The 57,075-nt window shown below is 58.5% G+C and carries 54 protein-coding genes, 1 tRNA gene, 1 other RNA gene and 1 pseudogene (2 of these 57 running past the window's edge); 36 read left to right on the top strand and 21 right to left on the bottom strand.

Features of this window, described 5'->3' with window-relative positions; translation table 11 throughout:
• The 3 genes in view from HNQ59_RS14340 to HNQ59_RS19925 are tightly spaced (at most 57 nt apart) and all read left to right on the top strand, a layout consistent with a single transcriptional unit that may run on beyond the window.
• Positions 1-1,605, top strand: partial view of a DEAD/DEAH box helicase family protein gene (locus HNQ59_RS14340; RefSeq protein WP_184040806.1) — the final stretch only. It extends 1,791 nt beyond the left edge of the window; the window shows 1,605 of its 3,396 coding nt (coding positions 1,792-3,396); its start codon lies beyond the left edge, outside the window; it ends in the stop codon at positions 1,603-1,605.
• 57 nt (positions 1,606-1,662) lie between these two features.
• Positions 1,663-2,115: a hypothetical protein gene (locus HNQ59_RS19930; protein ID WP_343074285.1), complete on the top strand. Its 453-nt coding sequence runs from the start codon at positions 1,663-1,665 to the stop codon at positions 2,113-2,115.
• Positions 2,115-2,480, top strand: a complete 366-nt coding sequence (locus HNQ59_RS19925) for a hypothetical protein (protein WP_343074283.1) — start codon at positions 2,115-2,117, stop codon at positions 2,478-2,480. The genes HNQ59_RS19930 and HNQ59_RS19925 overlap by 1 nt, the downstream gene beginning before the upstream one ends.
• Here the strand turns inward: HNQ59_RS19925 and HNQ59_RS14330 are convergent.
• The 9 genes from HNQ59_RS14330 to HNQ59_RS14290 form a co-directional block, all read right to left on the bottom strand.
• Complete coding sequence (locus HNQ59_RS14330; RefSeq protein ID WP_246491009.1) at positions 2,477-2,920, bottom strand: DUF488 domain-containing protein; 444 nt, start codon at positions 2,918-2,920, stop codon at positions 2,477-2,479. The genes HNQ59_RS19925 and HNQ59_RS14330 overlap by 4 nt on opposite strands.
• Positions 2,921-3,043: 123 nt before the next feature.
• The gene (locus HNQ59_RS14325; RefSeq protein ID WP_184040803.1) at positions 3,044-3,499 is read right to left on the bottom strand and encodes a glycoside hydrolase family protein; all 456 of its coding nucleotides are present in this window, start codon (positions 3,497-3,499) and stop codon (positions 3,044-3,046) included.
• Positions 3,496-3,972 carry a hypothetical protein gene (locus HNQ59_RS14320; protein ID WP_184040800.1) on the bottom strand — a complete coding sequence of 159 codons (477 nt, stop codon included), beginning with the start codon at positions 3,970-3,972 and terminating at the stop codon, positions 3,496-3,498. The genes HNQ59_RS14325 and HNQ59_RS14320 overlap by 4 nt, the downstream gene beginning before the upstream one ends.
• Positions 3,969-4,259 carry a DUF6127 family protein gene (locus HNQ59_RS14315; RefSeq protein ID WP_184040797.1) on the bottom strand — a complete coding sequence of 97 codons (291 nt, stop codon included), beginning with the start codon at positions 4,257-4,259 and terminating at the stop codon, positions 3,969-3,971. Before HNQ59_RS14315 ends, HNQ59_RS14320 begins: the two co-directional genes overlap by 4 nt.
• 76 nt (positions 4,260-4,335) lie before the next feature.
• Positions 4,336-4,557, bottom strand: a complete 222-nt coding sequence (locus HNQ59_RS14310; protein WP_184040794.1) for a hypothetical protein — start codon at positions 4,555-4,557, stop codon at positions 4,336-4,338.
• Complete coding sequence (locus HNQ59_RS14305; protein WP_184040791.1) at positions 4,550-6,568, bottom strand: hypothetical protein; 2,019 nt, start codon at positions 6,566-6,568, stop codon at positions 4,550-4,552. Before HNQ59_RS14305 ends, HNQ59_RS14310 begins: the two co-directional genes overlap by 8 nt.
• 186 nt (positions 6,569-6,754) lie before the next feature.
• Entirely contained in the window at positions 6,755-6,967 is a 213-nt protein-coding gene (locus tag HNQ59_RS19710) for a hypothetical protein (RefSeq protein WP_246491008.1), read from the bottom strand.
• Complete coding sequence (locus HNQ59_RS14295) at positions 6,964-7,410, bottom strand: hypothetical protein (protein WP_246491007.1); 447 nt, start codon at positions 7,408-7,410, stop codon at positions 6,964-6,966. The genes HNQ59_RS19710 and HNQ59_RS14295 overlap by 4 nt, the downstream gene beginning before the upstream one ends.
• Positions 7,411-7,516: 106 nt before the next feature.
• Complete coding sequence (locus HNQ59_RS14290) at positions 7,517-7,780, bottom strand: helix-turn-helix transcriptional regulator (RefSeq protein WP_184040788.1); 264 nt, start codon at positions 7,778-7,780, stop codon at positions 7,517-7,519.
• Between the two features lie 228 nt (positions 7,781-8,008).
• Between HNQ59_RS14290 and HNQ59_RS14285 the strand changes: the two genes are divergently transcribed.
• The 8 genes from HNQ59_RS14285 (at position 8,009) to HNQ59_RS14250 (ending at position 14,277) form a co-directional block, all read left to right on the top strand.
• Positions 8,009-8,470 carry an excisionase family DNA-binding protein gene (locus tag HNQ59_RS14285; RefSeq protein WP_184040785.1) on the top strand — a complete coding sequence of 154 codons (462 nt, stop codon included), beginning with the start codon at positions 8,009-8,011 and terminating at the stop codon, positions 8,468-8,470.
• A gap of 4 nt (positions 8,471-8,474) precedes the next feature.
• On the top strand, positions 8,475-9,047 hold the full coding sequence (locus HNQ59_RS14280; protein ID WP_184040783.1) for a PIN domain-containing protein: 573 nt from the start codon (positions 8,475-8,477) through the stop codon (positions 9,045-9,047).
• A gap of 19 nt (positions 9,048-9,066) precedes the next feature.
• Positions 9,067-11,313 carry a hypothetical protein gene (locus HNQ59_RS14275; RefSeq protein ID WP_184040781.1) on the top strand — a complete coding sequence of 749 codons (2,247 nt, stop codon included), beginning with the start codon at positions 9,067-9,069 and terminating at the stop codon, positions 11,311-11,313.
• Between the two features lie 88 nt (positions 11,314-11,401).
• A complete protein-coding gene (locus tag HNQ59_RS14270; protein WP_184040779.1) occupies positions 11,402-11,593 on the top strand; it encodes a hypothetical protein in 192 nt (63 codons plus the stop codon).
• On the top strand, positions 11,593-12,045 hold the full coding sequence (locus HNQ59_RS14265) for a DUF2924 domain-containing protein (RefSeq protein WP_184040777.1): 453 nt from the start codon (positions 11,593-11,595) through the stop codon (positions 12,043-12,045). Before HNQ59_RS14270 ends, HNQ59_RS14265 begins: the two co-directional genes overlap by 1 nt.
• Positions 12,042-13,430: a recombinase family protein gene (locus HNQ59_RS14260; protein ID WP_184040775.1), complete on the top strand. Its 1,389-nt coding sequence runs from the start codon at positions 12,042-12,044 to the stop codon at positions 13,428-13,430. The genes HNQ59_RS14265 and HNQ59_RS14260 overlap by 4 nt, the downstream gene beginning before the upstream one ends.
• Positions 13,430-13,801 (top strand): site-specific recombinase resolvase, encoded by a 372-nt coding sequence (locus tag HNQ59_RS14255; RefSeq protein WP_184040773.1) that lies wholly within the window; start codon positions 13,430-13,432, stop codon positions 13,799-13,801. The genes HNQ59_RS14260 and HNQ59_RS14255 overlap by 1 nt, the downstream gene beginning before the upstream one ends.
• Positions 13,798-14,277: a LacI family transcriptional regulator gene (locus HNQ59_RS14250; protein ID WP_184040771.1), complete on the top strand. Its 480-nt coding sequence runs from the start codon at positions 13,798-13,800 to the stop codon at positions 14,275-14,277. Before HNQ59_RS14255 ends, HNQ59_RS14250 begins: the two co-directional genes overlap by 4 nt.
• A gap of 305 nt (positions 14,278-14,582) precedes the next feature.
• On the opposite strand, the gene ssrA is transcribed toward HNQ59_RS14250, so the two are convergent.
• The 5 genes from ssrA to HNQ59_RS14225 form a co-directional block, all read right to left on the bottom strand.
• Positions 14,583-14,943, bottom strand: a transfer-messenger RNA (tmRNA) gene (gene ssrA / locus HNQ59_RS14245).
• 79 nt (positions 14,944-15,022) lie between these two features.
• Positions 15,023-16,330: a GGDEF domain-containing protein gene (locus HNQ59_RS14240; protein ID WP_184040769.1), complete on the bottom strand. Its 1,308-nt coding sequence runs from the start codon at positions 16,328-16,330 to the stop codon at positions 15,023-15,025.
• Between the two features lie 143 nt (positions 16,331-16,473).
• Positions 16,474-17,121 (bottom strand): phosphoglycolate phosphatase, encoded by a 648-nt coding sequence (gph, locus tag HNQ59_RS14235; protein ID WP_184040842.1) that lies wholly within the window; start codon positions 17,119-17,121, stop codon positions 16,474-16,476.
• On the bottom strand, positions 17,118-17,834 hold the full coding sequence (ubiG, locus tag HNQ59_RS14230; RefSeq protein WP_184040766.1) for a bifunctional 2-polyprenyl-6-hydroxyphenol methylase/3-demethylubiquinol 3-O-methyltransferase UbiG: 717 nt from the start codon (positions 17,832-17,834) through the stop codon (positions 17,118-17,120). The genes gph and ubiG overlap by 4 nt, the downstream gene beginning before the upstream one ends.
• Before the next feature lie 70 nt (positions 17,835-17,904).
• Entirely contained in the window at positions 17,905-19,221 is a 1,317-nt protein-coding gene (locus HNQ59_RS14225; protein WP_184040761.1) for a TRZ/ATZ family hydrolase, read from the bottom strand.
• A gap of 232 nt (positions 19,222-19,453) precedes the next feature.
• On the opposite strand from HNQ59_RS14225, the gene HNQ59_RS14220 reads away from it, so the two are divergent.
• The gene (locus HNQ59_RS14220) at positions 19,454-22,171 is read left to right on the top strand and encodes an HAD-IC family P-type ATPase (RefSeq protein WP_246491006.1); all 2,718 of its coding nucleotides are present in this window, start codon (positions 19,454-19,456) and stop codon (positions 22,169-22,171) included.
• Here HNQ59_RS14220 and HNQ59_RS14215 read toward each other — a convergent pair.
• On the bottom strand, positions 22,154-22,771 hold the full coding sequence (locus HNQ59_RS14215; protein ID WP_184040758.1) for a TetR family transcriptional regulator: 618 nt from the start codon (positions 22,769-22,771) through the stop codon (positions 22,154-22,156). The two genes, HNQ59_RS14220 and HNQ59_RS14215, sit on opposite strands and share 18 nt — an antisense overlap.
• A gap of 633 nt (positions 22,772-23,404) precedes the next feature.
• Here HNQ59_RS14215 and HNQ59_RS14210 point away from each other — a divergent pair.
• From HNQ59_RS14210 to HNQ59_RS14200, 3 genes are read left to right on the top strand one after another with little or no spacing between them, the layout of a single operon-like run.
• Positions 23,405-24,589, top strand: coding sequence for an efflux RND transporter periplasmic adaptor subunit (locus tag HNQ59_RS14210; protein WP_184040755.1), 1,185 nt, complete (start codon positions 23,405-23,407; stop codon positions 24,587-24,589).
• A 15-nt stretch (positions 24,590-24,604) separates the two neighbouring features.
• Positions 24,605-27,748, top strand: a complete 3,144-nt coding sequence (locus HNQ59_RS14205; protein WP_184040752.1) for an efflux RND transporter permease subunit — start codon at positions 24,605-24,607, stop codon at positions 27,746-27,748.
• On the top strand, positions 27,741-29,159 hold the full coding sequence (locus tag HNQ59_RS14200; RefSeq protein ID WP_184040749.1) for an efflux transporter outer membrane subunit: 1,419 nt from the start codon (positions 27,741-27,743) through the stop codon (positions 29,157-29,159). The genes HNQ59_RS14205 and HNQ59_RS14200 overlap by 8 nt, the downstream gene beginning before the upstream one ends.
• Positions 29,160-29,343: 184 nt before the next feature.
• Here the strand turns inward: HNQ59_RS14200 and HNQ59_RS14195 are convergent.
• Positions 29,344-29,434 (bottom strand) — tRNA-Ser (locus tag HNQ59_RS14195).
• Positions 29,435-29,558: 124 nt separating this feature from the next.
• Here HNQ59_RS14195 and dnaX point away from each other — a divergent pair.
• The 5 genes from dnaX (at position 29,559) to HNQ59_RS14170 (ending at position 33,527) form a co-directional block, all read left to right on the top strand.
• Positions 29,559-31,385, top strand: a complete 1,827-nt coding sequence (dnaX, locus tag HNQ59_RS14190; protein WP_184040746.1) for a DNA polymerase III subunit gamma/tau — start codon at positions 29,559-29,561, stop codon at positions 31,383-31,385.
• Between the two features lie 155 nt (positions 31,386-31,540).
• Positions 31,541-31,867 carry a YbaB/EbfC family nucleoid-associated protein gene (locus tag HNQ59_RS14185; protein WP_184040743.1) on the top strand — a complete coding sequence of 109 codons (327 nt, stop codon included), beginning with the start codon at positions 31,541-31,543 and terminating at the stop codon, positions 31,865-31,867.
• A 6-nt stretch (positions 31,868-31,873) separates the two neighbouring features.
• Positions 31,874-32,281: a nuclear transport factor 2 family protein gene (locus HNQ59_RS14180; protein WP_184040740.1), complete on the top strand. Its 408-nt coding sequence runs from the start codon at positions 31,874-31,876 to the stop codon at positions 32,279-32,281.
• Between the two features lie 19 nt (positions 32,282-32,300).
• Positions 32,301-32,897, top strand: coding sequence for a recombination mediator RecR (recR, locus tag HNQ59_RS14175; protein WP_184040738.1), 597 nt, complete (start codon positions 32,301-32,303; stop codon positions 32,895-32,897).
• A gap of 9 nt (positions 32,898-32,906) precedes the next feature.
• Positions 32,907-33,527, top strand: coding sequence for a ParA family protein (locus HNQ59_RS14170; RefSeq protein WP_221320254.1), 621 nt, complete (start codon positions 32,907-32,909; stop codon positions 33,525-33,527).
• A 173-nt stretch (positions 33,528-33,700) separates the two neighbouring features.
• Here the strand turns inward: HNQ59_RS14170 and HNQ59_RS14165 are convergent.
• A pseudogene (locus HNQ59_RS14165) lies at positions 33,701-33,988 on the bottom strand (DUF3579 domain-containing protein); the annotation flags it as partial.
• 289 nt (positions 33,989-34,277) lie between these two features.
• Between HNQ59_RS14165 and HNQ59_RS14160 the strand changes: the two are divergent.
• The 7 genes from HNQ59_RS14160 to HNQ59_RS14130 all read left to right on the top strand — a co-directional run bounded on the left by HNQ59_RS14160 (position 34,278) and on the right by HNQ59_RS14130 (position 42,035).
• A complete protein-coding gene (locus HNQ59_RS14160) occupies positions 34,278-36,119 on the top strand; it encodes a diguanylate cyclase (protein WP_184040729.1) in 1,842 nt (613 codons plus the stop codon).
• A 107-nt stretch (positions 36,120-36,226) separates the two neighbouring features.
• Positions 36,227-38,050, top strand: a complete 1,824-nt coding sequence (locus HNQ59_RS14155) for a tetratricopeptide repeat-containing diguanylate cyclase (RefSeq protein ID WP_184040727.1) — start codon at positions 36,227-36,229, stop codon at positions 38,048-38,050.
• A 502-nt stretch (positions 38,051-38,552) separates the two neighbouring features.
• Entirely contained in the window at positions 38,553-39,461 is a 909-nt protein-coding gene (argF, locus tag HNQ59_RS14150; RefSeq protein ID WP_184040725.1) for an ornithine carbamoyltransferase, read from the top strand.
• Positions 39,462-39,588: 127 nt separating this feature from the next.
• Positions 39,589-39,975, top strand: coding sequence for a VOC family protein (locus HNQ59_RS14145; protein WP_184040723.1), 387 nt, complete (start codon positions 39,589-39,591; stop codon positions 39,973-39,975).
• A gap of 6 nt (positions 39,976-39,981) precedes the next feature.
• A complete protein-coding gene (locus HNQ59_RS14140; protein WP_184040721.1) occupies positions 39,982-40,344 on the top strand; it encodes a 5-carboxymethyl-2-hydroxymuconate Delta-isomerase in 363 nt (120 codons plus the stop codon).
• Between the two features lie 12 nt (positions 40,345-40,356).
• A complete protein-coding gene (locus tag HNQ59_RS14135) occupies positions 40,357-41,574 on the top strand; it encodes an argininosuccinate synthase (protein ID WP_184040719.1) in 1,218 nt (405 codons plus the stop codon).
• Positions 41,575-41,837: 263 nt separating this feature from the next.
• A complete protein-coding gene (locus HNQ59_RS14130; protein WP_184040717.1) occupies positions 41,838-42,035 on the top strand; it encodes a DUF2788 domain-containing protein in 198 nt (65 codons plus the stop codon).
• A gap of 346 nt (positions 42,036-42,381) precedes the next feature.
• Here HNQ59_RS14130 and HNQ59_RS14125 read toward each other — a convergent pair whose 3' ends face one another.
• The 3 genes from HNQ59_RS14125 to HNQ59_RS14115 form a co-directional block, all read right to left on the bottom strand.
• Positions 42,382-43,320, bottom strand: a complete 939-nt coding sequence (locus HNQ59_RS14125; protein ID WP_184040714.1) for a 5'-nucleotidase — start codon at positions 43,318-43,320, stop codon at positions 42,382-42,384.
• 72 nt (positions 43,321-43,392) lie between these two features.
• Entirely contained in the window at positions 43,393-44,310 is a 918-nt protein-coding gene (locus HNQ59_RS14120) for an MBL fold metallo-hydrolase (RefSeq protein ID WP_184040711.1), read from the bottom strand.
• A 106-nt stretch (positions 44,311-44,416) separates the two neighbouring features.
• Positions 44,417-44,845 carry a hypothetical protein gene (locus HNQ59_RS14115; RefSeq protein WP_184040708.1) on the bottom strand — a complete coding sequence of 143 codons (429 nt, stop codon included), beginning with the start codon at positions 44,843-44,845 and terminating at the stop codon, positions 44,417-44,419.
• 367 nt (positions 44,846-45,212) lie between these two features.
• Here HNQ59_RS14115 and HNQ59_RS14110 point away from each other — a divergent pair, with 367 nt between their 5' ends.
• The 6 genes from HNQ59_RS14110 to HNQ59_RS14085 all read left to right on the top strand — a co-directional run bounded on the left by HNQ59_RS14110 (position 45,213) and on the right by HNQ59_RS14085 (position 53,132).
• Complete coding sequence (locus HNQ59_RS14110) at positions 45,213-48,917, top strand: nitrate reductase subunit alpha (RefSeq protein WP_184040705.1); 3,705 nt, start codon at positions 45,213-45,215, stop codon at positions 48,915-48,917.
• Positions 48,914-50,470, top strand: coding sequence for a nitrate reductase subunit beta (gene narH / locus HNQ59_RS14105; protein ID WP_184040702.1), 1,557 nt, complete (start codon positions 48,914-48,916; stop codon positions 50,468-50,470). Before HNQ59_RS14110 ends, narH begins: the two co-directional genes overlap by 4 nt.
• Positions 50,463-51,140 carry a nitrate reductase molybdenum cofactor assembly chaperone gene (narJ, locus tag HNQ59_RS14100; protein ID WP_221320252.1) on the top strand — a complete coding sequence of 226 codons (678 nt, stop codon included), beginning with the start codon at positions 50,463-50,465 and terminating at the stop codon, positions 51,138-51,140. The genes narH and narJ overlap by 8 nt, the downstream gene beginning before the upstream one ends.
• A gap of 19 nt (positions 51,141-51,159) precedes the next feature.
• Positions 51,160-51,843, top strand: a complete 684-nt coding sequence (gene narI, locus HNQ59_RS14095; protein ID WP_184040699.1) for a respiratory nitrate reductase subunit gamma — start codon at positions 51,160-51,162, stop codon at positions 51,841-51,843.
• A 126-nt stretch (positions 51,844-51,969) separates the two neighbouring features.
• Positions 51,970-52,716, top strand: a complete 747-nt coding sequence (locus HNQ59_RS14090; protein WP_184040696.1) for a peptidylprolyl isomerase — start codon at positions 51,970-51,972, stop codon at positions 52,714-52,716.
• Positions 52,717-52,898: 182 nt separating this feature from the next.
• On the top strand, positions 52,899-53,132 hold the full coding sequence (locus tag HNQ59_RS14085) for a hypothetical protein (protein ID WP_184040693.1): 234 nt from the start codon (positions 52,899-52,901) through the stop codon (positions 53,130-53,132).
• Between the two features lie 23 nt (positions 53,133-53,155).
• Here the strand turns inward: HNQ59_RS14085 and HNQ59_RS14080 are convergent, their stop codons facing one another.
• Positions 53,156-53,983, bottom strand: a complete 828-nt coding sequence (locus tag HNQ59_RS14080; protein WP_184040690.1) for a class II glutamine amidotransferase — start codon at positions 53,981-53,983, stop codon at positions 53,156-53,158.
• A 1,027-nt stretch (positions 53,984-55,010) separates the two neighbouring features.
• Here HNQ59_RS14080 and HNQ59_RS14075 point away from each other — a divergent pair.
• From HNQ59_RS14075 to epsE, 3 genes are all read left to right on the top strand, one after another.
• Positions 55,011-55,454 (top strand): PEP-CTERM sorting domain-containing protein, encoded by a 444-nt coding sequence (locus tag HNQ59_RS14075; RefSeq protein WP_184040687.1) that lies wholly within the window; start codon positions 55,011-55,013, stop codon positions 55,452-55,454.
• Between the two features lie 66 nt (positions 55,455-55,520).
• Positions 55,521-56,462 (top strand): EpsD family peptidyl-prolyl cis-trans isomerase, encoded by a 942-nt coding sequence (locus HNQ59_RS14070; RefSeq protein WP_281397223.1) that lies wholly within the window; start codon positions 55,521-55,523, stop codon positions 56,460-56,462.
• Positions 56,459-57,075, top strand: the 5' portion of a protein-coding gene (epsE, locus tag HNQ59_RS14065; RefSeq protein WP_246491005.1) for a polysaccharide export protein EpsE. Its footprint extends 178 nt past the window's final position; 617 of the gene's 795 nt are visible here — the first part of the coding sequence; it begins with the start codon at positions 56,459-56,461; the stop codon falls past the right edge of the window. The genes HNQ59_RS14070 and epsE overlap by 4 nt, the downstream gene beginning before the upstream one ends.

The raw sequence follows: 57,075 nt of genomic DNA, 5'->3' as shown, positions 1-57,075 counted from the left end.
GACAGCCGCCTCAACGTGCTGATCGGCTCGCGCAAATTCACGGAAGGCTGGAGCAGTTGGCGCGTGTCCACGATGGGCCTGCTGAACATGGGTCAGGGTGAAGGCTCGCAGATCATCCAGTTGTTTGGACGCGGAGTCCGCCTCAAGGGCAAGGGCTTCTCGCTCAAGCGTACCTTGCCGCAGGACCGGCCCAAGGGCGTGCATCTGGACAAGCTGGAGGCGCTGAACATCTTCGGCGTGCGCGCCAGCTACATGGCCGCGTTCAAAGACTACCTGAGCGAGGAAGGCATCACGCCCAGTGACGAAGTGCTGGAGCTGGACTTCCCAACGCGGGCCAACCTGCCCAAAGGCAAACTCAAGACCTTGGCGCTGAAGGATGGCTACAAGGACAACCAGAAACTCGGGTTCAAGCGCACGCACTTTCCGTGGCTGTACGAAATACCCACGCAGTTCCAGGGCAAGATCAAGCCCCCCCATCTGGTACTCGACGTGTACCCGCGTGTCGAAGCGCTGTCCAGCAAAGATAAGGCCACAACCCCCACGACGGAAGCCCGCAACAAGGGCAAGCTGAATCAGACGCTGTTCCCGGCTTTCAATTGGGATCGCATCTATCTGGCGTTGCAGGATTACAAGTTGCAGCGCAGCTGGAGCAACCTGCGGTTGGAACGGCAGAAGCTGATCGACTTCTGTGCGGGCACGCAGGATTGGTACACGCTGTTCATCCCGGCGGCGGAACTGAACGTGACGACCTTCGCTGACATCCGCAAGCAGGAAGACATCCTGCTTCGACTGCTGACGGACTACACCGACCGCTTCTACAAGGCCCTGAAGACGGGCTACGAAGGCCAGTTCTACGACATCACCCACATCGATGAAGATCACGGGTCGATGCTCAAGCTGTACCAGTTCGAGATCGAGAACAGCGACGACGGTCTGGAGTATCAGGCGAAGCTGGAAGTGCTGAAGAAGCTGGTGGCGGACGGCAAGATCGGAGAGGCCAGCAAATGGAATGCACCACACATGGTCGCCATCAGCTTCGACCGCCACTTGTACTACCCGCTGCTGGCATTGGAGGACAAGGATGCGGTGCCGCTGAAACTGCGCCCGCTGGCCTTTGACGCGCCGAGCGAATGGGAGTTTGTCCGCGATCTGGAGGCGTTCTACAACTCCAGCGAAGGCAAGGATGCGATTGGCCCGCGCAGTCTGTATCTGCTGCGCAATGCTGATCGGGAAGAGAAAGGCCTGGGCTTCGCGTTGGCGGGCAACTTCTATCCGGACTTCCTGCTGTGGCTGGTGGACGATGCCAGCGGCAAGCAGTGGCTGACCTTTGTCGATCCGAAGGGTCTGCGCAATCTCGACCTGTCGCACCCCAAGCTGGGGCTGTACAAGGAAGTGAAGACTTTGGAAACGACGCTGGCGGGGCAGGCCAAGGCGGGCGAAGCGCCGCTGGTCTTGAATGCCTTTGTCCTCTCGCCAACGAAGTTCGCCGACCTGCTCAACGTGGGCGACCCGACAAAGAAGGCCGATCTGGAAAGCCGCAACGTGTTGTTCATGGAGGATGGTGCCAGCGCCTACTTGAAGAAGTTGTTCCGGGTGCTGATGTAGCAGGGTCACGAACGAACGGAAAACGAACAAGGGGGAAAGACGATGGCACTCGGGCGAATGGAGCGCATCCTGATCCTGGCGAAGACTTACCCGTCACCCAGCGCGCAGTACGTTGAGACGTCCTGCGTCGCAGGCATCAGCCAAGACGGTTCGATGCGCCGACTCTACCCAGTGCCGTTCCGAATGATCGAGGAAGGCCAGCAGTTCAAGAAGTGGCAGTGGATCGACGTTCGGATCGAGAAGGCCAACAAGGATCACCGCCCCGAGAGTCACAAGCTCTACGTCGACACGATCACCTGTGGCGACCTGATCGACACAAAGAAGGAATGGACCGGCCGGTGGGAGTGGTTGGACAAAATCCCCGCGTTTGACAGCTTCGACGCCATCGAGTCTGGACGTCTGGCCGACGGGCTATCCATCGCGCTCCTCTGCGGCCCAAAAGGCTGCTCGGACTCGACATCACGAAGGCGCGGCACCAGGGATGGACGGACGAGGAAAAAGAGAAGTTGATGCGCGAACAGATGCAAGGCGATCTTTTCTCTGAGGCCGAAGCGAAGCGGCAGGTGAAGGAGCTTCGCAAGGTGCCATTCGACTTCCATTACCGGTACGTGTGCGACACGCCGGAAGGCGAAAAGGAGCACAAGCACAAGATCGTCGATTGGGAAGCTGGCGCGCTGTTCTGGAACTGCCGCCGCGACCACGGCGTCGATTGGGAGGCCCCGTTTCGCGCCAAGCTCGAAGGGCAACTCGGCGGCAAAGACCTGATGTTCCTGATGGGCAACCAGCACCGGTTCCAAGACCAGTGGCTGATCATCAGCTTGGTCTACCCGCCTAAGCGAAAGCCAGTCGAAGTGAGGCAGGGCTCGCTGTTTTAGCGCCCGCCGTCGTGATGTGCTCGACCATCCGCACCACTGGCGTCCCGAACAGCGTTGGCCACCATCGAACGGTGGCAGAAATTGAAATCGGCCTCGTAGCAGAGCAGTGCGCAGTTCGACGACGCAGCCAATTCCGCAAGCTCGTCGATGGCCGCTTTCTGCGTCTTGATGTGCTTCAGGAAACCGTCGGTATAGCGCTTCCAGTTGCCGTCTTCCCGGTAGCGATCACGCACCAGCTTCGGGCAGCCCAGAGCGACCATATGGACGTACTCGAGGCCGGAAAGGTTCAGGACACTGGCCAGCGCCTTCTTTGAAAACCCGGGCTTGCGCGACAGGGGCAGCTCGCGGATGTCCACGACGGTCTCGATGCCGTGCTCAGCGAGCAGCGACATGAACGCGTCGATGTCCAGTCCTTCGTAGCCTATGGTGAAAACAGTCATTGATTGAGCCCCTCTAAACAGTGATTTTACCGGAGGATGCAGACATCTGGCGAGGCCTGATATCATTAAAGGTTTGCCCGATGCAACGTTGTCGTTTCGTCATCGGGCTCGCCATTCCTGCGCCTATCGCAACAGTGCCACTTCGCACGTTCGGCGAGCCACGAGCCCCGGCAAGACCCTCCCCCCGCCATTGACCCAGCGCAGCAACTCACGTGCCGCGCCCTCCCAGTCCCGCTGATTGATGCGCCGCCGTAGCGTCGACGTCTGCAGCCGCCCCGCGCCAAGATTGAAGGTGAAGTCCACGATGGCCGAAAGTCGGCCTTCGGGTTCTGCGACGAGCACCGGGCAGTAGCGCAGCGTCGCGGCGAGCGCTGTTTGCAGGTCGCGGGCCAGATAGACCTCGGCTTCGCTCTCCGTGATCGGCGGGTGCGTCGACTCGCACAGATGGCCATAGCCAACCGTCCAGTACCCTGCGGGGCAGATGTACGGGTGCGCGCGTCCAGGATCGGCCTTTGGCACGCGATGGAACCCCTCGAAGCGCTTGGCCAGCTCGATGGCCGTTTTCGGCACTTCGCTCACGAACGCACCCGGTCGAACACGCGTCCGAGGAACCAGAAGTTTAGCACACCAGCCCACAGCGCCTGATCGGCTTCCGTCCAGGCGTGCAGGATGGCCGTTTTCCAGCCAGCGCCAGCGGTCACAGCAGCCCCAAATGCCGCCGTCTTGGCAGCGCAGTACAGGGCCATGAACCAGTAGGTGATCACCGGTCGCACGCTCACCGACAAGGCATCTGCCCAGCGCACGCCGGTCTTTTCGCCTTGGGTGCGGACGGCTTCGCGCAGCGCATCGATGGCCCCGACGTTCCACGCCGCATCGGCGCTCGCACCGATTTCGGCCATCCGCTGCGCGCCGCGCAACTTTTCAAACTCCAGCGCCTTGTCTTGCATCGTCAGTTCGTGACCACGCTCGCCTTGGCGGTCGAGCCACTTGAGCAGTTCGGGTGCGAGGCGGAAGGCCCCTCCAAGGAGACCACCGAGCAAGGTCTCGATCATTGGCTACCTCCGAACACCTTGAGCTTGACGACTGCGCCTGCGACCAGCGCCAGCAGGAAGCCGGTGGTGACCACCTTGACCACCGTCTGCCACGCGGTGTGCTTGGCCGTGTTGAAGGCCTCCAACAGGCCCCGCAGCTCGCGGATGTCGCTGGCAGCGTCTTCGCCATCGAGGCCCACGTCAGCCAGCGCGTGGCGAGCGCCGCGTTCGGCGACGCGCTCCAGCAGTTCTTCGAATTCGTCCTTGGGCATGGTCACCATGCCCTCGGTCACAGTCGGTGCGTTCATTTGCGTGCTCCAGAAATGCGAAACCCGCCCGATGCGCGAGCATCAGGGCGGGTCTCAGGGTTGAATCAGTTGGGTTTCAGATCTCGATGATTTCCAGCGTCAGGCTGGGGGCGATGCCTTCGATGGCGTCGTCGCGGACGAACACCTTCTGGCCAAGGGCCGCAGAGCCTCTCGCCTTAATTCGGCCACCACCGGGTAATGCGACAGTGACCACGCCAGAGCCGACATCGATCACGGTGCCCGCCTGCAGCGGCGGGGCGGGGATCAGCTGGCGAAACTGCTCGTAGATGTTATGCATAGGCCTGCACTCCCAGCGTCTGCCAGACATCGGGCATACCGGCTTCCACTTGGGTCGCGCGGACGATGCCGAGCCGAGTGATGCTGCCATCCTGGTACTCCACGAACGCGCCGGGTTCGATGATCCCGGTCTCGGCGAGCAACGGCAGGCGCAGGCTGACCTCGATCTGCTGACCCGTGTCGGCCAACACGGCGATGCCACGCTGACGCGCGGCGGCTGCCTCAGTGATCAGTGGATCGACGACCATCGGTGCCAGAACGTCTCCCGCAGTCCCGGCCCGGGTCACTTGCCCGAGCACGCCGACGTCCTGCCCGGAAACGAACACGCGGTTGTACGCAGGCCTTTCCAGCCAGCGTATCGACTCGCGGGCGACAGCATCGACTGGCAACACGAAGTCGGGCGTGACCGTGCTCCATTCCCAAGGGGCGACCGGGTAGCGATGACGCACGCGGATGCTCTGGGCCGAGGGATGCGGAATCAAGTAGCCACCTGCAGCACCGGCAATGGCGGTGAGTGCGTCGATCCACGATCCCTGCTGCGCGAACGCACCGGCGGGGACGTTCCAGTCCGTCAGGCCCCAATCGATGGCCCAGCCGAGCGGGATGCCATTGACCGTGAGCACGTCGTCCATCAACTGCCGAGCAGTGCGGCCCTCGGTGTTCGAGAACGTCATCACCGGCGCGTAGGGCGCGGCCAGAACGGCGTTGCGCCCCCGTCCGGAGATGCGGATGCTGGCGTCACCAAAGATGCGCTCGCGGCTGATGCTCTCGGCCAGCACGCGAAACGGGGTGCCGTTGACGCTGGCCACGAGTTCGACGGGCCCGGATGCGCTGCCGGGCGCGACCAGGGCCTCGGCCCTGGCAGGCAGCACCGCATCGAAGCCCCACGCCCAAGACGAGGCATCGAGCGACAGCGAGAGATTGAACACCGGTACCGGCGCGCCATCGGACACACGGAACAGGGTCACGTTGTTGATCACGAAATAGACCCTCCGAACAGGAACGACCACCGGCTCACCATCCGGATGTGGCGGGGTGACGTGGTTTTCACAAAGGAACAGCAAATGCCCATCGGTCGCTGCCAGCGCGGCAAACAGCAGGTGCGGACTGGGCGTGTAGCAAGGCTGCGGAACGGGCGGCTCAGGCACCACCCACCGGCTGATGCCCGGTGGTGGCGGCACCGCCTCCTGATACCTGCCGCGCCAGTCCTTCAGTTGCGGCCGTGCAGTCTGAAAATCGCTCCCCTGGCCGCGCACCACCAACACAGCGCATTGCCACCGGGACACCCTGCCCGCGCGCTTGGTGCGATCACCGTCCTGATGCCGGAACCGCGTGGCATCCCGTATCGGGTCTGCGTTCTGGAACAGACCCTGTCGGGCCGCCGCAAAACGCGTGGCGTCCTGGTGCGCGAACCACGTCGAATCCTGCAGCCGGGTCGCATCCTGGTGGCGAGCGCCTCGTTGCTCAGGCGCTGCCGCCAGCACCGGCGGCAACCTGTGCTCGATGCCCTGCGGAACACCCAAGGTGCGTCGCCAGAACGCGTCCCAACCTGCCGGAGTAGCGGCAGCGTCCTGCTGGCCCTGCGTGGCGCCTCCCTCGGTCTGACTCGCCACCTGCCAAGGGTGCGCGGTCTGGCCCACCGTCGGTCGCTGGGTGCGCGAGTAGTACCCGACCTCGCCGGAGAACACGACACCGGGAAGACTTGCACCCGCCACGTCCAAGGGCACGCTTGGGCGCAGCAACAGCGTGCTGACCGTCAATGCAGGTAGCTCGGCCAGCAGTTCGGCCCGCGCTGGCGGGATGAACTTGATCGCCACGACCGGCAACGGCAGGTTGGCCAGCACCACGACGTCGTCGCGCGGCGCGATGAAGCTCGCCCCGAACACCAATTCGGCGTCGGTTGCTGCGGGTTGGTCGAACAGCAGGTCGACCAGTGGTGGCCCGATCTGAATGCTGACTCCGGGCACTGGCAAAGTGGCGGCCAGCGTCAGTTCGCTGGGTGCGCTTGGCACGGCCTACCCCAGGATCGCAGACACCATCCGGGCATCGCCACCCAGATAGAGATTGGTGCTGGCTAGCTTCACGTCGCCGCTGCCATCGGTGCCGCTGCAGTCCAGATCCAGGGCCGTGACTTCGTTACCGTTGACCAGCCGCGCCCAGGTGGCGATGCCGGTCGCCGTGATCAGCCCGTCCTCCTGCTACGTCAGTGTGAGCAGTCCGCCCGCAATCGTGCCCGCAGGCTTGGTGAGTCTGATCTCCACCAACATCGCGCTCGAAGGCGTCGTGGCCGGGGTGGCGGGACGCGTACCGCCGTAAATGCGCAGGCGTGCCGGATTGGTGCCTGCGTCGAGGAAGGCCAAGGTGCCTGCCAGCCGCGCCTCGTTGTGTTCGACAGTGATGGCGACGGTCACGGCATCATCTCCGGGCGTAGGTTGTCCGCAATCACGGCGCGGTACATCTGCTTGTAGTCGTAGCTGACCACGGTGTATCTCTGGGACGGGTCGATCAACTCGAACAGGTACGCACCGGTAGCGTCGCTCCAGGTTTCGGCCACCAGGACGCGGGTGTTCTCGCTGACCAGTTGCACTCGCCGCACCAGTGGCTGGTCGGGCTGCCTCTTCTCTTTGACGGTTCCGGCGATGAAGCCGTGACCACTGAAGTGGATGTTTTTGCGGCCGTTCGGAATCGCGTGGAAGTGCCAGTCGTAGCCACCCCCCCGGTTCCACAGCTCAGAGTTGGGGCTGTTCAAGCGCATCAGGTCGCAATCGGCGTTGACGCCGATGTTGGCGGCAGGATCAGGCAGCACCGAGGTCGACCCACCCGCCAGCGGCAGCAGGTCATCGGCGGCGTTCACGCTCACCGTCGCTGGAAATGCGGGCAAGCCAGCGCGGCCAGTTGGCTCACGGACATCTCGGCGATGTCGACGGGGAAGATGGTCAGATCGCTCATGGCCGTCCTCCTCACTGGTATGCCCGAGCGAAGGTCGAGTAGCGCGAGACGCGGCGCTCGAAGGCTTCGATTTCGGTGATCAGGTACGTGACGCGCGCCCCGAGCTTGCAGAAGAAAGGGCCGAGCTGTTCCTGCCGCCAGCGGCGCAGGGTTTTGACGGAGAGCCCCCAGCGTGTGGCGAGCTCGTTCTCGTCGAGGGCGATGCGGGTGACACCGTCCGGGATGGGCCGGGTCAGATTCCGGCTGGGTTGAACAGATGAGGCATGGTTTTGCATCGCAGGACTCCTTTTGTTTGGGAGTCCCTATTCAATTGCTCCATGCCTTGGGCGTGGGCGAGCACGTTTTGGGCGCTCACGAGCAGTCCTTGATCTCAAGTCATCTCGCGCAACCGATCTAAGTTGTTGATCTGTATTGGTATATGCCCGCTGTTTCGGTTATTGCGATTTCGCTTATTTCGTTTATAATGACCTCAGATTGAACTTTGACCCGACGAGGAGACATCCGTGAACGCTCCCGCTATCCCCAAAACACTACCCTCCGCAGAGGACATCGCACTCGCCCGGGAATCGGGCCGCGCGCTGTCGACCGTGCTCCAGACTCGTGCCGAAACCCAGCAGATCGACTTCCATGACGACAAGGGGGCTGTACGCGCCGTGCGCATCCCGACGTCGGCGCTTCGCCTGCTGCTGGATGTGCTGACCGAAATCGGCCAGGGCAACGCCGTGTCGATCATCCCGATCCATGCCGAGTTGACGACCCAGGAGGCCGCCGACGTTCTCAACGTCTCGCGCCCCTTCCTTGTCCAGCTGCTGGAGAAAGGCGACATGCCGTTCCACAAGATCGGCACGCATCGCCGCGTGCGCTACCAGGATGTGATCGCCTACAAGAAGCGCATTGATGCCGAGCGTCGCAAGGCTCTGGATGAGCTGGCTGCGCAGGCCCAGGAACTCGGCATGGGGTACTGACTGGATGAGTTCGCACTTCACCGTCGTCTATGACGCCTGCGTGCTCTATCCGGCACCGCTGCGCGACCTGCTGATGCATCTGGCGCTGTCGGATCTGTACCGGGCGCGCTGGAGCGACATGATCCACGACGAGTGGACGCGCAATGTCCTGGCCAATCGGCCCGACCTGACCCAAGACCAGTTGAACCGGACACGCCAACTGATGAACGCCCACGTCCGGGACAGTCTGGTCACCGGGTTCGAGTACCTGATTCCATCAATCAGCCTGCCCGATCCGGATGACCGCCATGTGGCGGCGGCCGCCATCCACTCCGGTGCCAGCCTGATAGTGACATTCAATCTCAAGGACTTCCCGGCCGACGCGCTCAAGTCCTACAACCTCGAGGCCCAGCATCCGGACGACTTCATCGTCGATCTGCTGGATCTGCATCCCGCAGGCGTACTGGAGGCCGCAGCCAGTCATCGGCGCTCACTTAAGAACCCGCCCAAATCGGCGGACGAATACCTCGACACCCTGCTGGCGCAGGGTTTGACTCAATCGGTGGCGGTCATGCGCCAATGGACTGTGGCCATGTGAACGGCCGAAGGGAGAATGCATGGGCAAAAAGACCCTGACCAACGCGCACTGCCTGCTTGATCTGATCGAGAAGACTCCAGCCTCAGTCATCAAGACCTTCAGTGGGCTGCCCGAATGCCAGGCGCTTGCCCGCGGCTTCGACTGGTCACAGGATGCAGATGCACTCCCTGCCACCCTGATCGAGCACGTCAGGCATCTCCGCAAGGATCAACGCGACCCTGCCGAACGCGAAGCGCTGCGCGTGCTGCGTCTGGCATCGCCGCGCGGCGCACTAATTCTGACGACCGTCGCCGATCAGCTCAACGACAACGACCTGATCGCTGTCTTCTTGGCCCAGGACGGCGGCGAGATCGGTCGCGCGGTCTGGATGCGAACCCATTCCGACGAGGCGGCACGGCTGTTCGATGTCGCCGAGTCGATCCTGAACACCGGCGACATCCGTGGCAACAAGCGCCTCTACGATGCCTTCGACGTGCCATGCGACGACGCGCCTCCCTTCATCTGGAACGACTCCGTCAAGAAGGAGCTGGAGGCACAGCTCACCAGTGCGATGCGCCTTGGTGAGCCTTGCGAGGTCGTCTACGTGCCGCTGGCCGACGAGAAAAAGAACGGTGACACGAAAACCACTCATTACCTTGTTGTGCGGTTTGCTGGAGATCAGGTGACCGCCGTTCAGGTGGTCAACCGCAACCGGAAAAGCTTCTGCTACTTCCCGGCGCGCGATGCCACGCTCGTCTACGCGCCGGATCGCAAGGTGGTGGATGTCTACGCACACACCTTGTCTACACGCGCGCCGCTGGCCAATGTGCTGTCCAAGCATGGGTTCAAAGCCCCTTTGTCGAACCGTCCCCTGAACCGGTCGCGGTACGACCTGTCCCGGTTCGCACTGCCGCTGAAGGACGAGAAGCCTCTCCTGGATGGTGCAAAGGTCGAGCGTCTATACCTGACCGAAGCCAAGGCTCTGCTGGGACACTCGACGGATGCCGTCTCGCTGCACATCGACAGCGGCGTGGAACTGCATGAGGTAATCAGCGGGCGATGGGGTGATCATCCGTTCTCACAACCCGGAGCCATCCTCGGCGTGACCTTGGTCGCCGATCTGGTGTTCGAGGGCGAGACCTCCGAAACACCGCTGTCCATCGTGCTGGCGGAACCCGGTCGATGCAGCCTCCAGGGCGAGAAAGACATCCGGCTGCGGCAGGCCGGGACGCAACTGCTCGAAGTGTTGGGCGTCCTCAAACCGCTGCACCCGGGCTCGGGTGTCGATGACCCGAATCTCATCCTGCAGGTGGCGCGGTTGCTCGAGTGTGCTACCAGCCCGATGGATGGCTTCGCCTTGGCGCAGTTGGGGATCGACATCGACCGCTTTGCGGATGAGGGCATCATCACCGAGGGCGACCGGATCACCGAGAAGGTGGTTGATCTGGCCGACGGCGAGCGGTTCACGGCCAAGCTGGAGCGCTGCACTGATGCGAACCAGGTGCGCTACCGTGACCCGTTGACGGGCTTGGACGTGATCCTGCCCGCGAAACATGCGCGGCGATGGAAAGTGCATCTGAACTGGCTGCGCGAGGAGATCATTACAGCGCTGGGCACCGCACTGCAGGGTGTGCGTGGCAAGCACCTTGATGACGAGCCCGTGTTCCTAGGCGAACTCGACATCGACGGGCATGCCGTCGCGCTGTACTTTGCCGCGAAGATGTCCAGCGAGCGCCAATACGCCCGCGTCGATACCGACTTACGACTGCATCCTCGCCCGATTCCCGGCATCGTCCTGACGACGGCATCCATTCCGTTCCCATTCGCCGGGACGAATGTGGTGATCCCCATCGAGGACGTGGTATCGTCCACCGGGGCGAAAACGGCCATCGACACAGCCAGCGTCAAGGTTGCATATCGGCATGGTCAGTTGGCTGCCATGGGCGGCACGTCGGTGAGCTTGAAGGTGTCTGCCGACGGGCATGCCGCCGTGCTGTACATCCCAGGCAAAGCACCGTGGAGGATCACCGGCAAGGGCAAAATCACCGTGCTGCAGCGTTTGGTCAATGCCTATGCGGCAGGCACGCACGTGAACACCAAGAAGCTGATGGAAGACACGGGATGTCTATCGCCAGCCAATTTGTTCTCCAAGACGTCGCCCTGGAAAAACTATCTGGCCAAAGTCAGCGGCGCTCACGCATGGCAGTTGAATCTGCCGACCCTTGACACTCCGGTTGACGATGACGACGGCAAGGCCGAGGCGGAAGAAGCAGTCCTGACGGGCTGACTGTTCGAACATCCATTACCCTGCGTTGCCATCCTCTTCGGAGGATCAGGCTCACCATCCTTGACGGTTGCAATTCCTCGGAGCCGTCATGAAGAACCTCGAACTCGCATCTCCCTCGGAGATGTCCGCCAGCGCCCGCGCTGGCGAAATCACATCCATCCTTGCGGCCGCCATCGTCCGCACCGTCGTCGCAGAAGCGCTAAACCAGAGAGAAGTTGGCCTTGGCTTCCTGCCCGACCAGCGCGTTCATACAATCCCCTATCAAACGGAGAAGTTGTGATGAACGAGAAACAAGCATCCGTCGCCGCACGGATCGCGGAGCTGTCAAGCCTGCCCATCACTGAGCTGTGGCCAGTGTGGGATCGGTACTTCAGCAGCCGCCCCATCAACCCCAACCGCGTCTTCATCGAGTCGCGCATCGCCTACAAGATGCAGGAGGAGGCCTTTGGCGGTCTGGCGCACAACACCCGCCAGCGCCTGGAGGCCATCGGAGCCAAGCATTCCAAGATCAAGCTGCGGGCCCGTCCGCGCGACATCAACTTCGCGCCCGGCACCGTGCTGCTGCGCGAGTGGGGCGACCGTGAGCACAAGGTGGCGGTCACCGCCGACGGCCTGTTCGAGTACGAGGGCAGCACCTTCAAGAGCCTGACCGCCGTGGCCCGGCAGATCACCGGCACGCACTGGTCGGGGCCGCTGTTCTTTGGCCTGACAGGCAAGGCAGGTGCGCAATGAGCGATGCCACCCAGATCGCTTCACCCAAAGCGCGCAAACGCTGCGCGGTCTACTGCCGGGTGTCGTCGGACGAGCGCCTTGACCAGGAATTCAACTCCATCGACGCGCAGAAGGAGGCTGGCCACGCCTACGTCGCCAGCCAGCGCGCCGAGGGCTGGATTCCGGTGGCGGACGACTACGACGACCCCGGCTTCTCCGGCGGCAACACGGATCGGCCTGGGCTGAAACGCCTGATGGTGGACATCGAGCGCGGCCAGATCGACATCGTGGTGGTCTACAAGATCGACCGCCTCACGCGCAGCCTTGCCGACTTCTCCAAGATGGTCGAAGTGTTCGAGCGCCACGGCGTGTCCTTCGTATCGGTGACGCAGCAGTTCAACACCACCACATCGATGGGCCGGCTGATGCTCAACGTGCTGCTGTCCTTCGCCCAGTTCGAGCGCGAGGTCACCGGCGAGCGCATCCGCGACAAGATCGCCGCCAGCAAGCGCAAAGGGATGTGGATGGGTGGCGTGCCGCCGCTCGGCTACGACGTCGAGAACCGCCTGCTGGTCATCAACGAAACCGAGGCGGCGGTGGTGCGGCGCATCTTCGAGGAAATGCTCACCATCGGCTCGCCCACCCAGATTGCCGCCAACCTGACGCTGGATGGCATCACCACCAAGGCATGGACGACACAGGATGGCCAGACGCGGGCGGGCACGCGCATCGACAAGAAGTACCTGCACAAGCTGCTGCGCAACCGGATCTACCTCGGGGAGTTGTCGCACAAGGGCAGTTGGTACCCGGGCGTGCATCAAGCCATCATCGATCCAGGGCTGTGGGGGCGAGTTCACGAGGTGCTGGCCAAGGACGGCCACACCCGGTCGGTGGAAACCAAGATCAGGTCGCGCACCGACGCCTTACTACGCGGCCTGCTGCACGCGCCCTCGGGCGAGCGGATGTACCCGACCTACTCGCGCAAGAACGGGCGCAAGTACCACTACTACGTGTCCAAGTCGGAGGCAAGGTTCGGTGCGCCAGGCAAGAGCTACGAGCGCCTGCTCGCGCCGGAAATCGAGGGGGCGGTGGTGGCCCAGATCCGCACGGTACTGACCAGCCCGGAGACCGTGGCGTCGGTGGTGCGGCACATCCAGCGCAACGGGGCCCAGATCGACGAGGCCACCACCGCGATGGCGATGGGACGGCTGAACAACGTGTGGGATCAACTGTTCCCAGTCGAGCGCCACCGCATCGCCAACCTGATGATCGACCGCATCGACCTCGTCCACGCAGGCGAGGTGCAAGGGATCAAGGTGAAGTGGCGTGAAGTGGGTTGGAACGCGCTGATCGAGGAGTTCGCCCCGGACAGCATTGGGGCCGAACTGCTGGAGGTCGAAGCCTGATGGACGAGTCGATGGAAACCTTTGTGCCACTGACGTTTCGCCGCCGGGGCGTCCAGCGGGTGGCCACAGACGTGCGCAGCGTCCACGACGTCACGCTGATCGACGGGCTGTCCCGCACCTTCTACTGGCAACACCTGTTGGACACCGGGGCAATGCAAAGCGGTGCCGCCATCGCCCGCGCCGAGAAACTGCACCACTCGGTGGTCAACGAACTGCTGCGCCTGACCCTGCTGGCTCCCGACATCATCGAGCGGTTCATGGCTGGCAAGCAGCCACGGCGGTTGACGCTGATGTGGTTTCAGCGAAACCGCCTGATGGTCGACTGGCAGGCCCAGCGCCAGCTCATGGCCAGTTTTGAGGAGGATGTGTGAGCAAGAAGCATCGCGGCCACTCCAAGGGCGACCCAGTGACTTACCAGACGCCGCTGCCCGCTGGCGGCGTGCAGATGGAGACCTTCCTGCCCTGGACGCTGGTGCGCCGGGGTTTGAAGAAGCAGGTCATCACGCCGTTCGACGCACCGCAGGAATTCCTGGACGAGGCCCGCCGTGAGCGGCAGGTGCGCGAGATGGCGCAGGACACCCCCTTGATGCGGGCACTCGGCCTCGCGCACCACTGGCAGCGTCTGCTGGACGAAGGACGGTTCAGTTCGATGAGCGAGATCGCGGCGGCCGAAGGCATCGACCTCGGCCAAGCCAGCAAGATGAGCCGACTGGCGCAACTGGCCCCCGACCTGATCGAAGGGATCGCCCTTGGACGCCTCGAGGTGGGCGTCAGCCAGTTGCTGCGCGGTAGGTTGTCAGCGTCCTGGCTGGCGCAACGTGAGGCGCTGACGGCAAGCTTCCGCTGACATCCGTGCCGCATCGTCACGCCGCCGAAAGGCGGTTTTTTTGTGCCGTTCGCTGTCTCGGTCGCGCACTCCCGAGCAGATGAAGATGCAAACCGATGGCCCGCAAACCCGCGCCAACACACGACTTCGGGCCTTGAATGCTCAAGAGGGCAGTAGAGAACAGAGAGAGAAAAACGGCGGAATGCGCACCTGGAACGGCAACTTCCGGTGGGCCATGCTCAAGAGGACACGGCCGGAAACCGCGCCAACACAGGTGGAACGGGCAAAAAAAATCCCAACCGGATAAGGGTTGGGATTTCATATTATGGTGGAGCCGGCGGGAATCGAACCCGCGTCCGAAAGCCCTCTACGGTGAGATCTACATACTTAGTCTGGCCAACTGGATTTAACTTGCCGAACGCCGACCGACAGGCTCACGACAAGCGAGTTACCTATTATTTGATGCCAAGCCAAGTAACCCGGCCTGACACGATCTGATATGAATGACTCTGCTGCGGTTGCCCGCCTGACCTATCAGCAAATCAGTGCAGAGTCCGGCTGGGATTAAGCAGCCAGAGCGTAAGTTTCGTCGTTTGCGACTATATAAATTCAGTGTTTTACGGGAGATCTGAGATCCCGGTATGCACCCATCCGCTTTGCAACCCCCGTCGAAACCAGGTCGGCCCCAATTGGGATACAGTTTAGATGTGGCTTGATCGACGAAGTTCAAGGCACAGAGGGCGGATTATACCTGTTGGGCGCTGCTTCAGCTACAGATTTGATTGCGGCCACCTTGTTTGGCGTCGTAGAGCTTTTCGTCGGCCAGTAGGAAAAGGTCGCTTTCGCTTTTCAATTCAGGGAAGAAGGCAACGCCGCCGCTGAATGAGAAGTGGCGGATGTCGCCGGGCTCGACTTCGAATGGCAGCTGGTGGAAGGCTTCGCGCATCTGGTTGAGTTTCTGGATCAGCGGGGTACGCTGGATGTCCCAGAACAGCATGACGAATTCTTCGCCGCCAAAACGGCTCAGCAGGTCATTTGGGCCCATAAAGGCGCCTAGCAGCAGGCTCAGGCGTTTGATGACGATGTCGCCAAAGTAGTGGCCCCAGGTGTCGTTGATGGTTTTGAATTTGTCGATATCGATCACGCACAGGCCCAGGGCCAGGTTGTCGCGCTGGTCGGCCAGGTGGATGACGTCTTGTGCTTTGCGTTTGAAACCGATTTTGTTCAGTAGGCCGGTGGCGCGGTCTTTGTTGATCAGGTCTTTGTTGATGCGGATTTTGGCGATGCGGTTGGTGAGCTGCCGGGTGGTGATGTTTGGGTCTTGTTGCTCGATCAGCAGGTCATCAAAACCCATCTCGATGGCGCGGGTGGCGGCGCCAGCGTCCATTTTGGTCTGGTGGAGGATGATTTCCAGGCTGGGGTCGGTTTCCATGTTCAGTCGGATGACCTGTTGCACGGCGGGCATTTTGGTGAACATGACTTCGCTGATGATGGCGATGTCGGGTTTACGTTGTTTGACGGCTTGGTTGAAGCTGTCAACGTCTTGATATTCCAGTAATTCAATGCGGGCGGTGTTCAGCAGGTCGCGATTGAATGGGAAGCCACGACCCAGGGCAACGATGAGGCTGGCATCAGGAGCGCGGCGTTGGGTGAACAGGTTGAAGAGTTTCTCGACCAGGCTTTCATTGGAGATGGGTTTTTCTGCGTAGGCCAGGCAGTTGCATTCGACGAGGGTGCGTTGCAGCAGGAAGCGTCCGCCTTGCCTGGATGTCTGCAGATAGACATACCGGTGGCACTGTGGCAATTGGCGCAGCAGCTCGGACAGGAACATGGTTTTGTTGTCCCGGTCTTTCTGCAGGCTGTAGAGCGAGTCGAGATCGACCACGAACAGGTCGTCGTTGGACGATACGGCGCAGGCTTGCAGGAAATCGACCATCTGGTCAAAGAACAGGATGTCGAAATCGTATTTGTGCGCGTGCAAAAGCAGCTCGCGCTGGTTGTCTTTGATGAAATAGGTCTGCGCCAGCATGAATGCTTTGCGCTTGAACAGTTGGTCGGTATCGATACCGCTCATTGTTGTTACCAGCTCTCAGTGGAAAATACGCTCAGCCGTCCCATTCATCTTCCATCAACTGTGTTTTGTTGTGCCAAGGCGGTGCGGTGCCGGGGGCTTCGTCACTTCATCATCGTATGTGGATAGGCCTGCTTTCAAGTTTTTTAAACGTGTTGCAGTAATTCTTCCGGGTGGTCGATGAAGCCATCGGCTCCCCAGGTGTCGGGTTGGTCGGTGTCCGCGATGTAGCCATAGCTGGCGATGATGGCGCGCATGCCTGCGGCGCGAGCGGCTGCCACATCGCGCTCGGCATCTCCCAGATAGAGGCAGGTTTCGGGCGGCACGCCCAGTGTGTTTGCTGCATGCAGCATCGGGGCTGGGTCTGGCTTGGGTACGCCAACGGTATCGCCGCTGACCACCACACCCGGAGGGATGGCCCATGGAAGTGCTGGCACCAGGCGGTCGGTGAAGCGCATGGGTTTGTTGGTGACGATGCCCCATTTCAAGCCTCGGGCGGCCAGGCCTTCGAGCAGGGGATTGACGCCGTCGAACAAGGTGGTCAGGTCGGCAAAGCTGGTTTCGTAGTGATCCAGGAAGCGGCGGCGGTAGTCTTCGAAGGCGGGGTCATGTTTCTGGACGCCGAAGCCCAGCTCGATCAGACCCCGTGCGCCATGTGAGGCGATCGGGCGGATTTTGTCATAGGCAACCGGCGGCATGCCTTCTTCGGCCAGCAAGCGGTTGAGCGCCGCGCCCAGGTCGGCAGCGGTGTCGGCCAGTGTGCCGTCGAGATCGAACAAGACCGCCTGGATCATGGATTGGCCTTTCGACATGCCATCATGTAGTTGACATCGGTCTGGTTGCTGAGGTGGTAGGTCTGATCGAGCAGGTTATATCCCATGCCGCGTACATCAACGACTTCCAGCCCTGCGTGGCGTGCCATGCGTGACAGTTCGGAGGGCTTCAGGAAGCGGGCGTACTCGTGTGTGCCACGCGGTAGCAGGCCCAGCAGGTACTCCGCGCCCAAAATGGCTTGCAGATAGGCTTTGGGGTTGCGGCTGATGGTGGAGAAGAACACCCAGCCACCAGGTTTGGCCAGTTGAGCGCAAGCTTGGACGACGCTGTCAGGGCTGGGGACGTGCTCCAGCAGCTCCATGCAGGTCACCACGTCAAATTGAGCGGGGTGTTGGGTGGCCATGTCTTCGGCGGCGATGCAGCGGTACTCGACTTGATTGCCGGATTCCAGCAGATGCAGCTTGGCGACTTTCAATGATTTCTCGGCCAGATCGATGCCGGTGACCGTAGCGCCTTGTTCAGACAGGGCTTCGGACAAGATGCCACCACCGCAGCCGACATCGATGACCTGATGCCCCGACAACGGACTGAATTCCTGTATATAGCCGAGGCGGAGCGGGTTGATTTGGTGTAGGGGTTTGAATTCACTTTCTTTGTCCCACCATTTGTGGGCCAGTTCGCTGAATTTGGCGATTTCAGCGTCATCGACGTTTGGGGTACGGGTATCGGTCATGTCACTTCACTATCTGCATGGATTGCATCAACCGCTCGGCGTGCTTGCCAAGGGCATGGTGTATCAGGGTTCAGCTGCGCACTTTATCACGCCAGGCGCGGGCGCGAGCAACCAGTTGTGCAGCATTCAGTGTGGTCAGCTCGCGGTTTTGTAGCAGTCGTCTGCCTGCCACCCACACGTCGGTGACATGCTCTCGCCCAGCGGCATAGACCAGGTGTGAGATCGGGTCGAAGCAAGGGGCGGTTTCCAGGTCATCGAGACGGATGGCGCAAAGGTCAGCTGCCTTGCCGGGCAGCAGCGAGCCAATCAGGTGATCCAGCCCCAGCGCTTTTGCGCCATGGAGCGTAGCCATGGCCAGCGCCTGGTGGGCAGGCACGGTCTGTGCCTGTAGGGTGGCGGCTTTGGCCAGCAGGGCGGTCATGCGGATTTCGGCCAGCATGTCCAGCCGATTGTTGCTGGCAGCGCTGTCCGTGCCGATGCCGACATTGACACCTGCTTCCAGCAAGGCTGAGACGGGTGCGATGCCACTGGCCAATTTCATGTTCGAGGTGGGGTTGTGCGCCACATGGCAGCCGTGCTGCGCCAGCCAATGGATCTCGTCGGTGGTCAGATGGACGCAGTGCACGCCGATCAGATTGGGGGACAACAGGCCCAATGCCTTGAGGCGGGCAAGCGGGCGGACATGGTAATCCTTCAGGCTGTCGATGATCTCTTGCTGGGATTCATGCAGGTGGACGTGGATCGGTAGCTCCAGCTCTTCTGACAGGGTCACCACCTTGCCAAAGGTCTGGTCTGAAATGGTATAGGGGGCGTGTGGTGCCAGGGTGAACCCCAGCAGCGGTTCGCCGTTGAATTCGTCGCGGGTGCTCAGGCCCTTGTGCAGATAGTCTGCGGCATCGCTTGCATAGTGGGTCGGGAATTCCAGCACGGTCAGGCCGATCATGCCGCGCATCTTGGCAGTCAACAAGGCGCGGGCGGTGGCGCCGGGGTAGAAATACATATCATTGACGCAGGTGACGCCCCCGCGCAGCATCTCCGCCAGCGCGAGCAACGTGCCTTCATACACGAATTCATCTCGAACCAAACGGCTTTCCGCTGGCCAAATGTGGTGATTCAGCCAGTCCATCAGCGGCAGATCGTCTGCCAGCCCGCGTAACAGGCTCATCGCGGCGTGGCTGTGCAGATTGATCAGGCCAGGCATCAACACATGGCTGCCAAGATCGACGCGTTCGCGGGCGAGGTAGCTGGCGGGCGCTTCTGCGGTGGGCAGGATGGCAACGATACGCCCCTTGTCGATGGCCAGGCTGTGTTGCTTGAGGCACACGCCGGCTGGTTCGATGGGCACAATCCAGCGGGCGCTGATCAAGGTATCAATGGTTTGCGGCATGGTCGGGCAGGAAAGCGACGATGCCCCGATTGTAGGCGGCAGGACAGGAGACAGCAAGGCGTGGTTCGTTGCGCGAACGCTTGCGTATGATCAAATGGCCGATGCTTGTAAACCAGCAGAATAGGGTGGTGGGTAGGGTTGCATCGCGCAGGGTTGCTGCCGCGTATGATGGATATTTCATCGGGCCCGGTCAGCAGGGGTGGCCCGGCGAGTCAACTGGATGGATCAAGCAATGCACCGATCAGACAAAACCGTTTCCTGGCACAGCATGGCGGCACATACGGCGCTGGCGCAGCTGACATCTCATTATCCTGCGGGGCTGACGGGCCAGGATGCGGCAGATCGACTGGCCCGTCATGGCCCCAATCGCCTGCCGCCGCCTGCCACCACACCGGCTTGGCGGCGGTTTCTCAGGCAATTCCACAATGTCTTGATCTACGCCTTGTTGTTATCCGCCACGGTGACCGGGCTGTTGGGGCATTGGTTGGATATGTCGGTGATCATCGGCGTGGTGGTCATCAATGCCATCATTGGCTTTGTGCAAGAGGGCAAGGCAGAACAGGCGCTGGATGCGATCCGCAAGATGCTGTCGCTCAAGGCCATGGTCATACGTGACGGGGTGCGGGCCGAGGTGCCTGCCGAGTCGTTGGTGCCGGGTGATCTGGTCTGCCTGCAATCGGGTGATAAAGTGCCGGCGGATCTGCGACTGCTGGAGGTCAAGAATCTGCGGGTGGAAGAGGCCGCCATCACTGGTGAATCGCTCCCTGTCGAAAAGCAGGTCGAGCCTGTGGGGGCGGACACTGTACTGGGCGATCGGCTCTCGATGGCTTTCAGCGGCACCCTGGTCAGCTATGGCCAGGGGGTGGGTGTGGTGGTGGCAACGGGCGCGACAACCGAGCTGGGTAAGATCAGCCAGCTATTGCGTGAAGTGGAGCCGATCAGCACGCCGTTGTTGAAGCAGATGGCGAAGTTCGCCCAGCTGCTGACCTATGTCATCGCGGCGGTGGCGCTGGGCGTATTCCTGCTGGGCACGCTATGGCGTGGCTACCCGGCAGAGCAGATGTTTCTCGCCGTGGTCGGGCTGGCGGTGGCGGCGATTCCAGAGGGGCTGCCCGCCATCATGACCATCACGCTGGCGATTGGGGTGCGGCGCATGGCCAGGCGGCGGGCCATCATCCGGCAACTGCCCGCCGTCGAGACATTGGGTGCGCTGACCGTCATCTGCAGCGACAAAACCGGCACCCTGACCTGCAACGAAATGACCGTGCGCCATGTGTTGCTGGCTGATCGGCTGCTGCTGGTCGATGGTGTGGGCTATGCGCCAGAGGGCGGGTTCCGGCAGGATGGGCAGCCGATCGATCCGGCGGCTGACAGCGCATTGCAGATGGCGGCGCTGGCCGGGGCCTTATGCAATGAAGCGCGGTTGGTGCATGCGTCTGGCCAATGGCGGGTCGAGGGTGACCCGACCGAAGGGGCATTGTTGACCCTTGCTGGGAAAGTGGGCTGGGATATGACCCAGGAGCGGCTTCACAGGCCGCGTCGCGATGTGATTCCGTTTGAGTCTGAATACCGCTTCATGGCAAGCCTGCACCATGATCACAATGGTCAGGCCTGCCTGTACCTGAAAGGCTCACCTGAAACGGTACTCAATCGCTGCCGATGGCAGATGGGCCGCACTGGTATCGAGCCTTTGGCGCAGGAGGAGTGGCGATTGCGTTGCGCCGAGCTTGCCGGGCGTGGCGAGCGGCTGCTGGCGGTGGCGATGCGTGATGCTGGCACGGCCACGGCGCTGCGGTTCGATGATGTGGAAGGTGATCTGACGCTGCTGGCCATCGTCGGCATGACCGACCCACCCAGAGCTGAGGCCAGGCAGTCGGTGGCGGCCTGCCACCAGGCTGGCATTCAGGTCAAGATGATCACCGGCGATCACGCAGACACCGCGCAGGCCATTGCGCAGGAGCTGGGCATCAGCGGCAAGGTCGTCACAGGACAGATGCTGGATCAAGTGCCCACGCAAGATTGGCCGCAGCTGGCCGCGACCCATCATGTATTTGCTCGGGTCAGCCCAGAGCACAAGTTAAAGCTGGTCGCGGCCTTGCAAGCGCAACAGCATGTGGTGGCCATGACGGGCGATGGCGTAAATGATGCGCCAGCCTTGAAGCGTGCCGATGTCGGGGTCGCCATGGGGCAAAACGGCACCGAGGCCGCCAAGGAGGCGGGCACCATGGTATTGGCGGATGATCATTTCGCTACCATCGTGCATGCAGTGGAGGAGGGGCGTGCAGTCTATGACAATCTGCAGAAGGCGCTGATTCAAGCCTTGCCCACCAATGTCGCCCAGGCGTGCATGGTGATGATCCCGATCATGCTGGGCATGGCCCTGCCGATCAATGCAGTACAGGTGTTGTGGGTCAATATGGTGTGCGCGGTCACGTTATCGCTGGCATTGGCGTTCGAGCCCGCAGAGGCCAACGTGATGCAACGCCCGCCCAGGGCGACGGGCGAGCCCTTGCTGTCCGGCTTTCTGGTGTGGCGGGTTCTGCTGGTGTCGGCTCTGGTGGCCGCAGCCAGCCTTGCCCTTTACCAATGGGCCAAGCAGAGCGGTGCACCACAGGCTGTCTGCCATGCCGTGGCGGTCAATACCTTGGTGTTCTGTCAGGCATTCTACCTGCTGAATTGCCGGTATCTGATGTCCCCGGTCTTGAACAAAGCAGGGCTGACCGGTAACCCGACTGTGTGGTTGGCAATCGGTGCGCTGGCTTTGCAGCAGGCGGCTTTCACCTACCTGCCGGTCATGAATCGGTTGTTCGACACCGCACCGATGAGCGGCATGCAATGGGCGGCAGTGATGTTGGCTGGCGGGGCGGTGTTGCTGGCCGTGGAGCTGGAAAAGGCCATCATCCGCCGCTACCGCTGCTTGATGCACTCGCCATCAAGGCTGGGCACGTAACCCGGACATATAGATATCCACCAGCCGCTCGGCTTCTTCCAATAGCGGAAAATACTCCGGTACGGGCAACCAGTGATACAGCAGGCCATCGATATAAGACAACAGGCCAATGGCTGCGATTCGGGGAGGGATATCCGACCGTAGCAGCCCCAGCTGGGCGGCCTGGGTCAGTTCCTGTTCGAGCTGATCAAGGCAGTCGTCACGCCCCGCGAGGTGCCGCTTCTTCAGGCTGATCAGCTCCTCAGTGAACTCGCATTTGTGCAGAGTGATATTGAATACTGCCCGGCAATGCGCGTCAGTGACCACTTGCCGCAATACCTCTACCGTCTTGGCCCGGATGCGGTCGAACGGGTTGTCATGGGTGGCATCCAACGAGCTCATCGCCTCCTCAAGCGGCATGTGCGCCCGCTCGCATAAGGCTTCCAACAGGTCGGATTTGTTCTTGAAATGCCAATAGATGGCGCCACGGGTCAGGCCCGCATTGGCGGCAACATCATTCAGCGTGGTCTGGGCAACACCATTGTTGCTGAATAGTTGTTCTGCGGAATCGAGAAGCAGATTGCGTGTTTCCTGTGCTTCCTCTTTTGTGCGACGTACCACGGCGGTTTACCTCACCGTGCCATCGATACGACAGGGGGCACGGTGGCGGGCCGGTGTGGCCAGGGTCAGGTCATCCAAAATGTTCATGTCACTCTCCTGCGTCCAGCTGTGCGGCTGGGTTGATCAACCTGGTTGTCTATATGTCTGATGAATCTTCCGCCTTGTCATGCATCAATCATGTGTATGGATACCTTGACAGGGCGTCTGTTGCAGCAGCGCCGTGTGATCATGGCCATCACATCCACCTGGCGCAGGCATACGGCCTTTCTGCGGCGCGGGCTACCTGCACGACGTGTAAGCGTTCTCATGGTATGGCTGACATCGTTCCATCGTCCGTGCAGTCGTGCATCTTGGGGTCGGGCCGGGTACGGCGCTTGCCGTATGGTGAGTCCGATCGGCGGCGAACCGCGCCCGAAAATCGATTCGGCGCGGGCGATGTGGGTGTGTCAGCAAAGCCTAAACTAATCATTGAAATTTTTATTCAATTTCAATTGGTTAAATTGAGTGCGCCCGACGTGTTCATCATGCTTTGTTACATCATTGTAGCATGGTTTTAATTTACAAACATGCGTGCATGTATGTAACATGAGAAGCACTATAAATTGACCGTTATGAGTCCCACTGGAGTTATCTATGCGACAGCACCACCCAAGAATCGCAACGCTCGTTCCTCTGACTGTCTTGATCCTGGCGGCATGCGGCAAGCCAGCCGAGCAGGGCATGCATGGTTTTCCGCCACCAGAGGTGAGCACGATTCAAGTCAAGACGCAGGATTTGCCGGTTTCTTTTGAATATGTCGGGGAAACCGCCGGGTCGAAGGAAGTTGAAATCCGAGGCCGGGTCAATGGCATCCTCGAAAAGCGTAGTTATGAGGAAGGCAGTTTTGTCAAAGCTGGTCAACCACTGTTTCTGATCGACCCGAAACCCTATGAGGCGCAGGTTGCTGCAGCAGAGGCGGAGGTGGTGAGCGCAGAGGCGCGTCAGGCGCAAGCCCGGCGAGAGGCTGCCCGCTTGAAGCCCTTGATCGAAGAGAAAGCCACCAGCCAGAAGGAATACGACGATGCAGTGTCCAATGAGCAATTGGCCACAGCCGCGTTGAAGGCTGCACAGGCCCGTCTGAAAGGGGCGCGTCTCAATCTGGACTACACCCGTGTCACGGCACCGGTGTCGGGCATCAGCGGTAAGGCCGCCAAGTCAGAAGGCAGCCTGGTCAGCGCGGGCGGGGACAGCCTGTTGACCACGGTGGTGCAGGTTGATCCGTTGTATGTGAATTTCGGTATCTCAGAAGATGATCAGCTCAAACTGTCCCGCGAGGCGGCAGAGGGCAAGATCAAGTTGCCTGAGGGCAATCAGTACCAGGTGTCCTTACGTTTGTCCGATGGCACCACCTTCGACCAGACCGGCAAGCTGATCTTCACTGATGCGCGGGTCAACAATCAGACCGGCACCATCGATTCGCGGGCCGAGCTGGCCAATCCCGGTGCCAAGCTGAAATCCGGCCAATTCGTGCGGGTCATGTTGTCAGGCGCGGTGCGGCCCAATGCCATTGCGGTCCCCCAGGGTGCGGTGTTGGAGAGCGGTCAGGGCAAATTCGTGTATGTGGTAGGCAAGGGCAAGGATGGCGGCGTGGTTGCCGAGGCCCGTCCAGTCAAGGTTGGCGAATGGGTCAATCTGGAGGACGGTAAGGGCTGGGTGGTGAAAGATGGCCTGAAGGCTGGCGACAGCATCATCGTGGACAATCTGGTGAAGATCCGCCCTGGCGCCCCCGTGAAGTTGGCAGCGCCCGGCCAGGCACCTGCCAGCAAGCCAAAAGCTTAAGCAAGGGGCATCTACATGTTTTCACGTTTTTTCATTGATCGCCCCATCTTTGCGGCGGTGATCTCAATCCTCATCACGCTGGCCGGGCTGGCAGCGATGCGGGTGTTGCCGATTGCGCAATATCCGCAGATCGCGCCGCCTGTCGTGTCCGTGCGTGCCGTGTATCCAGGCGCTTCCGCCGAAGTGCTGGAGCAGACGGTCGCCGCCCCGTTGGAAAACCAGATCAACGGCGTGGAGCACATGCTGTACATGAGCTCGACTTCAGCGGGCAATGGTACGGTGGAAATCCAGGTGACATTCGAGATCGGCACCGATGTCGATCAGGCTGCGCTCAATGTCAATAACCGTGTCAAACAGGCCGAGGCGCGCTTGCCACAGGAAGTCAGGCGGCAGGGGGTGACGGTCGAAAAGGGCAGCTCCTCCTTCTTGCAGGTGATTGCCTTCTACAGCCCGGACAGCCGATATTCCGCCCTGTATACCTCCAACTATGTGACGCAGAACGTGTTGGACCGGGTAAAGCGGATTCCTGGCACCACCAATGTGCAGATCTTTGGTGCGAAAGACTACGCGATGCGGATCTGGATCAAACCAGACCGCATGACCCAGCTGAAGATGACGACCAATGAGCTGATCACCGCCATCAACCAGCAGAACGCTCAGTTCGCGCCGGGCAAGATCGGGCAGTCGCCCAATGATGCAGGTCAGGAGCTGGTGTACTCGATCACCACCAAGGGCCGGCTGGCGGATGTGAAGGAGTTCGAAGACATCATCATCCGCGCCACGCCGAATGGCAATATCCGCCTCAAGGACGTGGCCCGGGTCGAGCTGGGGGCCAAGGATAACGACTTCATCGGTCGCTACAACGGCAAGCCTGCTGTGCTGCTGGGCGTATTCCTGCAGCCGGGCGCCAATGCCATTGATGTGGCGGATGAGGTGAAGGGCACCATCAAGTCGATTGCAGAACAGTTTCCAGAGGGCATGACCTATTCCATCCCGTATGACACCACCCGCTTTGTCGAGGTGTCGATCCACGAGGTGGTGAAGACGCTGGGTGAGGCCATGGTATTGGTGTTCCTGGTGGTCTACCTGTTCCTGCAGAACTGGCGTGCGACGTTGATTCCGACCATCGCTGTGCCAGTATCGTTGATCGGTACTTTCGCTGGTCTGCTGATGTTGGGTTATTCCATCAACACCCTGACCTTGTTCGGCATGGTGCTGGCGATTGGTATCGTGGTCGATGATGCCATCGTGGTGCTGGAAAACGTCGAGCGGATCATGCATGAGGAGCATGTGTCGGCGCATGCCGCAGCTGTCAAAGCCATGCGCGAGGTGACCGGCCCGGTGATTGCAATCGTGCTGGTGCTGACAGCGGTGTTCGTGCCGATTGCCTTCCTGGGTGGCCTGACCGGTGAGCTCTATCGCCAGTTCGCCATCACCATCTCGATCGCCGTCGGGATCTCCGGCCTGGTGGCGCTGACGCTGACACCCAGCCTGTGCGTGCTGATTCTGAAGCGTGAGCACAAGGCTCCCGGGCGTTTCTTCACGGCGTTCAACAGCTGGTTCGACCGCATCACCCACCGCTATGTGGGTGGGGTGGGTTGGATGCTGCGTCGTTCCATGATCGGTGGGTTGTTGTTCCTCGGCATGGTGGCGATGACCGTTGGCCTGTGGCAGAAGACGCCAGGATCGCTGGTGCCAGAGGAAGACCAGGGTTACTACATTGCGGCGGTATTCCTGCCGGATGGCGCTACGCTGCAGCGCACTGACAAAGTGGTGCAGGAAGTGATCAGTGCCATGCAATCCAACCCAGCCAACCTGCACGTCATGTCGTTCGCGGGGATGGATTTTCTGGGTGGTGGGTTCCGTAACTCTGCCGCCACCATCTTTGTATCGCAAAAGCCGTGGAGCGAGCGGACAATGACGGCGTCGCAGCTGGTGGGCGAGCTTTACATGAAGACCGCACACATCAAAGAAGCGATGGTGTTGGCTTTCAACCCGCCCGCCATCATGGGCCTGGGCAGTGCAGGGGGCTTTGACTTCTACCTGCAGAATCGGGGCGAGGGCGGGGCGAAGCGCCTGCAGGAGGTCACCCAGCAATTCCTGGCGCGCGCCAACAAAGACCCGATGCTGGCAGGGGTGAATACCTTGTGGCGTGCCTCCACCCCGCAACTGTATGTGAATGTGGACCGCGAGAAAGCCGCCGCGCTGGGCGTGTCACTCGACAATGCCTTTGGCACCTTGTCGGCCATGTTGGGTAACTACTATGTGAATGACTTCAACAAATATGGCCGTACTTGGCAGGTGTTGATGTCTGCAGATACCCAATATCGGATGCGCCCGGAAGACATCGGCTCGATGTATGTGAAATCCAGCGCGGGCAAGATGATTCCGCTGTCGGCCTTCACCAAGGTGGAGTATACGTCTGGCCCAGAGACACTGAACCGGTTCAACAACCTGCCTGCCGTACACATCATCGGCTCGGGTGCGCCAGGGGTCAGCTCGGGGCAGGCTATCGCCCGCATCGAGCAGATCGCCAAAGAGGTCTTGCCACCAGACTTCACCTATGACTGGGGCGGGGCATCGTATCAAGAGAAACGCTCCAGTGGCACATCTGGTCTGGCCATCGGCATGGCGGCGATCATGGTGTTTTTGATCCTGGCCGCACAGTACGAAAAATGGTCACTGCCCCTGTCAGTGATGCTGGCCCTGCCATTTGGCACCTTTGGTGCGCTGGTGGCGGTCTGGCTGCGGGGTATGACCAACGATGTGTACTTCCAGATCGGTCTGGTCACCCTGCTGGGGCTGGCCGCCAAGAATGCGATTCTGATCGTCGAATTCGCTGTGATGAAAAAGAACGAAGGCTTCTCGACCATCGAAGCAGCACGCGAAGCCGCCCGTCTGCGTTTCCGCCCCATTCTGATGACCTCGCTGGCCTTCATTCTGGGGGTGGTACCACTCGCCTTCACCTCAGGTGCGGGTGCCTCGGCGCGGATGTCAGTCGGTACTGGCGTGATGGGTGGCATGGTGGCGGCTACTTTCCTGGCCATCTTCTTTGTCCCATTGTTCTATAAGCTGATCACCGATACGTTCCAGAAGAAATCGAAGAACGAAGACGTGATTCCGGTCGATCGCACGACCACGGAGGACCCTTATGCGTAATTCGCTGACCCTTGCCGTTGCCTTGACGGTACTGGCAGGCTGCGCCAGTGGGCCAGACTACCAGCGCCCAGCGCTGGATCTGCCTGCAGCTGTCAGCCAAGACAGTCAGGCCACGTCGCTATCTCGCTGGTGGACCGCGTTCAATGACGCCACCTTGAACGGCTTGATCGACGACGCCCTGCGCCACAATCAGGATCTGAAGATGGCAGTTGCGCGGGTGGATGAAGCCCGCGCACTGGTTGATAGCAGTCGTGTGTCCTATCTGCCCCAGGTGGATGCCGCCGTGAACAGCTCGCGGACGCGGCCTAGCCATCGGACCGCTTCCTACCGCCCAGGTGGGCCGGATGAGATCACCAACCATCAGGCTACCTTGAACGTATCTTATGAGCTGGACCTGTGGGGCAAGATCCGCCGGGCCAACGAGGCTGCTGATGCCACCCTGCTGGCCAGCCGTGAAGCCCAGCATGCCGCTCAGGCGGCCATTGCTGCACAAGTGGCTCAGACCTACTTCCAGCTCCGTGCACTGGATAAGAAAGTCGATCTGGCGATGAAAACGCTGACCACACGTGACGAAGCGCTCAAGCTGCAGCAAGCCCGTTTCAAGTCTGGTGTGATCTCGTCATTGGATCTCGCCCGGGCCGAGAGTGAGCGCGAAGCCATCGTCGCGGCCTTGCCCAGCCTGAGTGCCGCGCAGCAGAAGACTGAACGCGCCTTAGCCCTGTTGGCAGGCCGCTCACCGAAAGCCATCGCGGAGGGTAAGATCACCCGTCCACAGGCAGACGCAGCCTGGCCCACTCTGCCCACGGTGCCGAGCGGCTTGAGCGCAGATGTGCTCAACCAACGGCCTGATATCCGGCAGTCAGAAGCCAGCCTGATCGCTGCTAACGCCCGTGTGGGTGAGGCTCGCGCCCAGTACTACCCTTCCATCTCATTGACCGGTGCATTCGGCAGCGCCAGTGAATCGTTGTCCAAGCTGTTCTCTGGGGATGCATTGATGTGGAATGTAGCAGGCTCGCTGGTGCAGCCCTTGGTCGGCTTGAAGCGCATCGACGCGCAGGTCAACCAGGCAGAGGCCCGCAAAGTGCAACAGCAGGCCAATTATGTGAAGACTGTGCAAATGGCTTTCAAAGAAGCACTGGATGCCCTGACCAGTCGTTCAGCCGCTGTTGACGTGCAAATGGCGCAAAGCCGCCGCCTGCAATCCTTGGCGCAAGCCACCAAGCTGGCCAAGCTGCGTTATCAAGCCGGGCAGGGCAGCTATCTGGAGCTACTGGACGCGGAGCGCAACCTGTATTCGACGGATATGGAACGCGTCGAATCCGATGCTGATGCACTGACCGCAACGGTCGATGTATACCGTGCGTTTGGTGGTGGCTGGTCGGAAGGCCCCCCCAGCCTAGCTGCCCAGTAAGCATAAGTGCAGATCAAAACACCCTAAGCCAACCAGCTTGGGGTGTTTTTACATGGCGTGGCTGACGCAGCAAGATCCTGTCTGCAGAGGGCGGGCGCTTATCGGCGCCCATCTTTTGCTGCTGTCGCTTGCTGGATTGGAGAAATGAAAAAAGCCATGGCGAACCATGGCTTTTTCTGTAATCTGGCGGAGAGAGCGGGATTCGAACCCGCGTCAGGGTATTACCCTGAACACGCTTTCCAGGCGTGCGACTTAAACCACTCATCCATCTCTCCGGTGAGGAGGCGCGGAGAATAGCGTAAGTTATCGTGTCGCGCAAGTGCTGCGGCGAAAAAAGTTTGATGCAGTGGGGCTTGGCGATCGCGGGGCGGGCAGGGCATTTCTGGTAGAATCCAGGGCATGACCTATCAAGTACTCGCCCGAAAATGGCGTTCGCGCAACTTTGCCCAGGTGGTGGGGCAGGAACATGTTGTGCGGGCAATCACCAATGCGCTGGAAAAGCAGCGCCTGCATCACGCCTACCTGTTCACAGGTACACGGGGCGTGGGCAAGACATCCATTGCGCGTATCCTGGCCAAATCGCTGAACTGCGAAACCGGCATCACCGCTGAGCCATGCGGCCAATGTGCCGCTTGCACCCAGATCGATGCTGGGCGTTTTGTGGATCTGCTGGAGCTGGATGCCGCATCGAACACCGGCATCGATAACATGCGCGAGGTGATCGACAACGCACAATACGCCCCGACCGCTGGCCGCTTCAAGGTGTACATCATCGATGAAGTGCATATGTTGTCAAAGTCGGCTTTCAACGCCATGTTGAAGACGTTGGAAGAGCCGCCGGCGCACGTCAAATTCATCCTGGCCACTACAGATCCGCAGAAGGTGCCGATCACGGTGCTGTCACGTTGTTTGCAATTCAATCTGCGGCAGATTCCACCTCAGACGGTAGCGGAGCACCTGGCCTATGTCTTGGGCCAAGAGCAGATTCCCTTCGAGGCTGGCGCCCTGGCCTTGTTGGGGCATGCCGCAGCCGGCTCGATGCGCGACTCATTGAGCTTGTTGGACCAGGCGATTGCTTACGGGGCTGGCAAGGTCGAGGAAGCAGGTGTCCGTGCCATGTTGGGGGCAATTGATCAGAGCTATCTGTTCAATGTGCTGTCCGCCTTGGCGGAGCGCGATGGCCCAGCGGTCTTGGCACAGGCGGATGCCATGGCGAAACGCAGCATTGCCTTTGATGCGGCACTGCAGGAGCTGGCGGCTTTGTTGCAGCGAGTGGCTTTGGTGCAGGTTGTGCCATCCACCGCAGATGGCCTGCAGGATGCGGATCGTATCCGTGCATTGGCGGGTCAGCTGAGTGCAGAGGATGTCCAGTTGTTCTATCAGATTGCCATCCATGGCCGTAAGGACTTGGCTTTGGCACCAGATGAATACGCAGGTTTTACGATGACCTTGCTCCGCATGCTGGCCTTCACGCCAGATGGCCGGGCAGGGAGTGATGCGCCGCGCCCACCCTCTCAGAGGCCGGCGCCAGCAGCGCGGGAGACCCCGCCTGCGCCGCAGGGTAGCGAGCCGGGGGGGCCGTTGTCGCATGTGCGGACGCTGTTGGCCGTCAAAGGAACAGCAAGTGCCGGCGTGCCGGCTGCCCGCCAGGCACCGCCACCTACCGCTGTAAGCCCGCCGGCGGCCCGCTCAGCTCCGCCATTGCAGGCGGTCAAGTCCACGCCGCCTGCCGTACCAGCGAAGACGCCCCCTGCGGACGATGTGCCCCCGTGGTTGGATGAGATGCCACCGGGGCCTGCCTCTATGCCAGCTCAGATCGAGACTGTGGATCATCGACAAGGTGCGGCTGGCGAGCTGGGCCGGTTCGACGGCGACTGGATGGCGCTGGTGTCCAAGCTCCCGCTGGATGGTCGGGTCAAACCCCTGGCGCTGAACTCCTTGTTGCAGCATTTTGAAGGCAGCCATTTTGAGCTGGCGCTGGATGCGCAATATCGTGCGGCGGCAGACAAGGTTTGCAGAGATCGCTTGGCGGCTATCCTGTCAGCTTATTTTGCTTGTCAGGTATCCGTCTCTGTCGCCATCGTCGATAATCTGGGCGATACCCCGTGGGCAATTCGCCAGGCAGCCATCCGATCAGCGATCGAGGAAGATCCTTTTGTAAAAGCGGTGCAGCACGAATTTGACGCCATTATCGTGGATGGCTCGATCCGTGCATTGGCGGGGTGATGGATTTTTTGTTTGTCGCTGGCCTGTGGCTGGCGATGTGACTTTTTGGATGGGCTCTCGGCTTTGGCCGCGAAGCCGCACCGTGATGCCTGTAAAACAGGCTGTGGTGGCGTGCGCGTAACGAGCCTGCCCGTATCGATAAAGGAGTGGTGCAAATGATGAAAGGTGGCTTGGGCAATCTGATGAAGCAGGCCCAGATGATGCAGGAGAACATGAAAAAGGCCCAGGAGCAATTGGGCCAGGTAGAGGTCGAGGGGCAGTCCGGTGCTGGGATGGTGAAGGTGGTGATGACCTGCCATCACGATGTCAGACGTGTGACCATCGACCCAAGCCTGATGACAGAAGACAAGGAAATGCTGGAAGACCTGCTGGCAGCCGCTGTCAATGATGCCAACCGTCGAGCCGAACAGACCATGCAGGAGAAGATGGCGGGTTTCACCGCTGGAATGGGCTTGCCCCCTGGGTTCAAACTGCCTTTTTGACGCCTCATGATTGATCGGATCGTGATGTTCTGGCAAGCAATACAAGCCCGCAATTGGGAGACCATGCGGGCCTGTTTGCATGAGGACGCGACCTTGAGCTGGTGGGCATCTGGTGAGCACTTTTCAGGAGGCGATGCGATTGTGCATGTCAACCGCATCTACCCGGAGGGGTGGTCGATTACCCTGCATGAAATCAATCCACTGCCAGATGGCCGGGTGCATTCGCTGGTAAGGGTGGATCACCCTGGGCAGGGCGTGTTTTTTGCCAACAGTTTTTTTACCTTGCGTGCAGGCAAGATCCAACATGCCGATGAGTATTGGTCGGATTGTGTGGCCCCGCCAGCCTGGCGAAGTGAAGGTGCATTGCCAGGTTACCGCCAGGAAGGGGAGCGGCGCCCGCCAGTCAGACCCTGAAGTGATCATTGAGTACCCTATGAAAACCCCCTCCAGTCTTGATCAATTGGTTGATGCGCTCAAAGTGTTGCCAGGTGTCGGCCCCAAGTCAGCGCAACGGATGGCCTACCACCTGATGCAGCGCGATCAGGCTGGCGCACAGCGCTTGTCGCAGGCGCTGGCCAGCGCACTGAGCCGATTACAACATTGTGCACGGTGCAATACTTTTACAGAGACTGAGCTGTGCGGGTTGTGCGCTGATGCGGATCGTGATGCGACCCAGCTGTGTGTGGTTGAAATGCCCGCTGACCTGCTCATGATGGAGCAGGCCAGCTGTTACCACGGCTTGTACTTTGTGCTGTTGGGGCGGTTGAGTCCGCTGGATGGCATCGGGCCACGCGACGTCAATCTCGAAAAGTTGTTGATGCGCGCCATGGATGGTCAGGTCAAAGAGGTCATTCTCTCGACCAATTTTACCGTTGAAGGTGAAGCGACCGCCCACTATATCGCTGAAATGCTGAAATCGCGTGGGCTTTCGGTTAGCCGCATTGCACGGGGCTTGCCGGTTGGTGGTGAGCTGGAGTACGTCGATCCTGGCACCTTGGCTCAAGCGGTCTTTGAAAGAAGAAAGCTCTGAAATATGGCATTGACGTCGATTTTGATTGCAAATCCGAAAGGCGGGGCTGGGAAATCGACGTTGGCTACCAATCTGGCAACCTATTTTGCCTGGCAGTCCCAGTCCGTCATGTTGGGAGATGTTGATCAGCAGCAATCCTCCCGGTTCTGGCTCGGTACACGGCCTGGCAATCTACCTGCCATCCAGGGGTGGTGCATAGAGGAAGGGCAGCCCGCCAAGCCCCCCAAGGGCGTGCGCTATGCTGTGCTGGACACTCCTGCCGGCTTGCATGGTAAAAAGCTGGAAACGGTGCTCAAACGCATCGATCGCATCCTGGTGCCTGTGCAGCCCTCTGCCTTCGATATGTGGGCCAGCCGTGCCTTCTTTGAGGTGCTGGCGCAAGAGAAGGCAATCCGTAAACAACAGATCCAGATTGGTGTGGTGGGCATGCGGGTGGATCAGCGCACCCGATCAGCGCAGCAGTTGGCTGATTTTCTGGCGGAATTCGACCTGCCTGTTCTGGGTTGCCTTCGCGAAACCCAGCTTTATGTCAAGCTGGCTGGGCTCGGCATGGGGATTTTTGACCTGGCGTATTCACAATCCATACGTGATCGTGAGCAGTGGCAGCCCATTGTCGATTGGTGTGGGTAATGGCATCGGCAGGGCATGGTTCCGGCGGCTCTGCGTACCAAATGTTGCTGGTTTACACAGAAGAGCCGCAGCCATGCAGAGCCGAAGTGTTGCTATGTCAGGGCGGGCGAGAGCAAGAAGTACTGCCGCGGTCGAGAAGTGTAGTCAAACTACAAAAACTTGTTGGGATACACTTCCTCAATCAGCTGACGGCAATCGACAACACGTAAGTCATTGTCTTTTGCAAAGCTCATCAGGAAGTTGAATACGTTCGGGTCGATCTGTTCGAGCTTCTTGTCCACCGCGACACAGCGGACATTCTCCATCGTCAGTGGCCGAACATAAGGGTGGTATGACATTTTCTGGTCATGACCGAAGGTTGAAAGAATGCCGGACAATCGCTCAGCCCAGTCGCTGGGGCGAAATGTACGACCGTTGGAGGTTACACCTTGAATGATGATTTCGTATGGATTACAGATCATGGCTGGGGACGCGACAGTTTGACGTAATTATACAACATCCGCATTCCCCCTTTTGTTTGGGTAAATACCAATAGCTGTTTTCCTTGTTGCTTGCTATTGACAGACGACCTACTGATCGCGTTCAATCGGAAAAGTGTCTTTGAATATTAGTATAAGATGAAACATATCCAAGTTTTCGAATATCATTGCTCGTCTGTGGTGTAATTCGAATAAACTGAGCATACTCCTATGGATCGGGTATCCGACCCAGGTCGTTTTTCTTCATTACTCTCCTGTTTAAGAAACATGCATGGCTTCTGTCTCTGATATTGCCTTGTTGAATCTAGAGGCTTGGCAGGTCAATTACTCTGATCCTGATCGCTCACGTCTGCTGGCCGAACAAGCGTTGGCCATGGCGATTGCTGCGAGGGATCTGAGTGGGCAGGCTTACGCCAATCTGACCTTGGCACACTGCCATTTACGGCAATTAAATATTACTGATAGCGAATATTTTGCAAAGGCAACTGAGGCTCTGCAGAAGACGTTGGACGACCCGCGTGTGAGTGCGTTACTGACATTTTGGCGGGGTGTGAAATTTTCCAAGGCTGAGGAATATGACCTTGCCTTGGCTTGTTATCAATCGGTGCTGGAGCCCCATCACCCTGCCTTGATGCCTATCGATCTGATGCGTATTTATAACGCATTGGGTGTGGTTCACCTGCGAAAAGGCGAGGATCTGGCTGCCATGCGTTGTCTGTATCGTGCGTTGAGCATCGGTCAGACACAGGGTGCTGCACCCGAGCGTGCCATGTTGTTGTCCAATATCGGGTATATGCAGCTGTGTGCGGGTAATCCGCATGAGTCTTTGCATCTGCAGCGAGAGGCTTGCGAGCTGCTGCAGTTGGATATACATCCATTCCTGGCGCCATTGGTGGCGGCAAATCTGGCGTTGGCGTATCTGGCGGTGGGCAATGCTGAGGGGGCGTTCGAGGCGATACGACCGTTGCTGGCGGTGACGCTGCCAAGCGGCATTAATGCTGCCATACTGGCTTTCTACCACGTGGTGGCCGCACATACCTTTGCCGAGCGGTGTGAGCTTGACCCGGCCAGGCGGCATTTGCAGCGTGCTTGGCAATTGATTGATCAGAAGGATGAGCCGGACATCGAGCTGCATTGTTGCTGGGTGCAGTCTCTATTGTGCCGCGCCGAGGGTGATTTTGCCGAGGCGACCCACCAGCTGAAGGTGGCGCTTCAGCACTCAAGCAAGATCAAAGAGCGCTTCTATGCGGAGCGGATCACGCTGGAGTTGGCGCATAGTCAGGCTCGGGAGGGGTATTTCGAGCAGGCGTTCCGATCATTGTTGAGCCACCATGACATGCTGGAGCAGACGTTGCGCACGGCGGAGCGGGCCAAGTTGCAGACCTTGCAGACCCTGCATGAGCTGGAGCGGGCGGAATCGCAGCGCGATGATGCCCTGGAGGCGGTCGAACGCGCTGATGCAACCAATCGAGAGTTGTTACGGTTGAACCAAGAGCTGGAACACCGGATGGCGGAGATCGAGCTGTTGCAGCAGGCTTTGCGTGAGCAGGCGTTACGCGATCCCTTGACGGGTCTGCACAACCGGCGCCATCTACAGGAGGAGCTTCCCGTTGCAATGGGTCTGGCGGAGCGTCAGGGCCATGCCGTGTGTATTGCTTTGATCGATGTGGATCATTTCAAGGCCATCAATGATGGCTATGGGCACACCATGGGGGATGAGGTGCTGGTGATGCTCGGACAGATACTCAAGGCTAGTGTGCGGGGAAGTGACTTTGCCTGTCGCTATGGCGGCGAGGAATTTTGTATCGTCTTTCAGGGTGCACAGGCCGCTGACGCCGCGCAGCGGCTGGTGGATATCCTGGCCATGGTGCGCTCCGCCAAGGTACAGTGCGATGGCAAATCCTTGAGTGGGGTGGGCTTCTCTGCGGGCGTGGCAGAGTTCCCCGCGCATGGCAGCACCCAGCATCAGCTGTTGAGCCATGCCGATGCGGCCCTTTATCAGGCAAAGCAGGCTGGCCGGGGGCGGGTGGTGGTATGGGGGGCAGAGGGATGCATGTCTTCACCATCTGTTCCAGACATGGCGGAGACCACCTTAGGGCTGGATCAGGTCTAGGTTGCTGCTGGCATTGTGTCTGCACACACTTAAGTTGAAACAGGTTTCAGGTATCGTTGCCATCTGCCCGCCAGGGGGCAACTCGACGGCGGGCTGAGTGCGGAGTCATGTCTAGTATCAATCATTACGGAACCGATAAATCCCCAGCGCTGAACAATCCAGGTGCAGCAAGGGTGCAGATCAGGCGGTTGAATGATCTGGCATGGGACTGCCAGTTTGTGGACCCCGCCCAAGTGCCCCGTCTGGCAGGGCGGGCCGAAAAAATGGCCAGTGAGTTCGATGATTGGCTAGGACTGGGTTGGGCGCTGATCAATCTGGCATTCCACCAGATCCGGTTCGGCTCCTTGGATGATGCCCAAGGATTATTCGAGCGGGCTCAGCATTGTTTCTCCAAACAAGTGGATCGCCGTGGCAGCTGGCTGGTGATGGATGGTTTCGCATTGATCCTGCTGCGCCAAGGTGATCCGGCCAGTGCCCGCCCGATGTTGCAGGCGGTGCTGGATGCGCCAGAGGCTGAGCGCGACCCACTGGACTGGGTATTGACTTTGAATACCCTGGCGACCAGCTGTACAGAGCTGAATGACACCGATGCGGCGCTCCGCCATTTCTATCGGGCGTTGGAAATAGCAGAGCGGATCGGCTCCATGCCAAGAATCGCTCAGGTCAGCATGAATCTGGGCTATGTCCACCTGATGCTCGGCAGTCATGTCGAATCACTGCGCCTGCTGACGCAAGCAGTGGAGATCGCCCGTTCGGTCAATTTGCCGTTCATCATGCCAATTGCTGTTGCCAATCTGGCCCTGTACCACATTACGCAAGGGCAGCATGCAACCGCCTACGAGCTGGTGTCTCCCTTGCTGGGCCATACAGAATGGGTGGAGACAGGGGATCTGGCGTTTTTCGGTGTGATCGCGGCACAGACTTTTGCCATGCGGGGAGATCGCATCGCCGCGTTGCGTTACCTGCATGATGCCGGTAAGAAAGCACAGGTTGCTGAAGACAAGGCTTGCCAGACGCACTGTCTGTGGGTGGAGTCGCTGCTGGCGCGTCAACATGGGCAAACCGGTGAGGCTTTGGCGCTGATGGAGCAAGCGCTGGTCTTGGCAGAGACCGTTCCTGATCGCCACTACCTGATCGAAACCCTGAAATCCCTGGCGGACTTGTATGAATGTCAGGGCGAGCCGACGCTTGCCTTGCACACCTTGAAGCGCCATTTCGCCGCCCGCGAAGAGATGATGTGCCTAGCCACAACTGTTCACGTGCAGAGCTTGGCCATCCAGCACGAGATCAGCCGTGCACGTATGGAGCGTGATTTCGCAGTGGCCAGGCAGGCAGAAGCAGAGCAGGCTGCGCACGACTTGGAGCGACTCAATCGTTTCCTCAACCATAAGATCATGGAGGTGGAGTCCTTGCGTGACCAACTCCATGAGCTGGTTGTGCGTGATCCATTGACCAATCTCTACAACCGGCGCCACTTGCAAGACGAGCTTTGTTCTGCCCTGCAGCTGGCCGCGCGTCAGCATTTTTCACTATGTGTGGTGTTGTTCGATCTCGACCATTTCAAGGTGATCAACGACACACGGGGTCATGCCTTTGGCGACGCAGTGCTGGTGGCATTTGCTGAGCTGCTGCAATCGTCGGTGCGTGGCAGTGACTTTGCCTGTCGATATGGCGGGGAAGAGTTCTGTCTGGTCATGTATGACATCGATACCTCCACCGCAGTCATGCGCGCAGCGGAAATGCTTGGGCACTGGTGCGAGCGGCGCATCACCTATAAGGGCGTCGATGTCGTCGGGCTCAGTTTCTCTGCTGGTGTGGCGGAATACCCCGTCGATGGTACTGAGCCGGATCGTCTGCTGAGCCGTGCCGATGCCGCGCTATATCGTGCAAAGCAACGAGGCCGCAGCAGGATTGATTCGGCGGAGAGATAAGCGCCGCATTGCTTCAACCGTCCATGAGCGTGTCATCGCATGGGCTACCTCTGTGCCGATCATGTCCGCTCACGTTGTCATGGTTGCATGGCCTGGATTGGATGTGTCGCAAAAGCGACAATTTCTGTCGCATTGTAGAAAGTTCTAGTTGCAAGGCACAACTGATTGGGTTAAATATGATCCTTTCCGCGTGAAGACACCCGCATCCGCCGCATCGACGATGTTTTTGTGGACATCACCTCGTCATCGCAGCTGCGTCACATGACACATTTTCGTTCCCATATGTTTGATGCGATCGACGAAGGCGTGGTCGGCCAAGCCGGCGGAAGGCCCACCAGACTCAGCCATTGTGCAATGGCTGATCTACAGTTCAAAGTGTGTGGCCTTCCATTGTCCTCGTCGATATACGACGGCTGTTGTGGTGCCCAATCAACCAATTTCAGCTGGCATATCGCTGGCAGGAGCCAATCCGACCATTGCCAGGTCGGGCAACGGGTGCATTATGAGCATGAAACACTTTCTGCAGTTGAAGGATTTTACTGGCGAGGAATTCGAATACCTGTTCCAGCGCGCCAAGTGGATCAAACACCAATTCAAGAACTATCTTGCCTATCAACCGCTGAAAGACCGAACCCTGGCTATGGTGTTCGAAAAGCAATCCACCCGGACCCGTGTCAGCTTCGAAGCGGGCATGTACCAGATGGGGGGGATCGCCATCAACCTGACCACCGGCCAGACCCAGCTGGGGCGCGGCGAGCCGATCGAGGACGTGGCCAGGGTGATTTCACGGATGGTCGATATCGTGATGATCCGTACCTATAACCAGGACATCATCGAGCGTTTTGCACAGTATTCACGCGTGCCGGTGATCAATGGTCTGACCGATGAACACCACCCCTGCCAGATCATGGCCGATATTTTCACCTTCATGGAGCACCGTGGCTCGATTGCAGGTAAAACCGTCGCCTGGATCGGGGATGGCAACAATGTTGCCCGCTCATGGCTACAGGCCGCCAAGATCTTTGATTTCACCTTGCATGTGTCCACCCCCCCCGGTTTCGAGCTGGATGTGGGCGAGGATGCCTGCGCAAACCTGAAGGTATGCACAGATCCCATGGACGCCGCCCGCCACGCCGATCTGGTGACCACCGATGTGTGGACCAGCATGGGTTGGGAGGATGAGGAGGATACCCGTAAGCAACAATTTGCTGATTGGCAGGTCGATACCGACATGATGCGCGTGGCCAAGCCTGATGCGCTGTTCATGCATTGCCTGCCTGCCCATCGTGGCGAAGAGGTCGCTGCAGATGTCATCGATGGACCGCAATCAGTGGTGTGGGATGAGGCTGAAAACCGCATGCATACCCAGAAGGCGTTGTTGGAGTATCTATTGCTGGGCCGGCTCGCCTAGGCCCCATCGGCACAGGGCTGTTGGAGCTGCCAAGGGTGAGTGGCGTGGCGGGTGTCGAATGGTTGACAGCCATGGGTCGTACCGATTGAAATCATATGGTCACCTGATGAGATAAAGGAATCGGAACATGCTGGATCATATTGGATTGCGCGTCACCGACTACCCCAAGAGCAAGGCGTTCTATGAACAAGCGTTGGCGCCACTTGGATATGGCAAATTGTATGAGTTCAAAGGCGAGGACGCAGGAGGATACGAAGGGGCAGGGTTTGGCGTCGCGCCCAAGCCAGACTTTTGGATTGGCACTGGTGTCCCGCACAAGCCGGGTCTGCACATTGCTTTCCGCGCTGACAGTCGAGCCATGGTTGATGCGTTCTATCACGCTGCATTGGCGGCGGGTGGGGTCTGCAATGGCGCACCGGGTTTGCGCCCGCACTACCATCCCGACTACTATGGTGCGTTCGTCCTCGATCCGGATGGCCACAATATCGAGGCCGTCTGCCACTCACCTGAATAAGACATCATGCCGCATCTGATACTTGAATATACCGCCAACCTCCATCCCCACGCCGATCGCCAAGCATTGTTCCATCGATTGCACGAAACCATGATGGCCTCCGGTGAATTCCTGTTGGATGAAATCAAGAGTCGTGCCATCTGCCTGGATGACTACTTTGTCGGCGCTGGTGGTGATCATCATGCCTTTGCGCACCTGAAGATCCACATGCTCGACAAACGTGATGGGGCGGTCATGGCCCGCATTGCCCAAAGCCTGCTGCCGGTCTTGTCCGAGGCATATCAAACCGCCTTGACCAGCTTGCAATGTCAGATCTGTGTGGAGGTGGTCCCCATACGGTCGGATGGTTATTTCAAAGTCGTATCGTAGAAAGTCGAACTCATGTCAGATATCAAGAAAGTGGTGCTTGCCTACTCAGGCGGCCTCGATACCTCAGTCATCCTGAAATGGCTGCAGGATGCCTATCAATGTGAAGTGGTGACATTCACTGCTGACATCGGTCAGGGTGAAGAGCTGGAGCCCGCCCGGGCCAAGGCGTTGCAGCTTGGCATCAAGCCGGAGAACATCTTCATTGATGATCTGCGAGAAGAGTTCGTCCGTGACTTTGTCTTCCCCATGTTCCGCGCCAACACCATCTATGAAGGTGAATATCTGCTTGGCACCTCGATTGCCCGTCCGCTGATCGCCAAGCGGCAGATCGAGATCGCCAATCAGGTGGGGGCTGATGCCGTGTCACACGGTGCAACCGGCAAGGGCAATGATCAAGTGCGTTTCGAGCTGGGCTACTACGCCCTCAAGCCCGGCGTCAAAGTCATCGCCCCCTGGCGCGAGTGGGATCTGCTGTCGCGTGAGAAATTGTTGACCTACGCCGAGCAGGCAGGCATCCCGATCGAGATGAAGCACAAACAAGGGGGCGCACCATACTCGATGGACGCCAACCTGCTGCATATCTCGTTTGAAGGCCGCCATCTCGAAGACCCGAAAGCCGAAGCGGAAGAATCGATGTGGCGTTGGACAGTGTCGCCTGAAGCTGCCCCCGATTCACCGGAATACATCGATATCGAGTTCGAGCAAGGCGATCCGGTAGCATTGAATGGCGTGCGTCTGAAACCCCATGAGATGTTGGCCAAACTGAATGAACTGGGTGGCAAACATGGGATCGGTCGGCTGGATCTGGTCGAGAACCGTTATGTAGGCATGAAGTCGCGTGGCTGCTACGAAACACCAGGTGGCACGATTCTCCTCAAAGCGCATCGCGGCATCGAATCGATCACCCTGGATCGGGAAGTGGGCCATCTGAAAGATGACCTGATGGCCCGCTACGCCAGCCTGATCTACAACGGCTATTGGTGGAGCCCAGAGCGCAAGGCATTGCAGGTGCTGATCGATCATACCCAGCAGCACGTCAATGGCTGGGTGCGGATCAAGCTGTATAAAGGCGGGGTGTCAGTGGTGTCACGCGACTCGAAAGACACACTGTTCGACCAGACCATCGCGACCTTTGATGATGATGGTGGTGCATACAATCAGGCCGACGCCGGTGGATTCATCAAGCTGAACGCCCTGCGCATGCGGATTGCCGCCCGAAAACGCAGCTGAACGATTTGATGCATAAGCAACAGGCGTGCCATATGGCACGCCTGTTTTTTTAAACAAGTGTATGAAACACCGCAGCAAATTGCTGCGTCGCAATGTGATATTGGTTAGAATATACGGAATTGATTGCTGAATCAGCTGAATACCCATGGGGTATCCTCAAGCCGCATGCTGATTGGCTTGGCACTTGGCAATGCCAGCACGCCCCCCTGGCAAGGATGAGGCGCAGCCGATTCTTTCCGTTTATTCGATGGTGCATTGCAGTAATGAGTGAAGAGCTGTTTACCGAATTGTCGTTGCAGATATGCTTGACCGGGTTGATTCTCTACATGGGCTTCATTGTGTATGACTTGGCCAAGGAGTCCAAAGCGGGCAAGTATGGAACCGTGGTGATGTTCGGTACCTTGGGTCTGGGCGTGCTGGGTTTCGTGATCAAGACTGTGATCACCAAAGTTCTGAGTTGATCCGCATCTTACGTGGGGTGTTTACACCGCCTGCTTTACCTCAATCGATCAAGTGGTTCCATTACCGCAGAGTGCGGTTGGAACGGCTTCGACATTGAAGTCCTTGAAACTCTCCACTCAGTATGCCATTTTGGATAAGAGGCTGTTTTCACGTTGAAACACTGCGTGAGTGCAGGCTTCGTGATGTATAGTTTCTCTCCTCTAGCTGACATCACTTGATTGTCCTGGCCTGCCAGCTGATGTGGTAATCAGGAAGCCGAAAGTCTACCAATCCGGGCTTTCGGCTTTTTTTTGCTGGGTAGGTTTGATCGCCCCTCGCGGTGTCATGGTGCGTAGGCGACCCTGTTCATTCCTCACGCCGCCGGTTGGTCACGCCGAATGGGATGTGTACCGAGGGCAGGGCCGCTGAAGTGGGTTCCAGGTGCAGCCGCTGATCATCAAAGAAAATGTGTGGGCGCATGATCTCCAGCACCCGGCTCTTGGCCACGCCACCCAGGAAAAAGGCTTCATTGACGACAATGCCCCAGCTACGCATGGTGTTGATCACTCGTTCATGCGAGGGGGCGTTGCGAGCGGTGACAATCGATACTCGCAATCTGGGCTGGTAGCTATCGTTGTCGGCAGCGCTTGCCAGTTCCAGTTGTTGAATCTGAGACAGCTTTTTCAGGAAGTCTGCCAAAGGCCCTGGGTTGTGTGGCACATCGACCCATTGTTGCTCGTGCTCGTGAAAGCGGTTGATGTCGTGGGTCTCTTGAAATACCGCTTCCGCTTGGTCATCAGCCAGGACACCATCGAAATCCAATGCAATCCGTAATTCGTGGTCGTCAGGGTCATCCGCGCCGGGAGTAGGCAGCACCTGCCCTGCGGGATAGCCCGCATCCATGGCTTGTTTGACATCTTGCTCGTTGGCGGACAGAAACAAGCTGATATTGAGTGCAGGAATATAGCGATATGGCGAACGCCCTTGCAGGAAGACCGCACGGGTCATGTCCAGACCATGGTGCTTGATGCTGTCCATGACTCGCATGCCGGTATCCGGGTCGTTGCGGGAAAGCAAGATCACTTCAATAGGCGGGTCGTCTGGCCGGATTGCATTGATCGACAGCAAACGTTTGATGAATGGAAAGGCGACCCCTTGTGCCAGTGGGGTGCGCTGGTGCTGTCGTTGATAAGCACGATAGGCGGCTTCGCCCTGCTGGCGGAACACGCGGTCTGAATCCTGCAGGTCGAACAGCGCGCTGGAAGCAAGGCCGATCACCAGTCGGCTATCGAGGTCGTAGGGCATGAGGTTGGTTTCTGGATTGGACAGCCGACATTCAAACATGTACTGTCCGGCTTGGGAAGCGGTGGGCGATGATCAGGGCGTCGCCGGGATTCGGATGCAGTCCAAATCGTTGGCAAACTGCAATGGCCCGTGGTAAGCCTGTCGGATGGCACGCTTGGTTTGCTGCTCCTGGCCTAAGGTACGGCGCATGCGATGCGATAGCACCAATCGGGCGGGCTGGCTGATGGCGGCAATCTCTCCGATGCGCGACGGCGGCATGTGAAGTGCGCGTTCCACGCCTTGGGCTCCTTCAGGCACCGCATTGTGTGCAACCAGCAGGCCGCTGTGCTTGGCCAGGTTTGTCAAGGCCGGGCCATTGCCGTTGGTGTCGCCGCTGATGACGACGGCCCGATGATTCAGATCCACCCGCCAGGCCAATGCAGGCACTGCGCCATGTCCAACTGTCACAGCGGTCAGTTTCAGTGGCGCTTGATTGAATGCCACGGTTGGCGTATCACCATCGGGCAGGATGTCCTGTGGGCGCAGCCGGTAGGGGCTCGCGTCCTCCTGGTCAGTCACAAATCTTGCCAGATAGCGGTAGGCACCTTGCTCCTTGTCGAATAGGGCCTGAGCCCATTCGGTGGTGGCGGGGAAACGGCTGGCACCATCAGGGCCGAACAAGGGCAGGTCTTGATCGCGGTTTTCAAAAAAACCGGCTTTGATGAAGGCGACGATGTCGGCACTATGGTCAGTGTGCAAATGGGTCAGCGCAATCGCTTGCAGGTCTTCGAACCGCGCCCTGGCCCGCCCGAAATTGATTGCGCTGCCTGGGCCGGCATCAATCAATACACGTGCCTTGCCATGATCCCAAACCAGATAGCTGGTCTGAGCCCGACCGGTCAGCTCTGGCCCGCCTGAGCCCAATACCTGAAGGTAGGTGTCATCGGCGGGGCAGGCGATCACCTGTGTGGCGGGTATCAGCATCAGGATACCCAGAAGACAACGTTGCATTTTCCAGACCATGTCAACCAAACCTGGACACTTGGGCCGGTGCGCTGTCAATTAAGTTCACCATGTGATTGGATCGGACTGCCCGAGCGGCTTGCACGGCCATCATCTACAGGATCACCGCCAGGTGGAATTTGCCATTGGCGCCCGACAGATTGTCCAATACATCAATACAGTCAGACAGCTCGTCCAGCAACATGCGCTGTTGCGAGGCGGCCAGCCAGTCCTGCGGGTGGGATTGCAGGTGATCGTGGAGCGCCTTGAGTGTCAACAGCCCGGCATCGGCATCAAACCACTCCATATCATCGACCTGATAGCCGTCATCGTCGTCGGGCTCGTCGTCCTCCTCGTCGGAAAAATCATCAGCCAAGTTGTATTCCATGTCGGTCTGATCTGAAAAGGATGACAACTTGGCCACACCCAACTCGTCGCAAAGCTCGTCGAGATCATCACAATAATCGAACATCAGTGAGTCATCGTCGCTGTCTTCGTTGAATTGGCCATTTTCCAGGGTTTGAATCCAGAAAGTCATGCTCATGGATGGCTCCTTGGTGGCATCTCGAACACACACCATGATAGAGCGGTGTCCGGAAAGAGCAGGTTTCTTATTTGATAATTCAATTGACCCAAAGCTGCAAGCCCGCTGAATGGCATAGGGCCATCGGTTTGGGCCTGTTGATATGGATTGGTGCCAGTTGGGCAGTCCAGAGGTGATTCGTTGCGGGATAGTCCATTCGAACTAGTCGCCCTCCTGAAAACGGCTAGGGTGGGCTAGTGCCAATGCGCTGATCTGTCAGCACTTCTGGTGAATGTTATGTACATGCCGATCCGCATAAGCTTCCAGCATCATCAGTTCGCCCTGGCTTGGCTGCCGGTAGGCGACAAGGATTCTGTCTGGAGGCACAATGAGCCACTTTCTTGATCGTTTGAAATATTTCAGCCGGGTGAAATCGACCTTTTCCGATGGGCATGGCGCCGTCGTGGATGAAGATCGCACCTGGGAGGATGGGTATCGGCAACGCTGGCAGCACGACAAGATCGTCCGCTCCACCCATGGCGTCAACTGCACAGGCTCCTGTTCGTGGAAGGTCTACGTCAAAAACGGCCTGATCACCTGGGAAACCCAGCAGACCGACTACCCCCGCACCCGTCCTGACCTGCCCAACCATGAGCCACGCGGCTGTCCACGTGGCGCATCGTATTCCTGGTATGTGTATTCGGCACAGCGGGTCAAGTATCCGATGATCCGTGGCCGCTTGGCCGAGATGTGGCGCGAAGCACGCAAGACCATGGCGCCGGTTGCGGCATGGGAATACATCAGCCAAGACCCGACTCGCGCAGCCCGCTACAAAAAGGTGCGTGGGCAGGGGGGCTTTGTGCGCTCCAGCTGGGAAGAGGCCAATGAGATCATCGCAGCGGCCAACGCGTTCACCATCAAGAAATTCGGCCCGGATCGCGTCGTCGGGTTCTCACCGATTCCTGCCATGTCCATGGTCAGCTATGCAGCGGGTAGCCGCTACCTGAGCTTGATCGGCGGCGTGCCTTTGTCTTTCTACGATTGGTATTGCGATCTGCCGCCATCCAGCCCGCAGGTCTGGGGTGAGCAGACTGACGTGGCCGAATCGGCTGACTGGTACAACTCGACCTATCTGATGGTGTGGGGCTCGAATGTGCCTCAGACCCGCACACCAGATGCGCATTTCTACACCGAAGTCCGCTACAAGGGCACCAAGACGGTAGCGGTGTCCAGCGACTTTGGCGAGATGGTCAAATTCGGTGACATCTGGCTGGCCCCCAAGCAGGGGACGGATGCCGCGCTGGCTATGGCCATGGGCCATGTGATCCTTAAAGAGTGGCATCTGCCGGGCAAGAGCGATTATTTCACCGGCTATGTGAAGCAATACACCGATATGCCGATGCTGGTGATGTTGAAAAAGCAGGGGCCCAACTATGTGAGTGACCACTTCCTGCGTGCTTCGCACCTGGCGGATAACCTGGGTGAGGCCAATAACCCGGATTGGAAGACCCTGGCCTATGACGAAAAGACCGGCCAGTTGGTGACGCCCAATGGTTCGATCGGCTTCCGTTGGGGACAAAGTGGTAAGTGGAATCTGGAAACCCGCAATGGCAAGGATGGTAGCGAGGTCGATCTGCGCCTGTCGCAGGTAGCTGTTCATGACCAGATCGTCGATGTCGCCTTCCCGTATTTCGGTGGCAAGGATGCCGATGATCTGTTGGTGCGCAAGGTGCCGGCCCGTCTGCTGACCTTGGCCGATGGTAGTGAGGCACTGGTCGCCACCGTCTATGACCTGATGCTGGCCAATTATGGCGTGGATCAAGGCCTGGGTGGTGATGTGCCACGCAGCTACGATGATGATCTGCCCTATACCCCGGCCTGGCAGGAAAAACACACCACGGTCAAACGTGAGCTGGTGATCCAGGTGGCGCGTGAGTTTGCCGAGAATGCTCACCTGACTCATGGCAAGAGCATGGTGATCGTCGGGGCCGCGTTGAACCACTGGTATCACAATGACATGATCTACCGTGGCATCATCAATATGCTGATGATGTGTGGCTGTGTCGGCCAATCGGGTGGGGGCTGGTGCCACTACGTGGGGCAGGAAAAGCTGCGTCCACAGACAGGCTGGGCACCGCTGGCGTTCGCGCTGGATTGGAACCGCCCGAGCCGCCAGATGAACGGAACGTCCTTCTGGTATGCCCACACCAGCCAGTGGCGGCACGAGAAGCTGCATGTGACTGAAATCGTCAGCCCGACTGCCAATAAAGCCAAATTTGGCGAGATGTCACTGATCGACTTCAACGCCAAGTCGGAGCGGATGGGCTGGTTGCCCTCGGCGCCGCAGCTGAGCACCAACCCGTTGGACATTACCGCCGCCGCCGAGGCCGCTGGTGAAGACCCTGTGAAGTACACCGTCAGTGGCTTGAAATCAGGCGCGATCCAGATGTCGTGCGAAGACCCGGACAACCCGGCCAACTTCCCACGGAACCTGTTTGTGTGGCGCTCGAACATTCTCGGCTCCAGCGGCAAGGGGCACGAGTATTTCCTCAAATATCTGCTGGGCACGCAAAACGCGGTGTTCGGTGATGAAGACGATGCGATCAAGCCCACCGAGATCAAGGTGCGGCCTGCCGCAGAGGGCAAACTGGATCTGATGGTGGTGTTGGATTTCCGCATGTCTACCACTTGTCTGTATGGTGACATCGTACTGCCAACCGCCACCTGGTATGAGAAGGACGACCTGAACACGTCGGACATGCACCCGTTCATCCATCCGTTGAGCGAGGCTGTGCAGCCTTTGTGGCAATCGAAGACTGATTGGGAGATCTATAAAGGTATCGCCAAGAAATTCAGTGAGATTGCTGGCGATTACCTCGGTACCCGTAAAGATCTGGTGCTGACGCCGTTGATGCATGATACGCCGTCCGAGCTTGGCCAAGCGCTGGAGCCAAAGGACTGGAAGCATGGCGAGTGTGATCTGATCCCAGGCAAAACCGCCCCTGCGATGACGGTGGTGGAGCGCAATTATGGTGAGACCTACAAGAAATTCACCGCGCTGGGGCCCCTGATGAGCAAGGTAGGCAATGGCGGTAAGGGGATTTCCTGGAATACCCAGCATGAAGTACATGATCTGGCCAACTTGAACAAGGTAGTCACTGAAGAGGGGGTATCGAAAGGGCTGCCAAAGATCGAGTCAGCTATCGACGCCTGCGAAGTGATCCTGACGTTAGCGCCCGAGACCAACGGACACGTCTCGGTCAAGGCCTGGGAGGCATTGTCGAAAATCACCGGGCGGGATCACACCCATCTGGCCTTGCCGCGCGAACATGACAAGATCCGCTTCCGTGACGTGCAAGCTCAGCCGCGCAAGATCATCAGCTCCCCGACCTGGTCTGGCCTGGAAAGTGAAGAGGTCAGCTACAACGCAGGTTACACCAATGTGCATGAGCTGATCCCCTGGCGCACCCTGACCGGGCGGCAGCAGTTTTACCAGGATCATCGCTGGATGATCGATTTCGGTGAGGAGCTGTGTGTCTACAAGCCAGCCATCGATACCAAGACCATCGAGCCAGTGATCGACAAATTAGGTAATGGTAACAAGCAGCTGGTGTTGAACTGGATCACGCCGCACCAGAAATGGGGTATCCACAGTACCTATTCCGACAACCTGCGCATGCTGACTCTGTCACGCGGGGGGCCACATGTGTGGATTTCGGAAGAAGAGGCCAAGGAGGCGGGTATTGTCGATAACGACTGGGTCGAGGTCTACAACGTCAATGGTACCTTGACTGCGCGGGTAGTGGTCAGCCAGCGCGTGCCACGTGGCATGTGTCTGATGTACCACGCCCAGGAAAAGATCGTGAATGTGCCGGGCGCTGAGACATCTGGCTTCCGAGGGGGTATTCACAACTCGGTGACCCGTGCTGTGACCAAGCCCACGCACATGATCGGCGGCTATGCCCAGCAAGCGTATGGTTTCAACTACTACGGCACGGTGGGCTCGAACCGCGACGAATTTGTGGTGTTGAGAAAGATGAAGAAGGTGGATTGGCTGGAAGGCCCCATGGCTGAGGAAGGAGCAAGCAAATGAAGATTCGCGCACAAATCGCCATGGTGTTGAATCTGGACAAGTGTATCGGCTGCCATACCTGCTCGATAACCTGTAAAAACGTCTGGACGAGCCGTGACGGCGTGGAATACGTGTGGTTCAACAACGTAGAAACCAAGCCCGGTATCGGTTACCCCAAGGAATGGGAAAACCAGCAGAAATGGAATGGCGGCTGGCGCCGCCGGGCGGATGGCAAGATCGAGCCTCGTCAGGGTGGCAAATTACGGATTCTCGCCAATATCTTTGCCAACCCCAATCTGCCGGAAATCGACGATTACTACGAGCCATTCACCTACGATTACGAGCGCCTGCAAAATGCGCCCCTGTCGCAGACCCCGCCAACCGCCCGCCCTGTGTCGGTGATCACTGGCCAGAAAATGGACAAGATCGAATGGGGCCCGAACTGGGAAGATGATCTGGGTGGTGAATTCAGCTCGCGGGGCCGTGATGCCTTGTTTGAAGGTGTGCAGAAGGAGATGTATTCGACCTTCGAAAATACTTTCATGATGTATCTGCCACGCCTGTGCGAGCACTGCCTGAACCCGACCTGTGTTGCATCCTGCCCATCCGGCTCGATCTACAAGCGGGAAGACGATGGCATCGTGCTGGTGGATCAGGACAAGTGCCGTGGTTGGCGGATGTGTATCTCCGGCTGCCCATACAAAAAGATCTATTACAACTGGCACACTGGCAAGGCGGAAAAGTGCATCTTCTGCTTCCCTCGGATCGAGGCCGGCCAGCCGACAGTATGCTCAGAGACCTGCGTGGGGCGTATCCGCTATCTGGGTGTGATGCTCTATGACGCAGACCGTATCGAGCAAGCGGCCTCGGTTGCCAATGAGCAGGATCTGTACGAAGCCCAGCTCAAGGTGTTCCTCGACCCGAATGCACAGGAAGTGATCGACGAGGCTCGTCGGCAGGGTATCCCGGACTCTTGGTTGGAGGCCGCACGTAAGTCGCCAGTTTACAAAATGGCCTGCGAATGGAAGGTGGCGTTCCCCTTGCATCCGGAATACCGCACGCTGCCGATGGTCTGGTACATCCCGCCTCTGTCACCGATCCAGGCTGCGGCAGAGGCCGGCAAGATGGGTATGGATGGCTACATACCCGATACCAAGTCGTTGCGGATTCCGGTGCGATACCTGGCCAACCTGCTGACCGCAGGCAAGGAAGCCCCGGTACTGAGTGCGCTGGATCGCATGCTGGCGATGCGTGCCTACAAACGCTCGCAGACAGTCAACAAGCAGGCCGATACGGCGGTGCTCAAGCAAGTCGGGCTGAGCGAGGCGCAGGTAGAGGACATGTACCAGACCATGGCCATCGCCAATTACGAAGATCGCTTCGTCATTCCCTCCAGCCATAAGGAAATGGCCGAAGACAGCTTCAATGAGAAAGGCAGCTGCGGCTTCAGTTTCGGCAATGGTTGCTCTGGCGGTGCGTCAGAAGGCAGCTTGTTCGGCAAGAAGCCACAAGGCAGCGTGATCTTTGTCGATATGCCGAAATCACGTAAGAAGAAGGAGGCTGAAAATGCATGACGCCCAGGAGCCCCGCCAAGGTGTGCTGCACTTTCAGGTGCTCTCTGCCTTGCTGACCTATCCTGGCCCGGAGCTGCTGGCGGCGCTGCCTGAATTGCAGGCTGCCCTGGCTGCCCAGCCAGCGCTGGCTGACAAGTTGACCCCTCTGTTTGACTTTCTGGCCAGTCAGGGTCAAGTAGCGCTACAGGAGAATTACGTCGCAACCTTTGACCGTAACCCCAAACACAGCCTGCACCTGTTTGAGCACATTCACGGTGAAAGCCGCGATCGCGGCCAGGCCATGGTCGATCTGCTGCAGGAATACAAACGTCATGGCCTGTTGATGACGCCAGATGAGCTGCCAGACTATGTTCCGCTGTTTCTGGAGTTCCTGTCTCAGCTGCCTGCGGAAGACGCTGAGCGCTTGCTGGGGGATGCCATTCATGTGCTGGCGCTGATCGGCGACAAGCTGCAAGCCAATGGCAGCCCTTATCACTGCGTGTTCGGCGCCTTGCGGATGTTGACCACGGTAGAGCCCAAGCCACTGGTCGAGCCACCCGTGCGTGACATGGATGAGGCCATGGAAGTGTTCGGGCCTAGCCCGGACGGCGTCGAGCCCCTGCTGAAACCGGGCGTGCAATCAGTGAAGTTCTACCCCAAAGGGCATCGTGTTGGCGCGGTGAGCGGCTGAACGGGTAAAGGAGAAATCAATGGACTACTTTCAACAATTTCTGTTCGGCATCTACCCCTATATCGCAGGGACGATCTTCCTGCTGGGGAGCTTGATCCGCTTCGAACGCGAGCAGTACACCTGGAAAAGTGACTCATCCCAGCTCTTGAAACAAGGTAATCTGCGAGTCGGCAGCATCCTGTTCCATGTTGGTATCCTGGGACTGTTCTTCGGCCATCTGGTGGGGTTGTTGACCCCTGTGGCAGTGTGGGATGCGCTGGGTGTCAGTCATGGTTTCAAGCAAGGCTTTGCCATGGCCATGGGCGGTATTTTCGGCGTATCCTGCCTGATCGGCCTGCTGGTGCTGTTGCACCGCCGTCTGACAGAGCCGCGCATTGCAGCGCAGACCAAGTTTGCAGACAAGCTGGTGATGATCTGGATTCTGCTGACCCTGTTGCTGGGGCTGTCCACTATCCCAGTCTCGGCTGGGCACATGGATGGCCACATGATGGTGGTGCTGATGACCTGGGCGCAGCATGTCGTCACCTTTAAAGGTGGGGCAGCGATGATCGTGCAAAGTGCGCCGTTTGTCTTCAAGCTGCACCTGTTCATGGGTATGTCGCTGTTCGTGATCTTCCCGTTCACACGTTTGGTGCACATTTGGAGCGGCCTGGCATCGGTGACCTATCTGAATCGTGCCTGGCAATTGGTCAGAACGCGGTAAACTGTTGTAAGCCAGCCTTGGGCTCTGTTGACCTGGTTTCGGCGTGAGCCGTGAAACCGCGCCGACAGGGCCTCGCGCCATGTAGCCCTGGGTTGGGATTGATTGTTGAGTTCCGGAGAATCAGACATGGCGATTACCGTCAACGGCGGCGAGATAACAGACGATATGATCGCAGAGGAACTGTTGCGACATGACGATGCCGATAACCCATTACAAGCAGCGGTCTATGAATTGATCCTGCGTAAGCTGTTGCTGGAAAAAGCAACTGAGCTGGCAATCGATGCGGACAACGATGATGAACGCATCGATGCGGTATTGATGAGCCAAGTGACCGTGCCGGACGCGGATCGTGATGCCTGCCACACCTGGTATCAGAATCACCCCGAGCAATTTCGCCAAGGCGAGCTGGCCGAGGCGCGGCATATTTTGTTCCAAATCACCGAGCAGGCGCCACTTGAGCTGCTGAGAGCAACGGCCAGCAGCGTGCTGGAAGAGCTCAAGGCCAATCCAGATCGATTCGAGGCGCTGGCCAAGCAATACTCCAACTGCCCCTCAAGTGAAATGGGCGGCCATCTTGGTCAATTGCAACGTGGGCAGACCGTGCCGGAGTTCGATGCCGTGCTGTTTCGCTTGAATACGGGGCAGTTTGCCGAGCAGCTGGTCGAAACACGGTTCGGTCTACACATTCTGCAGGTCTTGCGGCGCGATGAAGGTCGCATGCTGCCATTTGAGGAAGTGGAATCACGTATTGCACAATTCCTGAACGACTCATCGCTTCGACGGGCAGTCAATCAATATCTGAATCTGCTGGTGGGGCAGGCGGATATCCAAGGGATTGATATCGCTGCGAGTCGCACACCGCTGGTTCAGTAGTCGGGGGGAGCGGCTACACCGCGAACCCCCCTCATGCCGCACAACCTGGTTTCATCAAACGATGTGCTCACAATTGGAGGCGTATCATGGGACGGGAGCTGGAAAGTGTGACCGCGCGGCTGATCGCGGCACAAGGGCAACATGAATATAGCTGTGATTGCAGTAGCTCTGCAGTGAGGCCAATGCAAGTGCCCATCACGACAGCGGGTAATCTGTCGTTACGAGCCATGGCATTGGTATTGAATCGCGACCCGGCTTGCTTGGCCGCTGACTTGCTGGGTGCCGCACTGGCGGATGTACAGGCATCTTGCTCTGCAGACATCCAGAAGCAGATCCGCGCAGCCATGCACACCATTGAGCAGGCGTCGTTACCAGAAAACCAGCCAGGAACGCAGTTTGTGGCGGGTGGCACATAAAGCTGCCTGTCGGCATGAAACCGTCAGGCGGCTGTCTTCGCTGCCTGGCGCCTTGCTTCAAACCAGGTTTCCGGCAGGGTTTGTGCCTGCCAGCAGACCTGCCCATTCATGAACCCTATCATCTGGCCGGGCATCAGGGCTATCCAATTCTCATTGTCCGTCAGCGGTTGGGTGGCAATGATGGCGACCTGATCCTGCTCCGTCGTGACCTCGGCAAAATCAACCGTTACATCTTCATCCAGCAAATGGGCTTTGCAGAACGGCGCCCGCCGAATCAAGTAATGCAGATGGCTGGTGCAATGAACGAACAGCCACTCACCATTGGATAGCATGAAGTTGAAGGTGCCCAACTGGGCCAACTCCCCTGCATGCTGGCTGACTGCCTGAAACAGCACCTCCGCCGATGGCTCTGTATCGAACTGCGCACGTAATTTCTCCAAGATGAGGCAGAACGCCAGCTCACTGTCGGTCGTACCCACCGGCTGATAGGTTTTGCCCACCAGTGTCGGCAGTTTGTCAAGATTGCCATTGTGCGCAAACACCCAATAACGCCCCCATAACTCACGTTGGAAGGGGTGGGTGTTCGCCAGATTGATCTGCCCCTGTGTCGCCTTGCGGATGTGTGCGATCACATTGGTTGACTTGATGGGATAGTGTTGCACCAGCTGCGCAACGGGCGACTCCGAGGACGCGAGATAGTCTCGAAAGACTCGGCAGCCTTTGTCTTCAAAAAAAGCGATTCCCCAACCATCTCGATGCTCATCGGTTCGCCCACCACGGCAGGCAAACCCAGTGAACGAAAAGCAGATATCGGTTGGCACGTTGCAATTCATGCCCAGTAATTGGCACATCACAAACCCTACATTGCAGGTATCAAGAAGTGGTGGATGGAAACATGTGTGCCAAGGAACAGCGACAATCATTTCCTTAGGCTTATATCAGCATATCACGCCGTATCGTGCCTTGCAGTCAAGAGCATGGCAAGCCACGTGTGAACAGGCGCTGAACCATGGTTAAGTGCTGCCGGCAAAGAGCATGCGGTTGGTGGTTGGTAGATTGATTGAGATAAATATTATTTTGATTCAGTTGGTTATGAATTTGTCCGTACCGATGGAGGTGATGTGAATGATGGCGCCTATTGGCTGGCCTGGCCAGTTGCTGCTTTTTCAGGGTGGCCATGTACAGGCAATGAGAGAAAAGCTACAAACATACTACAAAATTACAAATTGATTATATATGAATTATAAGTCGTTGACGGATTTCAGTGGTTTGATGAGTGAAGTGCCGGTATGTATTTTGATATATGTGATTATTTTTATGAGATATTTTAGAATATATGAGTATGGCATTGTGTGTGTTTTATTGGATTCACCACTCTCGACTAACCTGCTTTTTCGGTGTTGATAATTGTTATTAAACAACGTGTTGTTCGTATTTTTTGAAAAATGACAAATGATTTCCGTGTTAAAATCAAGCATAAATCATATGAAAATGTAAAAAAGTCTGAAATCACAAGTATTCTGACATTGGGGTTTTCCCTTTGTGTTTGTGTAATCTGTTGATTTTAAATGATTTTTTAATGATTTGCCGAGGTTATTTTCCAGGTTCACGCGATATCTGAAAGGCGTAAATTGTTGCGGCACGGCAAAAAATCTTGATAAGATGGCCCGGATATTCCATTAGCCTACGCTTTGCATGTGATAGCATTGTGTTGGCATGTTGCGGTTTTCCATATGTGTTGCAGCCTGCTTTGGAGGTTGTGTGTGAGGGGGAGGGTGTTCGATGAGGATGTATATCAGAACTTTTGGACTGTTCCTCTTGTTGGCTGTCTGTAGCGCCCATGCGAGCTCGGGTGTGTTTGGTCGGCTGCCGATATCCATGGTGATTTCGCCAGCGTTGGCTGACGATCGGAGCCAATCTTTTGCATTGGGCCTGCTGGTCGGCGGGACCGTGCATGAGCAGCATGTCAGCCAGCGCAAGGACCGAAGTGCTGCCTTCATCGATGTTATCGATTTCTCCATGGACAGTTTTTCCAGGCTGGGTGCCCAGTTTCTCCCATCTGCTGACCCTGGCAGTCTGGCGCAGCGCAGGCTGGGCCGGTATGACGTAGTAAATCACTTGCTGATTGACATGAGCATGGGCGAACCGCCCAAAGCGTTGTCGGTGGGTGGCTACCATCAGCAAGCCGATGGCTGGATCATCGGTGGGCAAGTTGCCGAGGGGCGCGTTTCGCCGGTGCCGGAGCCTTCGGTCGGGCTGATGTTGTTGGCGGGGCTTGGTGTGGTTGGCTTGGCCATTATGCGTCGTAAGCGCCAGCTTTGATGGGAAAACAAAAATCTTAAATTAAATCTAGTTGGCTACCCTGTGCTGGGTGGCCTTGAGTTTCATATGTTTTCGGGTGTTGGGGGAATTGTGCGTATCAATCAAATAGCGCTTGCATTGTGTGTTCCGGCTGTTCTATGCATGGTCGGCTGTGGAAAAAAAGATGCTGCGAAGGAGGCATCGCAGGTGGTGGCGAAGGTGGGTGAATCCGAAATCACGGTTCATCAGCTCAATCATGCGCTGGCCACTGTCCCTGCCAAGCCGGAGCAGGCTGCGGAAGTACGTAAGCAGGTGTTGGAAAGTCTGGTAGAGCAACAGGCACTGGTCAATTTGGCGATGGAGTCAAAATTGGATCGTGACCCTGCTGTGCTGTTGGCGTTGGAGGCATCCAAGCAACAAGTTCTGGCCCGGCATTATCTGGAGCGTCAATTGGGGCACTCGACAGATGTGCCAGAAGACAAGATCAGAGCCTATTTCTCGACACATCCTCAATTGTTTGAACAGCGCAAGATCTATGATCTGGCAGAGCTGACCGTGCAAGGTGGCAATGCCAGCCTGCCGGTGGAAGTGGCCAAGCGCATCGAAGCTGGCGCGGACGCGGCAACCATCAAATCATTTGTTGAGCAGCAAGGTGCAAAAGCTTATCTGAGCCGTGATGTGAAAGCAGCGGAGCAGATTCCTTTATCAGTGCTGCCAAAGCTCGCCTCGCTGCCAGAGCATCGTTCCCTGCTGGTGCCGGGTAATGGGCGGTTCACTGTCATGGAGCTGACCAGCGCCCGTCTGGAGCCGGTTGATTTCACCAAAGCCAAGCCGATCATCAGCACCTATCTGCAGAATCAGGCCCGCTCGGAAAAGGTGAAATCACTGATCAACGAGGCGCGTGGCAAGACTCAAATCGCCTATCTGGGAGAATTTGCGGGCGCGACTGTACCTGCGGCGGCTGCCTCACCTGCGGGGGCCAAGGTGGGCGATGATGTCATTACACAAGGTGTCGGGGCGCTCAAATGATGCAGTGGGTGGTACGTTTCTTCGCGGCTTGCCTGTTCTTGCAGGCAGCCATCTGTTCGGCAGCGGCGGGTGATTACCAGCTGGGCGCGGGCGATGTCGTGCGCATTGCCGTCTATGGTCAGAATGATCTGACAACGGAGGCCAGAGTCAGTGAGGCCGGAGGGGTTATCTTCCCCTTGGTTGGTGATGTGGCCGTGATGGGACTGAGCGCCAAGGAGGCCGGGCAGCGGATTGCCGATGCCTTGAGGCGAGGGGGATTTGTCAAGCAGCCTGAAGTCAGCGTGTTGGTGACCCAGTATCGCAGTAAGCAGGTCTCAATACTGGGAAATGTCAATAAGCCGGGGCGTTATCCGTTGGAGACTGCGTCGACCTTGACCGATCTGCTTGCTATGGCAGGGGGGGCGGCGCCACAAGCTGCGGATGACATCGTGCTGATCCAGCGCCGAGATGGCAAACTCTATCGGCGGGAAATTGATACCCTGGCATTGTTGCAACAGGGTGATCGTGCGCTGGATGTTGCCATGGGTAATGGGGATGTCATCTATGTACCTCGCGCTGCTGTGTTTTACATCTATGGCGAAGTGCAGCGGCCTGGTTCATATCGCCTGGAGCG

Origin of the sequence: Chitinivorax tropicus (genome assembly GCF_014202905.1) — a bacterium.
GTDB classification, from domain to species: domain Bacteria; phylum Pseudomonadota; class Gammaproteobacteria; order Burkholderiales; family SCOH01; genus Chitinivorax; species Chitinivorax tropicus.
This window is presented reverse-complemented; position numbering and strand designations above follow the sequence as displayed.

Bases quoted from the DNA above. Each gene is read 5' to 3' on its own strand.
- HNQ59_RS19930 (WP_343074285.1), top strand. From the start codon at position 1,663: ATGGAGCGCATCCTGATCCTGGCGAAGACTTACCCGTCACCCAGCGCG.
- HNQ59_RS19925 (WP_343074283.1), top strand. From the start codon at position 2,115: ATGCGCGAACAGATGCAAGGCGATCTTTTCTCTGAGGCCGAAGCGAAG.
- HNQ59_RS14330 (WP_246491009.1), bottom strand. From the start codon at position 2,920: ATGACTGTTTTCACCATAGGCTACGAAGGACTGGACATCGACGCGTTC.
- HNQ59_RS14320 (WP_184040800.1), bottom strand. From the start codon at position 3,972: ATGATCGAGACCTTGCTCGGTGGTCTCCTTGGAGGGGCCTTCCGCCTC.
- HNQ59_RS14315 (WP_184040797.1), bottom strand. From the start codon at position 4,259: ATGAACGCACCGACTGTGACCGAGGGCATGGTGACCATGCCCAAGGAC.
- HNQ59_RS14310 (WP_184040794.1), bottom strand. From the start codon at position 4,557: ATGCATAACATCTACGAGCAGTTTCGCCAGCTGATCCCCGCCCCGCCG.
- HNQ59_RS14290 (WP_184040788.1), bottom strand. From the start codon at position 7,780: ATGCAAAACCATGCCTCATCTGTTCAACCCAGCCGGAATCTGACCCGG.
- HNQ59_RS14280 (WP_184040783.1), top strand. From the start codon at position 8,475: ATGAGTTCGCACTTCACCGTCGTCTATGACGCCTGCGTGCTCTATCCG.
- HNQ59_RS14275 (WP_184040781.1), top strand. From the start codon at position 9,067: ATGGGCAAAAAGACCCTGACCAACGCGCACTGCCTGCTTGATCTGATC.
- HNQ59_RS14270 (WP_184040779.1), top strand. From the start codon at position 11,402: ATGAAGAACCTCGAACTCGCATCTCCCTCGGAGATGTCCGCCAGCGCC.
- HNQ59_RS14265 (WP_184040777.1), top strand. From the start codon at position 11,593: ATGAACGAGAAACAAGCATCCGTCGCCGCACGGATCGCGGAGCTGTCA.
- HNQ59_RS14260 (WP_184040775.1), top strand. From the start codon at position 12,042: ATGAGCGATGCCACCCAGATCGCTTCACCCAAAGCGCGCAAACGCTGC.
- HNQ59_RS14255 (WP_184040773.1), top strand. From the start codon at position 13,430: ATGGACGAGTCGATGGAAACCTTTGTGCCACTGACGTTTCGCCGCCGG.
- HNQ59_RS14240 (WP_184040769.1), bottom strand. From the start codon at position 16,330: ATGAGCGGTATCGATACCGACCAACTGTTCAAGCGCAAAGCATTCATG.
- gph (WP_184040842.1), bottom strand. From the start codon at position 17,121: ATGATCCAGGCGGTCTTGTTCGATCTCGACGGCACACTGGCCGACACC.
- ubiG (WP_184040766.1), bottom strand. From the start codon at position 17,834: ATGACCGATACCCGTACCCCAAACGTCGATGACGCTGAAATCGCCAAA.
- HNQ59_RS14225 (WP_184040761.1), bottom strand. From the start codon at position 19,221: ATGCCGCAAACCATTGATACCTTGATCAGCGCCCGCTGGATTGTGCCC.
- HNQ59_RS14220 (WP_246491006.1), top strand. From the start codon at position 19,454: ATGCACCGATCAGACAAAACCGTTTCCTGGCACAGCATGGCGGCACAT.
- HNQ59_RS14210 (WP_184040755.1), top strand. From the start codon at position 23,405: ATGCGACAGCACCACCCAAGAATCGCAACGCTCGTTCCTCTGACTGTC.
- HNQ59_RS14205 (WP_184040752.1), top strand. From the start codon at position 24,605: ATGTTTTCACGTTTTTTCATTGATCGCCCCATCTTTGCGGCGGTGATC.
- HNQ59_RS14200 (WP_184040749.1), top strand. From the start codon at position 27,741: ATGCGTAATTCGCTGACCCTTGCCGTTGCCTTGACGGTACTGGCAGGC.
- dnaX (WP_184040746.1), top strand. From the start codon at position 29,559: ATGACCTATCAAGTACTCGCCCGAAAATGGCGTTCGCGCAACTTTGCC.
- HNQ59_RS14185 (WP_184040743.1), top strand. From the start codon at position 31,541: ATGATGAAAGGTGGCTTGGGCAATCTGATGAAGCAGGCCCAGATGATG.
- HNQ59_RS14180 (WP_184040740.1), top strand. From the start codon at position 31,874: ATGATTGATCGGATCGTGATGTTCTGGCAAGCAATACAAGCCCGCAAT.
- recR (WP_184040738.1), top strand. From the start codon at position 32,301: ATGAAAACCCCCTCCAGTCTTGATCAATTGGTTGATGCGCTCAAAGTG.
- HNQ59_RS14160 (WP_184040729.1), top strand. From the start codon at position 34,278: ATGGCTTCTGTCTCTGATATTGCCTTGTTGAATCTAGAGGCTTGGCAG.
- HNQ59_RS14155 (WP_184040727.1), top strand. From the start codon at position 36,227: ATGTCTAGTATCAATCATTACGGAACCGATAAATCCCCAGCGCTGAAC.
- argF (WP_184040725.1), top strand. From the start codon at position 38,553: ATGAGCATGAAACACTTTCTGCAGTTGAAGGATTTTACTGGCGAGGAA.
- HNQ59_RS14145 (WP_184040723.1), top strand. From the start codon at position 39,589: ATGCTGGATCATATTGGATTGCGCGTCACCGACTACCCCAAGAGCAAG.
- HNQ59_RS14140 (WP_184040721.1), top strand. From the start codon at position 39,982: ATGCCGCATCTGATACTTGAATATACCGCCAACCTCCATCCCCACGCC.
- HNQ59_RS14135 (WP_184040719.1), top strand. From the start codon at position 40,357: ATGTCAGATATCAAGAAAGTGGTGCTTGCCTACTCAGGCGGCCTCGAT.
- HNQ59_RS14130 (WP_184040717.1), top strand. From the start codon at position 41,838: ATGAGTGAAGAGCTGTTTACCGAATTGTCGTTGCAGATATGCTTGACC.
- HNQ59_RS14125 (WP_184040714.1), bottom strand. From the start codon at position 43,320: ATGCCCTACGACCTCGATAGCCGACTGGTGATCGGCCTTGCTTCCAGC.
- HNQ59_RS14120 (WP_184040711.1), bottom strand. From the start codon at position 44,310: ATGCAACGTTGTCTTCTGGGTATCCTGATGCTGATACCCGCCACACAG.
- HNQ59_RS14115 (WP_184040708.1), bottom strand. From the start codon at position 44,845: ATGAGCATGACTTTCTGGATTCAAACCCTGGAAAATGGCCAATTCAAC.
- HNQ59_RS14110 (WP_184040705.1), top strand. From the start codon at position 45,213: ATGAGCCACTTTCTTGATCGTTTGAAATATTTCAGCCGGGTGAAATCG.
- narH (WP_184040702.1), top strand. From the start codon at position 48,914: ATGAAGATTCGCGCACAAATCGCCATGGTGTTGAATCTGGACAAGTGT.
- narJ (WP_221320252.1), top strand. From the start codon at position 50,463: ATGCATGACGCCCAGGAGCCCCGCCAAGGTGTGCTGCACTTTCAGGTG.
- narI (WP_184040699.1), top strand. From the start codon at position 51,160: ATGGACTACTTTCAACAATTTCTGTTCGGCATCTACCCCTATATCGCA.
- HNQ59_RS14090 (WP_184040696.1), top strand. From the start codon at position 51,970: ATGGCGATTACCGTCAACGGCGGCGAGATAACAGACGATATGATCGCA.
- HNQ59_RS14085 (WP_184040693.1), top strand. From the start codon at position 52,899: ATGCAAGTGCCCATCACGACAGCGGGTAATCTGTCGTTACGAGCCATG.
- HNQ59_RS14080 (WP_184040690.1), bottom strand. From the start codon at position 53,983: ATGTGCCAATTACTGGGCATGAATTGCAACGTGCCAACCGATATCTGC.
- HNQ59_RS14075 (WP_184040687.1), top strand. From the start codon at position 55,011: ATGGTGATTTCGCCAGCGTTGGCTGACGATCGGAGCCAATCTTTTGCA.
- HNQ59_RS14070 (WP_281397223.1), top strand. From the start codon at position 55,521: ATGTTTTCGGGTGTTGGGGGAATTGTGCGTATCAATCAAATAGCGCTT.